The following is a 57,671-nucleotide window of genomic DNA, read 5'->3' as shown; positions in this document are numbered from 1 at the left end:
ATAAAACTTTCAGTGAAAATTGAATTTCTTTTCTCGAATTGGGGACATGTAGTGGTAGTTTTTTAATTCATATTATGCAAAAAAGAAGCCGTCTTAATGGACGGCTTCTTTAATTTGTTAAAGGGTTGTAAAAGTGTCTTGAGGTACCAGATCACGCCCGATACTATTGTAGTAAAAGCCGAGGTCTATCATTTTATCCAGATCGAAAAGATTTCGTCCATCGAAAATGACCTTTTCTTTAAGGGTTGAGGCTATTCGGTTAAAATCAGGATTTCGGAAAACGCTCCACTCTGTTAATATCAGCAATGCATCAGCTTCTTCCAACGCTTCGTACTGATCATCTGCGTAAGCAATTTTATCTTCCAGTAAATATTTAACATTATTTATCGCTTCAGGGTCGAACACGGTAACTTTTGCACCGGCCTGTAGTAACTCATCAATGATATATAGTGCCGGCGCTTCTCTTATGTCGTCAGTTTCGGGCTTAAACGCAAGCCCCCACAAAGCGAAAGTCTTATCTTTCAAGTCACCTCCGTAATATTTTTTTAATTTTTCAACAAGAATTTTTTTCTGAATCGTGTTAACTTCCATTACAGAATTCAAGATTTTGAAATCATATTTGTTGTCTTCAGCTGATTTCGCCAATGCCTGAACATCCTTAGGAAAGCAGCTGCCTCCGTAGCCTATTCCAGGGAACAAAAAGCGTTTACCAATACGGTCATCGGAACCAACGCCAAGTCTTACCATGTCTACGTTCGCGCCAACCAGTTCGCATAAATTCGCAATTTCATTCATGAATGAAATTTTTGTAGCGAGAAACGAGTTCGCGGCATACTTTGTCAGCTCTGAGGAACGCTCATCCATGAAAATAATTGGATTACCCTGACGTACGTATGGCGAATATAGATCATGCATCAATTTACGAGCTCTTTCATCGGTAGTGCCAACCACTACACGATCCGGCTTCATAAAATCTTCGACAGCAACACCTTCCCTCAAAAATTCCGGATTGGAGACGACAGCTACCTCAACGTCTGTGTGTTCATTAAACACTGCTTTCACTTTATCTGCAGTGCCAACCGGAACGGTTGATTTTGTTACCACAACTTTGTAAGAAGTAACCAGTTTTGCAATGTCTTTGGCTGCTCCCAATACGTAGCTTAAGTCTGCCGAACCGTCTTCACCTGGGGGAGTAGGCAAAGCCAGGAATATTATTTCGGCGTCTTTAATAGCGTCAGCCAAATCTGTAGTAAAACGAAGCCTGTCCTGGATGATATTCCGTAGGAAAAGTAACTCAAGGCCTGGCTCATAAATAGGTAGCTGTCCTTGTTGCATCATTTGTACTTTCTGTTTGTTAATGTCCACGCAGGTTACATCATTGCCCGTTTCTGATAAACAGGTTCCCGTCACAAGGCCTACATAGCCCGTTCCAATTACAGCGATTTTCATAAGTTAAATTTTAGTGATTAATTAATAAATGGTATTACGATGATTTTAATAAGCTTATACCCGTTGGGCGGTCTTTCCGAGGCTTACTTTTAGTTTTTCGCGGGCTGTTGTAATTGATAAATAATATCTTATATAAAAGATCAGACACTTTTGGGCAAAATGAAGATCTTTTCCCTTCGCAACAATAAGCGGAATGCTTTTTACGGGAGGTCTCAGGTCATAGACAAATTTTATTATAGACTCTCCTATGGATGCTTTAGCAGGCTCAAATCCGGCCTGACCACCGCCGACCCGCTTAGCTTTTTTTATTAACTCTGTTAACTGATATCGTGCCGGATGATTAACTATCGTTTGTTCTGAGTATTTAATTTTAAAACCAGCATCTCTGGCTCTTATAGACCACTCGTAGTCTCCTCCCGATAGCAAGTCATCCTTAAAGTACCCGATGGTGTCGAATGCATCCCTGTAAGCAAACATATTGGCAGTTACTCCGGTTCCGTCCTGCTCAACATATACATCCTGATTAAATGCATAAATCTTTTCGTAGAGTTCTGCTTTAGTTAATTTTTCTGATTTATAGAATAAGCGGATTTTGCCTGCAATTCTCGAGCAGTCTGGGTTATTATGAAAAAAAGCGACTGCATTTTTTATCCAATCTTTGTCAGCAATGCAGTCCGAATCGGTGAAGCCAATGATAGAACCAGTAGATAAATTTACACCGGTATTTCTTGCAGCATACGACCCCGGCTTTTCCTCTATAACAATTCTGCAATTGTTCGGTATGAAGTAGTTTTCCGGTATTTTATCTGAAGCGTGATTGTTGACAACAATAATCTCGAATAAATTGACATCATAACTTTGAACTGCTAATGAGCGCAAACACAAAGCCAACCTTCGCCAATCTTTAAAAGTCGGTATGATAATGGATACAAATGTTTTATTCATGGTAAAGGGATTAGTTTTTTCCGTTGGTAGAAGAATTCAATAAATAATTGAGGCTATATATTATTTCTTTGACAGCAGGCTCTTTAAGAAATTTTTCGTTTTAAGTTTTAGTGCCTTACTTAATTTTATCTTGGGATTATGCTCTTTTAAAAGTTCTCTGGCATATTGAGGGAAATGCCTGTAAAAGCTCATAATTTCAGTATATATATAGTCGTCGATTAAGAGCGATAAGTTTTTAGTCAGGGAGTTTGTCCGTTCCAGCTCCTCCTTAATTTTCAACCTTAGCGTTACACGGTTATTTAGGATTTTTTTAAGCTTGTTTACGTCAGTGCTTTTTGAAACTGAGTTTTCCGAAAAGTGTACTATTGTATCTACTGATTTGTCGGTGACAATACGTGCTTCTTTTTTCAACAAGCGAAAAAGGAGATCATATTCCTGGGAGGATGTCACATTTTCATCCCAGCCATTAACATCCAAAAGGAGATCTTTTTGCCATAAATTAGAACTTGTAATTCCAAGATTGGACGTAATTAGACCTTTCCAAATGTTTCTATTAGTACGCCTGACAACTTTCTTGATTTTTCCTTTAATTGTATATTCCAGAAGGGAGTTGCCTGCAACCACACTTGCACCGGTACAATTTGCCAGATGAATTTGCTGCAAAAGCTTATTTGGGAGTATTTCGTCATCGGCGTCCAGGAACTGTATCCATTTGCCTTTCGCGTTTTTCAGTCCGCAGTTCCGGGCAGCCGGGGCACCAGGTTTAAATTCTTCATAGATGGAAATTTTATCAGGATATTTTGCTTTTAGATCAGCCAATACCTGCATAGTATTATCTGACGAATTGTTATTGACTAATATAATTTCAAAGTTTTTATAAGTTTGATTCAGCACACTGTTAATAGCTCTGCTAATAAAACCTTCACAATTGTAACAAGGGATAATTACAGATACCATCGGATAATATTTTACGTAATTGAGGAAGATGTCTTATTTTTTTTCAGTCCATTTATAATTGTTTTTAATTCGTTACCCATTAAAAGCCAGATTACACCGAAATAAACGGCAACTAATATTACTCCGGCGAGGAGGTAGTTAGCATTTAAACGGTTTAAAAAATAAGTTGCTGAAAAAGCTACAAGCGAGGCCGTAACCGGGGCCTTTACACTCATGAAAATATCCTTCAAAGATATTTTTACAGGTATAATAGAGAATGTATATTGGGCTACGGCAACAAGAATTATTTTGTTTAAAAGTATAGCGTAAGCTGCTCCGATAATACCATAAAAATATATACCTACGGCAAGCGTCGGTAGAAAAATCGCCGCTTTTAAAATTTGTTGTTTCATTTCTAAACCTGGTCTGCCTAATCCTCTAAGTAAAGCTGTGTTACCGCTTACCAGGATATGAAACATTACAGACAGGGAAAGAATTTGTAATGGCGCGACGGTTTGATGCCACTTAGTGCCAAAAATATTTATGATAAAATTGTTTGCTTCTGCAATGAAATATGTCATCACAGGAAATATGAAAATGCAGTTAAACTGGACCACCTTGAGATAATATTTTTTTAAGGAATCGTAGTCACGCTGGTTTTTTCCATAAATAGGATACATTACATTATTAATCACAGCCATTAACCTGCTTCTGAAAGTGTCAGTTAAAACAAAAGCTAAGGTGTAGATACCCAACGAAGAAGCGCCTAATAGCTTGCCGATTAATAAATAATCCAGGTTGTTGTAAAGATAATTCAGGATGTTAGAGCCAGTAGTATAAATCCCAAATCCAAAGATCTCTCTGAACGCTTTTTTATCTGCTATAAATGCGGGTTTCCATCCTGTCGCCCTGAAATATAGGGGCATAGCAAAAAAAATCGTGGCGACGGTGTTAAATACCAAAGCCCAAACTCCGGCTCCCCAAAAAGCAAGTATCAGCGCAATCGAACCCGCCATTATGTTTGACGTATTATCAATGAACGCAAGTTTCTTAAAGTTCATTTGCTTCGTCAACTGAGCTTTATGAACAAGATTTACCGGGCTGATCAGGATTCCAACGCTTAGAACCGGAATGATATTTCTTAATAAAGGTTCCTTATAAAATGAGGCAGCCAGTGGCGCGATCGCCAAACTCATTATAATAAATAAAAAAACCGACCATACAATTCCTGTCCAGAAAGCTGTATGAAAATGCTCTTTCCTGAGTGTTTCTTCTTTTTTCTGCACCAAAGCCGCTCCAACGCCAAGGTCATTTAATATTTGAACAAACCCGGTAAATATTGCCGCCATACCAACTAATCCGAATTGATTTGGAAAAAGAAGTTTGGCGAGTATTAGTTTTAAAATAAAGGCGAACGATTGGTTGACAATCAGCTGAATGAAGTTCCAGAAGATGCCGGACGCCACCATCTTTTTGTCCTCGCGCCTCGCTGAGTGATTTATAGTAGTATCCATCTTACTCTCATTATTATCAAAAGGATCTGAGTTTATTATCATTTTTTGAAAGCATTTGCAAGCTATTGCATTATTTCCAACTGTTATCGTTTTGTAATCTTTGTTTTAAAAAGTTTTCTTTTTTTAGAATTTGCAATTTTTTTTAGTTTCTATGCAACATTTGTATTACAATCATCGTTCTAGTGCAAAAAAAACAAACAAAATTTAGCTATGTTAAAACACACCTACCTCCGAAAAACATTTCTATCCATCTTAGCCATTGGCTTATTTACGGTATCCTGTAAAAAAGATGCGGATTTAGAATCTCAAAATGGATTGGTCTCTGCTAACGGCGTGGCCTTAAACAAATCGGACGCTTTAATGGCAACCAGCGTACCGTTATCACCACTTTTATCTGGGTCGTCCTTAGAACTGGGAATAAACGGCCATCCATTAGATGGAACAGGTCCGTACAGTCACGTGTCGGCCTCAAAGCAAATCGAAATGCTGCAAAAAATGGGAATGAATTGGTACAGGGCAGATGTCACAACTATGAGCGATGGCCGTATCACTGTTCCTTATCTTTTCGATCCCTTAATGGCAGCTGCGACATCGGGAGGCGTTAAAATTCTTCCGGCACTTAAAACACGGACTCTTGACTTAAATGCGACACAATCGGCTTCCTATTCTGCGGGCAAAAAATTAGGTGCTGATTTTGCAGCGAAGTATGGTAAATATTTCACCTACTATAACCTTGGTAATGAATTAGAACTTAAGCTTCTGTTACCAGGGAGAAGTGGCCAAAGTCAGCTGCATTATGATCGTACAAAATTTAATGTAACAGCTGCCTATCTAAAAGGCATGGATGAAGGTATAAAATCCCAAGATCCGGATGCTAAGACTATGATTGATGCCAGTTGGCTGCATTATGGATATCTCAGAATGCTTGAATGGTATGGTGTTAAGTTTGACATCATTGCCTATCACTGGTATTCAGAGATGGAATCATTGGGCGGTAATAAAACGTATAACATACCGGATATCACCTTAAAACTTTCAAGTCTTTTTACTAAGCCCATCTGGTTTACTGAAGTAAACAGCCGCTACAAAGCTGACGATGCAGACTTCGAAGTAAAACAAGATGCATTCATTAAAAAGTTTATTCAAAAATGTAAAAATAATCCTCAGGTTAAGGTTCTTATATTCTATGAGCTTTTTGATGAACCTCAGAAGAACAGCACTTTAGAGAAAAATTACGGTTTGAACAAGTGGACGACAAAGTATACAAGTTGGACAAAGAAAATGATTGCTCAATCCCTTACGGTTAAATAACATAAAGACAGTCCAGGCGATATCGATATCATTCCGTCAATATTGCCTGGCTTGTTATTTCTTCACCACCGATCGCTCTTTTATATACAGACAGATAATTGTTAATATAGTTAGTCGTTGAAAAGCGATTTTGTAGTTTATTCATCAATAGTGCTTTTTTTGAACTTAATTCTGCTTTATTTTCTACAATATCTGAAATGATTTTTGAAAGATTTCCTTTTTCTGGCGTAAACATCCAGGCACACTCGGGGTCATAAAGCTCTTTTAAGCCACCCCGATCTGTATGGCAAACCGGGATTGAAAAAGATAAAGCTTCTATGACTGTTCTTCCGAAGGGCTCATTCCAAAGTGCTGGAACTAGTAAGACATCAATCTTTGAAAAAAAATCAGCGGGCTGAACGACACCCAGAAACTCAAAATGAGTACCCGCCAGTTTTTCCTTTAATTGGGTTATAAATATATCCTCTCCCTTACCCGCAAAAAGAATTTTAAAAGACAGTTTGTTATCGGCATTTAAGTTTGCAAGTTCGTTTGCCAGGTACTCAACTCCTTTATCTTTTTCTATACGACCAATGTAGCCAAAAACAACTATTTCGCTTTCAGAATGTGTTACCGGGAACTTGTTTGCTGCCGCTGCGTTGTACACAACACTGAAATTCCGTTTACGAGTGGGAAAGAAGTCAGCATGAACGGTCGTTATGTATTTACTTATCCCAATAAAGTGGTTTGGATAATTGATAAACCGGGACTTTATTGAATTAGTTATTTTGCATTCTGTACATAGCCTTGTGCAATTTTTGTTATTGTTAAACATATTGCTCTTGTGGCATAGAAGATAATAGTCTCGTATCGTGTGCACCAGTGGTGTTTTTGTGCTTTTTACGGTTAACCAAACAAAGGGTGAAAATCCCTGGATATTGTTAGTATGTACGACCTGAGGCTTTTTCTTCTTTAAAATGCTTAAAAGTTTAAAGTGATAAAAGGGATTGCATGAATCAATTAAATGCCAAAGTATTTTTGATAATTTAGTCGCACCGGCCCCGCCATAGTTAGTAAACAAATTTCGCTGCTTACAACTAATTACAATTACATTATTAACGCGATAGACACGGTTTTGAGGACCGTTGCAAAATATAAAAACCCGATTACCTTCTTTTACTAAGTTCTCTGCTAAAAGTTGGACTGAGATTTCAGCTCCACCTATAAACGTTGGATAATAAAAGGTGTTGATAATCAAAATTTTCATACAACCGCTGGGAGTGATTTGTGGCTGTTAAAAGTATCCGACCGAAGTTCAACGCGCGAATGATATTTAGCAGAAACAAATGACTTGATTTTTTCAATAAAGTGGCTTTCGTCGAATGACTCAGCGTGCTTACGAATGAATGTCGGGTCAAATTGTAGTGTCTCAAATAAATCGATCGCCTCTTTAAGCGAGTCTTTGGTTTGCTCCTGAAAAAATACGGAAGTGGCTTTTGAAGAATCATTTTCATAAGGTATCATGGTGTCAAGAACGCCACCTTTTCCATAGGCTACCACTGGTCTGCCGGAGGCATTAGCTTCTAATGGGGTTATTCCATAATCTTCCAGTTGTGGAAAAATGAAGGCCAAACAATTGGCATAGACGCTGGCTAAATTTTTGGCGTCAAGGCCTTTTAGAAACGTAATGTTCCCGGCCGCTTTCTCCTTTAATTCTTTTTCCCTCGAACCTTTTCCAACGATTATCAATTTCTTATCGGGCATTTCGTTAAAAGCTTCTATTACAAGATCGACCTTTTTGTATGATTCTAATCTGGAAACCACCAAGAAATAGTCACTTACAGAATCTGCAACATAAAAATTGTCACATTTAACAGGTGGATTAATAATAGTAATCGCCCTGGTTGGTTTGTATGCTTTTTCAATTCTTGAAACAACTTCTCGCGCATTTGTTAAAAACCAGTCGGTTCTTTTGGCGTATTTTAAATCAACATCCTTTAGAAAGGAGATGACATTGTCATAAAGTTTTCTTTTTACCAGACCTGCGCCTGTTACTACCTTATACGACTCAGTGCTCCACACCAGCCGGAAAGGATTGTGGCAATATGTAATAACTAAGGCGCTTGGACTTGTTTTAACATACTTTGCGCAGTGTGTTGTAGACTGAAGTATTACATCGAATTCTGACAAATCTAATTGTTGCATAGCCATTATTCCGAAAGGGAAGTAATAACGTTTCATTGCGGTCTCGCTTTTAATAACGTTGCCGAGCCAGCTGGTTCTGATATCACAATTTTTAAACTCCGGATATGTGTTTTTCGGATCATAAGTAAGCGTATAGATCGGCGCTTCCGGAAATGTTCTGTGAAAGCTCAATGCTACTTGTTCTCCGCCACCCCGGCGTACGAGGTCGTCATGTACTATTGCAAGTTTCATAAGAATTTGGTTTAAAATGTAACTGAAGTTTTTAGAACAAAAGTTATATAGGATGATTAAGGTGTCGATCAGCCTGGGGCAGTAACTTATAAGTTAGGCTGAAAAGTTCGGTAGAAGAATCAGCCCATGAAAATCTTGAACTCAACGTGTGATTATGTTGAATATCAGAATTAAGATCTTCAGGTTTTTTATCCGCTAAGCTTTTTATAGCGTGTACAATAGAATCAGAGGAGATAGGATCAAAATACGAGGCGCGGTCTCCGGCAATTTCTCTAAACACCGGAATGTCTGACAAAACTAATGGGCAGCCGCTCGACATCGCTTCAACTAAGGGAAGACCAAATCCTTCATATATTGAACAATTGATTAAGCCTGAAGCATGCTTATATAACACACTCAGATCCTCATCATTACAATTGTCAAGTATTGTTACATTGTCAGGGATAATAAGTTTCTGATCCCGAAAGGAAGCGCTTCTTTTACCCACCACTATTAACTTAAATTTTTTAAGTTTATCGGATTCAAACGCTTTCAACAGCGTTATTAAGTTTTTTCTCGGATCAAAAGAGCCTACAAAAAGGAAAAAGTCGTCTTTTTTTAATATTAATTTATCGGCAGGTATAGTGAAAATTTTAGCAGGAGCATTGTAAATAACAGATATTTTATTTGCTGCAAATCTAAATCTGCCTGTTATTTCGTCTTTTGAGAATTCACTTACCGTGACAATATGTTTTGAATTGCGAACTATAAGCGGAATTAGAAATTTATAATACAAATAAAAAGCTCTCGAATACCATTGTGGATTTTTGAAAAACGCGATGTCATGGAGACAGACAATCTGATTTTTAATTAATACAGGTCCGGTATTGCATAAATTTATTAGCAGGCTGCTTTTTCGTTTACGGAAAAATAATGGAAGATGAACTTGTTCCCACAGATTCGTGTTTTTAAAATCCCCCGTAGAAACAAAAAAGCGATCGTTAATTTCCGTAGATTTTATATCAAAAAAATTGGGTACAAGAATTTTGACGTTGCTGCCTTTCGCAATCAAACCTTTTGTAAGTTCAAATGCGTAGCGCTGGACACCTGAAACCGGTTGTGTTAAATACTTGCCATTTATGAATATTTCCATGATAATGAGAATCAGTGACCGGCAACAATTTGCTTATAAGTCATGTAAGCATCTTTTTTGACGAGGTTTCCCTGGCTATCTTGCGAGATTAAACCGTATTTGCTTTCACCCGGACTTCTTTGATTTATTGCCGGCTGGTCATACAGCTCGTAAATAAAAAAACCTGTAACTATATTTTGAGCTAATATTGGATGAATACTGGTACTTAAAAACTCATTTTGCTTTGCTAAACTGGCTGTCGTAGTACCTTTAAAATAGTTGAATTCAGTAATCCAAATTGGCTTTTTATATCGCTGACGAAGTAATTCCAGTACGTTACCGATTGATTTTACGTTGGTAATGTCGCCCATATTCGAATACCAATGGCAGCCAATAATGTCGTAGTTAACGTTGTTTTCCTCTAATGCAGTTAGGTAATAGAAGTGCAGCCAACTGAACGATAAAGTCACTTTAACTGATGGTTTTACTTGCTTTAATCCATCAATAAAGCCCTTGATAGCGGTAATGTATCGGATAAGCTTGGGGTTGTCATAACCGTTTTGTTTTCTGCCATCAAAATTTTTAGACAACATTGATTTAACGTCAACTTCGTTGTTTACTTCAATTACCGATAAGTATTCTCCGTATCTTAATGCAAAGTTTTGTCCTTGTTTATAACTTAATCGATATCTATCATTTAAATCTAAATCGTTGAATCCTTTTTGCATTATAGCGGGAAGGGGAGCGATATTATTGCTTTTTAAGACTTTAAACAGTTTTAGACAGGACTCTTCATCTCTCGCATAGCCGTTAGTGTCAATTAAGAGATCAAATCTGTAACTGCTTAGTTTAAGATCCTTAATTGCTTGGATTTGAGCCGGCCAATTTTTTTTATAGTCTTGTTTTGTCAACGGATGACCGTTTATTCCCCAAATGATACTTTTTCCGGCATCTTGTGACGTCAGTGTTAGGCAGAGGATAAGTGCTAGAAATGTATAACAGGTTCTGAGCATTTGGTAGCTGATAATATTCGCTTAGCGTGCTAAAGATGGGCCAGAGACTTCTGCCCAATTTGTCAACAGGTTTCTTTTCTGATTGTCGCTTAAGATAAAGCCCAGTGCTATGTAAATCCACAACGACGGATATGAGAACTCGGGTACGGTCAACATCATGATCAGGTAGACCATTATTATTCCCAATTTATAGTAAATTGATAAGAGCTTAGCTGAAATTCTTAATGCCAGATTCTTCAATACAAACCAGCTAAAAGTCAAAAATCCCAACAGTCCGCCGTTAAGTAAAATCGTAGAAAAAAAGTCAGTCGACCTGATATACCCAAATCCAATTCCAAAAAGTTGATTGAATATATTCTGGTTAGACCAGAAGAGAAGATGATTTATGAAATAACTTGACCGCGATCGGGTCGAATTATTGTTTCCATAAATTTTTCCAATGGTAACATCGTAAACACTATCCAGGACATTTTTAAATGCATCGAGCTGTAAGAAAAAGCAGGCAACGACGACAAGAATGATCAAGTAATAAAATATTTTGAACTGCCTGTTGTAGATCATCCGGTAAACGGCTACGCCTAAAATGCCCAGATAAGCGGTGGTCGAGAATGAAAGTATCATGCATCCCAACAGTAAGTAGCTATCAAACCTCCGATTTAATACTAATGTTAAAAGCCAAAATGGAAATACAGTGAATACAAACATTGATGGTTCACCTGTAAATCCCTTTAAACGCATCAAACTCATCCCTGCAATATCCATAGTTTGAAACAATGAGCCGGGTTTTTCATTATAACCAAAAGTCCGATTTGATAAAAAATCTCCGTTTTGTCCGGTTAATAAAAAGAAAAGAAATTCGTAGATGCCATAAAAGCAAAGCAGGCGCAGGCCCCAATAGATATATTTTATTACTGACTCGTTCGAATAATATTTAACATATAAATAGATTATAAATCCGACAATTAAAGGCAGCGACTGCGTGATGTGAGACAGCCTGTAAAACGTCATAGTGTAATCTAATCTGTTTATCAGATTTAATCCTGAAGGTAGTTTTAGATTTGTGACAAGATTTATTAACTGTGAGGATACGCTGAAAAAAATAATTACACAGAAAAAATAAGTCAGCTCTTTGAAAAAGGCGATCTTGCTATTGTTTAATGGAGATACCGTTATCATGATAAATATCGGCACTACTAAAACCGTAATAACTGTCGTTCCAGGAATAGCTGGAATCAACAAGAAACTGGTTAGCGGAAAAAATAAGATCGAGAAATTAATTAATCTGGACAGGTAGGTGCTCGTAGTCTGGTTTGATTGAGCGTATACCAACGATTGCTGCAACATAATATTGATGTAACGTGCTGGTTATATTAAACTACGTGTAAATCGTGGAGGGTTAATTATAATTTCCGTAACCCATTCCGTATCCGTAGCCGGTATATCCAGCTTTTGCAAAATTGACATCGTTTACAACAAGATAAATGTTGTCGACATTGTCTTTTGTTTTTAGGTCGTTTATGATATCTATCTGTGCCTTATCAGTATAATTATGACGGCATACATAGATCGTCATATCGGCTTGTTTTTGTATAATCAGCGCGTCGGACACAAGGCCAATCGGTGAGCTGTCCAATATTATAAAATCGAACTTTTTCTTAAGCTCGTTAATCAGCTGTGGTAACTTGTAACTAAGCAGCAATTCACTGGCATTCACAACAACAGGTCCCGAAGATATTATTGACAAATTGCTGTTTAGGGCACTGGGTTTAATGATGCTGTCAACATCTAAATCATCGATGACATAGTTTGAAAAGCCAAAATCTTTGTTATCAATACCAATCATAGATGATAGTTTTGGCTTCCTTAAATCTAGCTCGATAAGTACGACCTTTTTTTCCGATAGTGCCAAAATGTTACCCAAATTCCACGTTAAAAAGGTTTTACCTTCGCCGTTTACACTTGAGGTAACCATTATTACGTTTGATTGGTCACTATTAAGGATATTTCTAAGTTTTGTGCGAAGCGTACGGAAGCTTTCTGCTACGATTGATTGATGGTGTGGCGCATCCAATAGTTTGTTGTTTTTCATAGAATGATGCCCGATTTTACCAATTATTTCCACATCGGTCTGTTTTTCAATGTCCGCGTCGGAATTGATTTTTGATGCAAATATATTTTTAGCATTCACGTAGCCAAAAGGTACAATCAATCCAAGGAAAAATGTCATCACATAGATGATTGGCTTGATTGGCTTTGCTGGTGCTTTAGTACTTTTTGCATTATCAATTATTCGTGAATAGGGCATATCTGCGGCCTGTGCCATTGATGCTTCTTCTCTTTTTTGTAGCAGGTAAATGTAGAGCTGGTGTTTAAGATCCTGTTGTCTATTAAAGTCCATTACAGTTCTTTGTTTTTCCGGGGCCTGTCTGATACTGCTGTTGATAATACTGTTTTGGTTACTTAGTCCGGCAGTATTTAATTGCATTTCCTTTTCATAGCTTGAAATGCTTTCCAAAAGATTATGTCGAACAAGTTCTATCTGCTGATCAAGATTTACTATCACCGGATTAGTATCGGTATATGATAATCGTTCTTTAGCTCTTTGAGTTAACAACGAATTATATTGATCGAGGCTGGCGGCGAACGATGCGTTTTGAATGCTCAGAGAGCTGGGAATAACTTGCCTGTTCCCTGATTCACTCAGTCTGTTTCTCAGATCATTAACTATTGAAAGTTGGATTTTTTGTTGCTGATACTTGTTGGCATACTCATTGGCGTTTCCTTCAAGTACTCTGGATTGCTCGGCAATATCAGCGATGCTGTTATTCGCACGATACTCCTGGTAATTCTTTTCAACGTTGTTTAATTCTCCTTCAACAGACGCAATGCGGCTGTTGATAAAATTTATTGTACTGTCAATTATTCTTCTCTTGTTATCAATGTTGTCTACAAGATATTGACTCATTATATTTTGCAGAATAGCTTCGCCTTTTTTTGAATTGGGGTAATATAGCGTCAAACCAATTGTGGTGGTAGATTTATCTACAAATTCTGCATCGTAGTTGTTTTGGATGTCGATTATAGCATCATCTTCTGACACGATTTGAAAAGAATAGCTTGATTCGGGAGCTGTTATTCCAGGAGCTCGGAATATTACGATATCGTATTGCGGAAGATGAATCGGCTTTCCAAAAAAGACAGTTTTGCTTACACTTTCATCCTCATTGCTTATAGTCAATTTCTTGTTGTCTATGATGGAGATATCATAGTTCATTTTTTTTAACGTATCAACTTTTGCTCGTAGTATTTGAACGCTGAAAGGTGATTCCTGGTAAATCTCAGAAGCCAGTATACCTGTGCCGGAAAATGTTTTAATATTCAGTCGCATATCCTGAACAACCTCTTTTATCAGATTTCTTGATCGAAGTACGTCGCCCTCATTTTTAACATTGTCAGGTAAATTTAGAGCTGATGAAACACCTCCGTTAGCATATTGTGAAGATGGATCCGGGGTAATCGGCTGGGCTTGCAAAAGCATTGTGCTGCTTGTTAGGTAATACTTTGTGGCAAGCCAGTTATAGGTATATCCTAAGCCTAGAAAGATAATTAGACTTATAGCATATAAATACCAATTTTGCTTTAGTTGTGAAAAAAAGTAGCTGAAACTTATGTTCTTTTCTTTTTCTGAATATGTTTTCATTTCAATGATGGTTGAAAAGTAGATGCATGCAATTCGTTACTTATTAGCGTAATTCAACGTCACTACTGTTGCTGTAACTAAGGTGGCCAAAAGGGTTAAATATTTTACAACGTTATTGTCGTTATTTAACACTTTGGTTTTGGTGGGTTCCACATATATCACGTCATTCTGCCTAAGGTAAAAGTAGGGTGAAGCCAGAGATTCCTTCTTGGTCATGTCGAATTTTACGGTTAAATTGTTGCCGTCAAGACCCTTACGGATCAATAGCACATTATGTCTGTCGCCATAAAAAGTCATATCCCCGGCATAGCTTATAGCGTCCAAAACAGTATTTTGCTCATTAGGCATTACATACATAGCCGGCCTGTTTACTTCACCGAGAACACTTATTTTGAAATTTGAAAATCTAACATCGATGACAGGATCATTAAATGATTTTACCGCCTTTTCGCGGATAGTGGTTTTGGCTTGAGCGGTAGTGAGACCAGACATTTTTAGTTTTCCGATTATCGGAATTTCAACAAATCCTTCCTTATCGACCAGGTAACCTAACAGAGGATTTGCCGAGCCAGATCCAAGGTTACTGCTATTGTTAATATATGTTCCATTTCTGCTGTTTATACTTACGGTAGCTGCAGGATCAGTTGTGTTAATGTTAATGATCAGAATATCATCAGGCTTAATAACCGGATCAGTAAAATTTGAAAGCTCAATTTTGTTGGCACTATAAGTATTTGGAATGTCCTGAAAGTATTTTAATCGTTTAGTGCTGCATGAGCTTAATAAAATCGAAATAATGTTTAATAATACAATTGCGGTTAACAGGCGGGTTGTTGTTTTCATTCAATTAGTATTTGATGTTCAGATAGCGACGGCATCCATAACAGATGCGTTTTAATTGATTAGTTAATTGGTCACTTTGACCAGACAAGCTGATAAAGCTTCGCCATATCGCTTACATAGGCGATTTTTTTTCTCAATTTGTAATTGTTAATTTTGTCGATAATTGTTAAGATCATCGCAAGATTTTCAATTAACCTTTACAAATATTACTAAATTTTCAAGGAAATGCTTGAGCTTAAGTGTGTTGGTATCTTTATGTATAATACTGAGAAGATGCTGTGAAATTTGGTGAAAACAAGTTTACTGAACTAACAAACGAGAATTTACATTGCTAGTTTGCGACCTAGCCTGAACAATATATACGCCCTTCTCAGGTGTTGTTTTCATTGTCAAATACACGTTTGCAGATCCAGATTCGTCAGTAATAAACGTCTGCGTTTGCAATACTCTACCTGATATATCTGATATAACTAACTGAACTTTATCACGACTTGCAAAATTGCTTGCGTTTACGTAAAAACTATTCCCCGATATTGGATTTGGGTAAAGGGTTATTTTTCTTAAAGACGGTGTCGGGGCCTTAACTTCTGTGACTTTAGTAAGTGCTGTTTCACCTTTAAGTGATGCAAGCATAACAGGCTGAGTTACATCGGTAATCTGGAATATTTCTATGCCGGAAATTGCTACTCTGTTGGCTGTCGGATTGAATTTAATGTTTAGCGTGCCATCTGAGATAGTTACATTAAAATCCTTGACTAATGCGACTCTATAGCCAATTTCGTTAAAAATGTCAAAATTAGGCAGCACAAGCTTGTCTTCGATGGTTGTATTAAAAACGCGGGAGCCAACAGTTGTCCAATAGTTCTCGACAAAGTGTAGACGAACAGCATAATTTCCATTGGCTAAAGGGATCGCATATCTCGTTTCTGCTAAATCCGCATTTGCAGAGAGATAAGTTTGGTATAAAATGTCATCGTCAGTTCCAGCAACGTCACTTGGTGTTACCTGGTTATCAAGTTTGATTGAACCTTGCCTGTAGCTGTTGTCTGCCTCATAAGTATTTCCTCCAATGGTTACAGCGGCGTTAGAACCGCTCTTGATACGCTTTAAAATGCTGACAGTTTTCGTGCTGCTGTTACTAATGCCGTATAACGGAATTCGTAAAGGTAACGCCGAACTATTATAGCTTACCAGTAAAGCTGCGTTTTTAATGCCAGCGGTGTTTGGTACAAATCTGACGGCGAGGGAAGTAGTTGCCTGTATAGCGAGGTTAGTAGTGCTGAGTGTTCCCACGGAGAACTCACCGGCATTAGGACCTACAATTTTTACTCCGGTTAGTTTAATAGACGGATCGCTACTGCCGTCCGGATAGCTGATGCCCATATTTTTTAATGTAACCGAAACCGTTGTTGTACTTCCTGTCGTCGCTGTATCAAAATTTACTGATGATCCTGTCGTACTAGCCAACGGTGAATAATTCACACTACCCGAATCAGGACGAATATTGTCAACATAATATACATTGTCCTGGTAATCGTAATTGGTAAAAGTTGTGCCCAAATAATCGCCACCAATAATATAGGCGTTGGGTACAATGTTACCATTGGCGTCAAGCACTTTCCAAAAACGTATACCGATCAGTCCATTGTAGTTTTTGGTCCTGTCAGACCATGCTGACCCTACTTTTAAGCCGAAAGTTCCGGTCGGAACAAATGAACCCTGCGCGGGGCTCGTACTTGAGCTCTGCAATCGGGGAATGACAGACTGTCCATCTAAAGGGTTATGAGTAAATACAGACTTTGTGGTAGTCGTTCCTTTCGAATAATAACTTATTGTTTCAATAGATGCACAGCATCCATGATAAGCAGCCATCTGGTATATAGTAACCGGTTTGGAGGCGTCTGCCCTGACAAAAAATGAGGCTGTAATTTCGTTGGAGTTCGGCACTATTGTACTTCCATCAATATTACCATCATCGTGTCCGTAGCCAGTATTGGTTTTAAATCCAAAGGCAGTTATAATTTGCTGAGCATACGGTTCGGCAACGCCTTCTCCTGCGGCCTGCCAGATTCCACGAAGTCCTATTTTTTTAAATGGAACCAAATCATCATTACTTGAAATGTAAAGGGTGTCAGTTAATATCCGAAGGCGAGTTGCAGCATTTTGTGCGATAAATTGTATGGTAACGTCTTTATAGGTGTTTGTGCTGATTGAGATTGGCAATGTTGCTAGCGTGTCAGTACCTATTGAAACGATTTTCCATGCGGTGGGATTTGACAGCGCAAGACTTGTTATCGTCAATTTTCCCGTTCCTTTATTGTTTATCCTTAACCTCACTTTGTCATGATTGGAATTGAAAGCTGTTGTATCGGGACTCGTCCGACGCCATGGAACTTGTATCCTGGAAAAAACAAGTTGGTCGTCTGCCGGAAAATTGTCCATGTTTTTTAACACCATATACGCCCCCGATGCGGCTTGAACGATACTAAAATTGTAAGCAGACGTGATAGTTTGGTTGCCGTTACCATCCACCGCTTTAATTGACATCGTATAATTGCCGGCTGTCGCCAAAGTGAATGGAACCGTATAATTTACGTACGTACCATTATTTATAGAATATTGCAGGGATGCAATGCCAGATCCTCCGGCATCACGGGATGTAACAATAATTTGTACTTCGTTGCTGTAAACGTTAGGAGAACTAGCAGTTCCTACAAATCTTGCACTTGCAGTCGGAGGAGTATTATCTGCAATTGTCGTTGCCTCTCCGATAGAAACATAATTCATCTTGGTGTTAACACCGCCTTTTGAATCAACTGTTAACTTGCCGTCATTAACCTGAACAGTTGCGGTCGCTTCGAGGAATTTATTTGAAGATGTTGGGATAAAATCTGTAATTACCGGCAGCCCTTCAATATTAATTTGATGGTCGCTGTCATAATAGCCGTTATCACCAGCGCTAACCTTTACCCGATAAGTTCCGTTTGGGACACTATATTCCCATGTGCCAGGTACTTGTCCGCTAGTATTGGCCTGCATTTGCACGACGGTCAATTGCTTAATGTCTCCGGTTCCGCTGCGTAGTCGCATGTTTGCTTCCAGGCTCACAGGCTGGCCTGTTGTCGGGCTTATCCAGCCATATTTGCGGGTCGCGTCAAAAGGTAGCCCAGTGTCTGCTTTATATCCTGCCGGAGGAGTGACACTAGCTGGTTGAAAATTAATGTTTACTGTTTGAAACGAAGATGGAATACTTTCTGACGTAACGCTGAAATTATCGAAAGTATAAGTTACAGCAGATGTTGCATTACGGTATGTTGCGAAAATCGCCGCATATACATTGCCGGATGTAACATTCATTGCCGAGATATTTACACTTGAAGTAGAATAACCGCTGGCACCTGTACTTATATATGTTGATCCCCCATTGGTAGAATAGAAGCCTTCGGCTGTTTGAGCTACCGAATCAATAACAAGACGAAGTCTAACAGTTTGCGTATTAAGACCGCTTATTGCTGCGGTAACCCGCTGATCGGGGTTTGCATTGGCAACCGTACTTGACGCGTCATTTAATTCTTTTCGTAATTCAACTTTATTCCCGGTAACGCCAAGTTTAATGTATGTTTTATCGCTTAATCCATACCATATTCCTGCCTGCTGAGATTGTGTTCCATTGTATGGATTTATGATATCGACCTCTATTTGCACTTTTCCTGCTGCGGAAATCTGAACCCCAAGTGAATTTAACTGATTGTTATTGGCTTGATAGTCGATTCCTTTTGCAGCCAGTAACTGTAGCCTGCCGCCTGTAAGTGTGATGCGGGATGGCTCATATCCGGGAACTGCAGGATTTGATGACGATCCATCGACGGCTAGCCGGGTACCTGAATAGGTATTCACAGTCGTAAAGCCGGTGCCAAGTCCGTTTTTGTCAAGTATCGTTCCCGTCGTCGCCGAATCAAAAGTCAGGACGTATGGCGAATTTACTTTTATCACGCTACAGGAAAGTGTGCTTACCGGCGCGCAGGTGTCTGGTGGCGCGACACGTCCAGTATTGGTGAAATACAGATTCTTATCGGTGCGAAGCCGAGCTGCACTGTATAAATTCCCGTGAAGAAGAGCCACAACAATTAAAGCCGTGGTGGATTTATAGACTGCAGTCAAAGAAAATACTTTCAGGTAATTTAATTTTATCATAGCGTGAAAATTAAAATGCGTTAACGATGTATAATTGGTATACAAAAACAGATGGCGTGTTCGGAAAGAATGCAACGACAAAAACATGCAAATAAATTGCATGCAATTGTTTTAGCTCTTGAAGTTATTACTTAAAACTGGTTTCCTTAGTGATTTGTTTTAGCAATTGCCTTGTTTACAGGGTTTTGCTTAGCTTTTAATAATGTTATTTGGGAGATAAGATTAGCGTTGTCATTCCAATTGAACTCACTTACATACAGGTTTCCGTTGGTGACATCTTCGGTAATATCCAATGGATTAGCAAAACCCGCCATTCCAATTAATCCATAATTACTTGCACCAGATGTTGCACTGACAATATCATAAATATGGTCATTGTTGTTATTTGCTAATTTTAGCTTTTTCATTGAACCAGGCTCCATTACCATAATATCACCTCCGCCGCTGAACCTGCACACCAGCAACTTACCTTTTAGATCGCCATCAAATGTATTGCTCTTGTATTCGATTACGCCATTAGGCGACTTGTTGAAGCCAAAATCAAAGGCGGCTCCTCGATAGTTAACATCTGGTTTTACCCGAGGGTCATAAACCGGGTTGTCAGCATAACCTCTGTTTATTACATATTCTCCGCGAAGTGGATTAGGGTGGCCAAAATAACCGACCGGGCGATTAGGATTTACACGAAATAGCCAGTCATGCTGCACCGGAACATCGCTCGTTGCTTCGATATCTGGTCCATCATAGAACTTGCCATTAGGTCGTCGGGTTCCTTTAACCGATTCGGGTGAATTACCGCCGCCGCCAGAACCGTTTGCCGGAATATATAATTGCCCGTTACTATGCCATATAAGGTCGTAGCCATTTCTTATTCCTGACGCATATATTGTTAGCGGCGAATTAACGCTATAGGGATTATAAGTGCCGTCTTTAAGTGTTATTGATTCCTTTGGAGCTTTGTTGATTAAATTCTGATTAGCAGTAGTTCTCACGTCTAGTGGCAGTTTTACCTGAGCAAGCTTTTTTAGGTCAAGCCTTAAGATTGATCCCGCCAAAAGTGTTTCATCCCGCTGCCAGCCCTTGTCATATCTGCCCGCTGAGCTATTACTTCCAACAGAAACATACAAAGCACTGTCTGGTCCGAATGCCATACTATTTACCATGTGATCACGTGTTGATCTTGGTAAATTCATAATGAGTTTTTGTTCGTTTTGGAGATTGGTTCCGCTAAGCCTGGAAATACGGCCATCAAAAGCGGGCGCTTCGTTCAATCCCGAAGAAGAGTAAGACACATAAGCAATTAGATTTTTGGCTGTCGAACGGACATCAAAAGTTAATCCTATTGCGGTTAGCTCGCCATATTTTTTTACCAGCGTATTAATTGAAGCCATATTGTTTAACATACCATCGGTATGATCTACGTCGAAACGTTCAATTGTTCCATCAATCTTTAATGCGTAGAATTTACCATCCGGGCCAAATGTGAGCGACGTGTATTTTTTATTTTGCGTTCCTGGAATGGATATTTTGGTAAACTCGGCAGTTAAAAGATTAGTGGAATCAACTGGGGTAGCCTCAGTAGAAAACGAAGTTTCAAATGGCACGAATGAAGCGCCGCTATATGATTTGACTCCATCGGTAATCACAAATTTATAACTGCTGTTGGGGTCCAGGGGACGGGAAGGAGAAAAACTGATGGCATCTCCACCACCAGTTCCTTGTACAACCCCCTGAACGTTGATTAATCCGTTGTGATGTATCTTATATAATTTGACTGTATTGTTATTAATCGTTGAGTTATCCGTTCCTCCCTTGTATCCTTTTACTTCAGGTACAGATAAATCATTAGCCGCAATCGTAACTGATTTTAACATACGGGCACCATTTACTGGTACAGAGGCAATCACGTAAGGCCGGTTGTGATCAACAACCCTTAGCTGAATATCCATAGATGTACTTGAATAACCATCTGCGGAAACTTTGATTTTTGCATAATAGATTCCAGGCGAAAGCACGCTTGCTTTTGAATAATCAAAGATTATGATCGAATCATTAGCGGTATTTTCAGCAGAAAAATTTAACCAGTTAGTAGTTTGTCCACTATAGGTTGCCGACAGGTGGTACTGCAAATCGGAGTTCAGATTGTTATGCAATCCAACAACAAATTTCTTTTGCTCTTTCGTGCCATTTTCGATTAACAGGTTTTGCGTACCTGGTTTAAGATAAACAAACGGAGCGACGGAAATTGGAGTAATATCGGCATAACAAAGTTTAGTGTTTGTTCCCCCATCGGCGTCTATTGTTAGATATCCGTCACTTACAGAAACCGTTACAGTTGTTTCTTTAAATCTGCCGGGACTCCTTAATTTTCCGATCGGAACAAAGTTTGAAATCGCTTTTACACCTTCAATGTTGATACAGTCGTTTTCCGCCGCTTTTCCTACCATCCCGTCACCTACAGCCACCGAAACTTTATAAACGCCATTAAGCACTTTCAATTCCCAATAACCTTCCGTTTTTTTGCCGTCAAAAGCGCCATATCTTAAAGTATTGATGTTATCGGCCTGCATATGAATAAAAGTTGACAGCAAAACATCTTCAGGCTCAATTCGAGCTCTTCCATTGCCACTTAAATCGAGAGGTGCGTTATTGCTTCTTTTTCGCCAGCCATATTCTAATTGAGAACCTTCATAAATTCCTGCGCGTTTTCCAAAAGGTTCACCGGAATCCTTTAGCCAGCCAGGAGGAGGAACCGTGTTCTCATCCTGAAAGTTTATTTTTATTGGTTCAATTACAGGAACTTCAACTAGATTAAAAATGTCCGGATTATCCAGCTCTTTTTTACTGGCGGATGCGTTAATAAAGGAACTATACGTCTTAAGAAATAATAAAACAAATACAGCCAATAAAAAAGCTAAAAAAACAAAGCGCTTGTGTATGAATATTGGGGCACTCATTATTCAAGGTAATTTAAATAAGATCTGTACTAGTTACAGATATAGATTATTTGGTCATGATAAGCTTAGCAAATCTTGAACCTGTTGAAAATAATGCTCTTACAATGTAAAAATTGCTTTTATGCATATTCTCGACTGAAATTTGTGTATGAAATTCCCCATTGAGGTCAGTAACAGCCTTGATCGATTTCAATACGTAGCCCATCATATCATACAGATAGATTGTTACAGGTTCCTGCTTGTTAAAGTTCCTTAATCTCACGTTAACAGGGCTCCCGTAATTGGGATTTGGGTAAATTGTTAAACTGCGCTCCTCCATCTTGAAATTATTGGCATTAGTAATCGCTTTATTAATAGTTTGAATTGAATCTAAGTCTGGTATCTTATCTATCTGGACCTCTTTAACAGTATCGTCAACGCTGGTAACTTTTAGTTTAGCCGACAAAGCTTTTAGAGCAGACGGCGGTAACGATACTTTAAATGTAAGAGAGCTGTTTTTTGAAAGTAAAAGTGGTTCTGAATTCGACGGTAGTGGAATGTTCAGAATTTTAAATTGAGAGGCATCATCACCGGATAATTTGATATCCTTTACTCTAAGCGCTTTGTCACCTTTATTACTTAGTGTGACGATATATTTTTGATTTGTGTACGTATTTTCCGAAAGCTCCGGAGCAGCACTTAAGGCGAATAAAGTTGGAGGAGGAGTTGGCTGTGACTGGACCTTTAATAAAGTGATTTGGGCGGTTAGATTGGAGTTGTCATTCCAGTTAAATTCACTTACATAGAGATTTCCGGTTACAACGTCTTCGACGAGATCAAGCGGATTTGCAAAGCTGGACATGCCAACCAAGCCACTGTTCGAAGATCCTGTTGTAACTTTTACAATGTCATAAATATGGTCGTCATTGCCGGAATAAGTTGTTTTTACCAATGAACCTGGCTCCATTACGACGATATCGCTTCCGCCGCTGAAACGGCAAACTAACAGCTTGTTTTTCAAGGCATTGTTAAACGCTCCGCTTTTATATTCTATAGCTCCGTCCGGAGAATGGTTCAAACCAAAATCATATGACGGTCGGTAATTTACATCAGCTGAAATTGCCGGAGAGTAAAGCGGATTATCGATGTAACCACGATTTATCACATATTCACCCCTTAGCGGATTCGGATGGCCAAAATAACCGATCGGCATAGCTGGATTCACCCTGAAAAGCCAGTCGTCCTGAACTTTTACTCCCGTTGTTGCAGGAATAGCTGGCCCATTATAAAAAGAACCATCTGGTCTTCTTGTGCCAGTTATGGAACCTGGTGAATTACCACCTCCTCCGGATCCGTTGGTAGGTAAATACAACTGACCATTGGAATGCCAAACAAGGTCGAAAGCATTACGTACACCCGAAGCGAAAATGGTCAACGGCGAGCCGTTTGCGTATGGATTATAGGTTCCATCGCTCATTACCGTTGTTGAATCAGGAGCTGCGTTTATTAGATTTTGATTTGAGGTTGTTTGAACATTTAACGGTAAAGTAAATGTGCTTAGTTTTTGAATATTTAAACGCAGTACACAGCCCGACAGGAGAGATTCATTACGTTGCCAGTCGTTGTCGAATGATCCGGCCGAGCTATTACTACCCTGGCAGATGTACAAAGCGCTGTCTGGTCCGAATGCTAAGCCGTTTACCATGTGATCTCTGGTAGATCTGGGCAGTTTTGTTATCATCAATTGCTCATTTGATAAATCAGGCCCATCTAACTTCGAAATATTTCCATCAAAAGCGGGTGCGGTTGTTAACCCGGCCGAACAATGTGAAACCCAGGCGATTGGAGCTAAGGCTGTTGATGCCGGGTCGAAAGTTAAGCCGATCGCAGATCGCTCGCCATATTTGTCGATTAAAGTATTTATGGTTGTTTTATTTGATAATGATCCATCGCTATGATTGATTGTGTATCTTTCAATAGCTCCGTCCAGGCGCAAAGCATAGAACATGCTGTCCGGCCCGATAGCTAATGAAGTATATTTGATATTTTGTGTGCCAGGAATGGGTATTTTGGTGAACTGCGCATATAAAAAGGCACTTGAGTCAATTTTCGCTACATCTGTTATAAAAGTTGCCTCGTAGGGCGAAAATTCTAGACCTGAATAGGATTTCACACCCGATGTTACCACAAATTTGTATTTTGTACTTGGCAGCAAGCTTGTTGAGGGAGAAAAGCTAACAGCGTCGCCACCTCCGGTACCCTGCACTGTTCCTGTCACTGGTGTAGCCGTTGTATCAACTAATTTGAAAAGTTTTACTGTTGTATTGGTAATCGTACTGTTATCCACCCCGCCTTGAAAACCAGCTACCACAGGCACGTGAAGATTATTTGCTGCAATGCTAACAGTGTTTACATCCACTTTCATTGCGCCATTTGGGGGAGAAGAAGAAATTACATAGGGTTTTAAGCTATCGATAACACTCAACTGAATTGTTGCCTCTGCACTTGTATATTGACTGGATGTCGCTTTTAACGTTGCGTAGTATGTTCCGACGGCTAAGTTTTTTGCTGTTGAATAATTGAAAGTGATCGTTGGCTGAACACCGGTTTGTGAAGCACTAAAGCTTAGCCAACCGGTAGCGCCAGCACCATATGTAGCGGCTATAGAATATGTTTTTGTAGCATTGGTAGAGTTGCCCAAAGTCAGTGTAAAAGATTTGCTTTCGGTAGTACCCTTTTTTATTAAAATATTTTGATTGGCAGATGACCAATAAAGATATGGAGCTAGTGATACAGGCTGGATTTCTGCGTAGTTAATTTTTGTGTTTTTCCCACCGTCAGCGTTGATTGTCAACAATTCATCTGTGACGTTTATTCGTATCGTTGCAGACTTAAAGCGACTTATTGTGCCTTGTTTTCCGCTTGGAACAAAGGCCGAAATAACGTTTTGTCCTTCCACATTAATGGTATGACTTTCTGGTGCCGTATTAACTGTGCCGTCGCCGACCGAAACGCTTACATCATACGTACCGTTCATTACTTTGGCTTCCCAATAACTTTCTATTTTGCTGCCGGTGAAAGATCCTGCAATATTATTGGCCTGCATATGTATAAGAGTGGCTAATAGAAGATCTTCTGGTGTGTTACGATTTCTGCCATTTCCGGTAATATTTATCAAGCTTCCATCTGATCTTTTTTTCCAACCATATTGCTGATTCGAACCCTGATATAGTCCATTTCTAGAGCCAAACGATTGTCCATAATCTCTATAGTAGCCAAACGGCGGAACGGTTTGAGCATCCTGAAAATTTACTTTAAAATTCGTACCCTCTTTTTTTTCTATAACATTTAAGTTAATTAGTAACGTTGCCGGTGGATAGCCATTCGCGGTGCATGTTATCAAAGCCTGATAGGTGCCGACGGCTATGTCTGAATTAACATTAAGAGAATTAAATCTAAGGCTGTCAGCGGCGATTTGTGGTAACTCAAGCCAGCTGGCTTCCGATTTAGTAAGTACATACGTTGATGTTGAGGGACTGCTTGTTAGCTTGACTGCCTGCGGTATAACGGTAGTTCCTTTTAATACTGTAAAATTTAAAACATTACGTGAAAAAGATAACGACTTTTGAAGTGTATTGACAATACTGAAGTTGTCGAAAGTGTAACTGACAGCAGACGTTCCACTACGATAAGAAGAATAAATTCCGGCATAAACTAAACCTGAAGTTAGTCCCATGGATGCTATGTTTATTTTGGAAGAGCTATAACCGCTGGCGCCACTACTTTTATAAGATACTCCACCATCTGTAGAGTAAAAACCCTCCGCGGTTTGAGCTACAGAATCTATAACCATTCGCAGCCTGACAGTCTTGGTATTTAAGCCGGTGATGGCTTGTGTCACCCGTTGATCAGGGTTGTTTGTAGCGACAACGCTCGAAACGTCATTGAACTCTTTACGTAATTCTACTTTATTGCCGTATATATCAAGTTTTATAAATGTCTTATCGCTTAATCCGTACCACAATCCAGCTTGCTGAGATTGAGTACCATTGTAAGGATTAATTATATCTACTTCCAGCTGTAATTTGCCTGCGGCGTTTATTTGAACGCCAAGTGTATTGATTTGATTATTGTTTTGCAGATAGTCAATGCCTTTCGCTGCCAAAATTTGCAGACGTCCTCCCGCTATTGTTATTCTTGATGGTTCATAGCCGGGTAATGAAGGAATCGAAGGTGATCCGTCGACAGGCATACGGCTCGCGGACGAACTATTTATAGTTGTAAACCCGGTTCCGACTCCGTTCTTGTCATTTACTGAGTTTGTTACAGATGTATTATAACTCAAACTAAACGGAATGCTTTTTTTAATTAAGGCACAAGGTAGTGGGCTTATTGGAATACATGAGTCACTCCTGGTATAATTACTACAGCTGCTTTCTGTATAAGCGTTGGCATTGCAACAAAAACAACAGATAAAAAATAGTTGAAATAAGAAGCACTTAATCATCATCACAAGTACTAAAAAAGTGGATAACCGAGCTTGAAGTGTAAAACTAGCGCTATCTCACTTACATAGTGAGAGACTCGACGGAAAGGACAGAGAGCTAATCGTTATTAACACAATATTACTATTTATCAATCAAATAAGCAGTTAATTAAAAAACTTGTGAAGTTAAATGTGTAAACCTGAGAATTTAGTAAAAAAACCACTTATTTGTTGTCTTTTATTAAATATAATCAGGATCACGATGCGATTGTAATAAGCGTTCTCGATATAAAAATAAAAGCTGTAATTTCTTTTTCGCGGTTTTTCACATATTACTATACAACCCTTCTCAGGTAGCAAATTCATTTACGCTTTTGATTTATTTTTAGAATGACGAATTAAATTTTGATATAACATCGCTTTGCTATCAGATTAATTAAATTCTACATAAACATTTATCATGAAAGAAACTTTGAATAAAAATTGGATGGTCCTTTATACACGAGCGCGGTGGGAAAAAAAGGTTGACAAGCTTCTTAAGGATCAGAATATAAATTCTTTTTGCCCATTGGTTAAATCAAACAGGCAATGGGTAGATAGGAATAAGGTGGTAGAGATACCTTTATTTAACTCATATCTTTTTGTAAAGCTAAATCCTTTCGAACACTCGAAAGTAATGCAGACCTCTGGTGTGGTTAACTTTATATCTCATTGCGGCAAACCCGCTACAATTAATGATACAGAAATAGAACGTATACGAAGCATTGTTAAAGAATACTCCGACGTTGAAACTGTATCGTTAAGCAGTATTAATGTCGGAGACAGTGTCAAGGTTGCCAACGGACCTTTTTTAGATTATAAGGGTGAGGTTTACCAGGTCCAGGGCAAGTCTGTTGTTATGGTAATAGAAAATATCAATTGCGCTTTAACGGTAAAAATTAACCCTCGTAAACTTTATCCAGCCGAACAACAACGCGTTTTTTAACAGCTATATTCAATTAGCCTTTATTACGAAGGTTAATCAGAGAATGGCAACCGTAAATCATAGCTAATTAGTGTCAATACTAATTGCTGTTAACTTAAATTTCAATGTTATGGACAAACACTATGGCCAAATAGTTGAGTTAGTTATACGGAAAAAAGGTTATTGTATTAGTGAACTTGCTCGTTTAACATACATAAACCGGAGGTCTGTATATAATTGGTTTAATCAAAAATATCTTAAGCCGGAAATTATTTACCGCATTGGCTGCATAATCCATCATGATTTTTCCGCGGAATTTCCTGAGCTTTTTACAAAAGAAGACTTTACTGTTACTCCTAAGCCGAATGCGCCGAGTAATAATAATGATCAATCTGTCTATGAATCTTCAAATCAAATTACATGGAAAGACAAATACATAGCACTTTTAGAGAAATATAACTCTTTGCTTTCTGCCAGAATTGGTCAAGACTTGTAAATCAAACATCAAAAAAGAATGCCGATTAATAATTTAATCGGCATTCTTTTTATCTTCCAATAATATGTAAAAGCAGTTTCTCAGTACACTGATAAATTTTAGTTAACTCCCCCGTTGCTTATTAGGGTACAAGGATAGTTGAATTCCAGGTCTCGTCTTTCTTTTTCCTTGTAGTATTGTTAAAAATTTGTTTCGTTTCCCTATTGAAAACGTTCAGCGTCATTGTTTGAGTTGTATCTGAAGGTGTTATACTAATGTTCAGATTGTAATTTAAATGGTATCTAAAATAGTAGGTAGCCTTAGTCGCTTCAACATCATAATTATTTGTTTTGTCGCCTTCTCCATATTCTACATGACATTTTTTCTCACATTCCACCGTTAATTTTCCGTAGCCGTAATAGATGTCTTCATCCTCCTTTTTTCCTTTTTTACATCCAAGTGTTGCAATCATCGAAATCAATAAAATGACTGATGAAACCTTTATAAAGGCTTTTTTTGACGTTGATTTTCTTTTTAATCTTAGTTCTTCCATAATCTGATTGGCTTTGTGTGTTTTCATTAATAGATAACTTAAAAATACCAATCATCAGGTTTCTCAAAGCATTTTTCCTGAGCTTGTATATCAGTTTGGGAAAAAACGTAAAAACTTTTTCACGCAATTTTCCCATGAAGCATTGCTTAAAACCGCTTTGAAAATGTTAGGCCGTAAGTTTTAGGATTGCCGAGGTGCACAGCGCCAAAATCATAAGCGTAGTCGATGTAAGTTTTATCAAAAAGATTGGAACCCCAGAAGAAAATGCCATAGTCGTTGTAAGACATACCTATACGTGCATTAAAAATATCGTAAGGATTCTGTTCGATGGTATTCGCCAAATTAAAATATTGTTTGCCCAGGTATTTCCATTCGCCACGAATAACTGCCTGAATATTGTTTTTGAACTTATAACCGTACTGAACAGCTAATAGTGAGGTAATATCCGGTGTAAATATTTGCTTGTTTCCGCTTAAATCAATCGCGGATCCATCCGAGGGAACATCCAGTTTAGTATATTCAGCATCAGTGTAGCCAAAGCTATAATCTATTTCTAGACCGTTGACGGGCTTGAGTAGTGCCTCAAATTCCAGCCCTTTGCTTTCAAGTTTACCGGCGTTGCGGGTAATCGTAATTGCATCTGGCAGCACCAGTGTTGGAACTTGCGCATTATTGACCGCTGTATAAAATAGACTGATATTAAAGTCAGCACGTTTATTGAACAATGTGCTTTTAAAACCAAGTTCGTAGTTGTTGCTTGACTCCGGATTATAAGAAAATAGAGGCGGCTGTGACGGATCTGATGAAAGCTGACTTATGCCGCCAGCACGAAAACCTTTGCTATAGACAGCATAAATGTTATTCGAGGGATCCAGCTTATACAACAAACTAAGCTTCGGAGAAAACGCGTCGAAATGGGCTTTTGAAGAAGTATCAGGCTGAGTAATTATTACGTCTTCGCCGTCTGGCTGGAACTGTCCTTCAACTGCTTGTTTATCGTGCTCGTAATCATATCTTAAGCCAAGAGTAAAGTCAAGCTTAGTTGAAATAGAATAGGTTCCCTGCCCGAAAAGCGCAAATCCATATTTTTTTTGCTGATTAATGTTAATGGAGGTAAAGTTCGGGAACGGAGCACCAACTAATTCTGCGTCTTCGCCAAAATGTGTACCCTGTTTAACCGGATTGTCCTGGTAAAATCCATAAACTCCTGCAATCCATTTAAACGGGGACGAAATTGCTGCCGGAGAGGAGAATCTAAATTCTTGCGTGCCTACCTTTACTTTATTCCAGTCTTTGCCATAATTGTTAACGATTGAAACGCCATCTATTGGCGAAAAGTCACCATCTATTGGTTGTTTATAATAACGGTAGTCTGTTTGATAAGTGCTCTGAGATGTAAAATTGAAATTAGATCCGTTGTAGTTAACTGATAAAGAGGAATTTAACTGATTGTCAACCATGTCGGTGGTCGCATTTTGATTAACTGTAAAAGGGTTTTCAAAAGCAGATTCCTTGTCGGCAGCTAACGGAAACGCTCCGCCATTTTTATTTGTAGCATTTTTTAGATTAAGAATAACAGCCCATTTATTATCAACCTGGTATTTCAAAAAATAATTACCTAAAAAAGTGTGCTGGTCGTCAAAATTGGTATTATTAAATTCGTTTGTGTAAAAACCATTAGATGAGGAATACATCCCCGATACTCCGAAGAATAACTTGTTCTGTATAAGCGGGGTGCGAAAGCCAATATTATAACGCTGCAGGCCAAAGTTGCCAAAATTAATCTCGGCAAATCCTTGTGTATGATTAGTCGGTTGTTTCGTGGTGATATTAATTACGCCACCCATGGCATTTCTGCCATATAACGTTCCTTGCGGGCCGCGCAGGACTTCGATTTGTTCTATATCCTGCAATTGTGCGATATATGTGTCAAGACTAAATTGATTTACCCCATCAATGTAAGTCGCAACGGAAGGGTCGTAGGATGTTGTTGCAATACCTCTTAATGAAGTAACATTCCTGTTGTCACCAGGATTAGAAGAGTATAAGTTAGGAACGATTGCAGTTAAATCCCTGGCGTTCCACAATTTGTATTCTTCAATCTGCTTGCTCGTTAGTGTAGACAAACTCAAGGGTAATTTCTTTGCAGTCTCGTCATGTTTTTGAGCGGTTACTACAACTTCATCCAATTGCTTAGCGCTGCTTGTTAATGTAATTTGAATGGTCTCGGACGGTTTGCTTAATAAAATTTCTTGCTGCGCAACAGCATAGCCGGATGAATTAAAGCTAATAATATATCGTCCGTAAGGAACATCGTGTATTGTGAAAATACCGTTTTGATCAGTAGTTGTAAGGATTGACGTGTTCAATAAATGTATGCTTACTCCTGAAACTGGAGTTACGCCGTTAGTAATACTTCCACTAATACTGGATAGTGTTTGCGTGGATGCGGGAAGAAAATAGAAAAGTAAAAATGCGTTAAAAATAAATTTTTTAAAAGTCATGTTAAATGGCTGGTAACTGCAAAAAGTATAAGGGCTAACAGAGCAATAGCAATTTTGAAGCGCTAACAATATGTTAATCTTTGATTGTACTATTCAACAGACGGTATTATGTTAATTGAGCCCCGTTAATTCGAAGTTGCGTGATCTGGCCGCAAGGAATCTGATTTTTGAGAACTGTTAATTGTAAAAATGTTACACAGCCTGGTATGTAGACTCTCTTGATAGCATTTCGTTATACTTCTCCAGCAAAGAAATGTATTTAGCTTTCCAATTCTCGTTCTCATTGTATGAGTAATACCTGGCGCGGAACGATTGCGATTCCGGATTGCTTATCATGTTGAAATCCTCATCTATAAACAATTCTGGAAATTCCTGGGAGAAATTATGCCGGATGACACACCCGATACGAAAAATTATATCTGATTTCAAATACTTTTGATTAAACCAGTTGTAAATAGATCTTCTATTTACATTCATGCATCTGGCAAGATCGGTAATGCTGTAGCCGTTTTTTCTTACACGATACTCTACAATTTGTCCGTAATGTTTGTCCATAGTTTTAAAATTTATGTTAAAGTAGATGGTAGCCAAGTTCAAATAAACTCTAAAAAGAGTTCATGAGAATAATTACAATATAATTAGCAAGGCAGTTGGTTGATTCAATTCGATACAGTTATAAACTGTAGTGTTGATATAAAGAACAATTACAGGGTTCTTGTCTGTAATACCAGTATACGATCTTGTCGTCATAGATAGTCTCTTCAACGGGCATTAAAGAGAATGGCTTTCGCCAAATGATGCAATGTATAACTAACGTTGCAAGGATTTCTTTTCATAAACTGTGCCTCAATAATAAAGGGACAATTTAGCTGGCTAATATTAGGAAAAAAGCATTTCTAATTATTAAAATATTTATAATTCTATTTAATTCGAAAATGTGAAATTTTAAAAAGCGCTTTTCCCATTTAAAAAGGACGTTTCTCAGGTTTGAAAAATTAATTATTAAAATCCCATTTTCTTGAAAAAAGTGACATAAAAAGTTGTTAACCCTTCAAATTTAATAATTATCATCAAAAATGCAATGAATAAATCGTGTATTTTTTTCTACAAAATGTGCAATACAGAGAAATATAGTCTACATTTATTGTTTAGTTTTTGAGAAATGTTGTAAAGTGTTTCTGGCGCCGTTTATACAACATTGGGGTTTTTGAGGATACAACGCATTTTTTCTTGATCAGCCGATAAACTTTTGAATTGGAAATGCCGGTTATGCAAAATGAATACCGGTTTTGGTCATGAATTGTAACAAAACGAGTGTATTTTAGAAACCATTTAGTTTGAACAGCTGCGCGATATTTATTTATATCGATATCAATTAACATTATCGATAATCGAACATACCATTCCATTAGTCGAATAAACGGTAACTTATATTATCCCCCGGTTAGGGTGATTTGAAATCAACCTGTAAAAATATTAATTTGTCATTTCTCCTGGATTTTGGGAACAAGATTGTTTAAATCTAGATTAATGGGCGTCTTTAATCCATTTTGCAGATATCGTAAACTCGCTGTTACAGCTCTTTTCTTCGCCTTTTGTCATAGTGTCTCAATAGCTCAGCGTTTTAATTTCTCCCATTATGATATCGAAGACGGCTTAATCCAGTCGCAAGTCAAAGCTTTTGCACAAAGCCCTAGTCATCATTTATGGATGGCTACCCAGGGCGGTGTGTCCCGCTTTGACGGAAGCCAGTTTTTTTCTTTAACGCGAACAGAAAACAATCTTGCGGGGTCCGGGGCTACTGCTATTGCGACTGGCGATAATGGCAAAATTTATATTGGCACTTTAAACGGCCTTTCAGTGTACGATGGTTTAAAAATTCAAAATTATCGTGTTTCCAATCAATCCCAGGCTTCGTGGGTAACAAAATTAATTAACGGAAATAATGGGAATATTTATGGTTTAATCAATAATCAGATATTTACCTTTTCAGGAAGCGAACTTAGCTTTGTTAAACAACGAGGCATTCCTAATGGCTTAGTTACCGCTTTAACAATCAGTGGCGAGGGAAAGCTGGTTGCCGCAGTTTATGATAAGGGAATTTTTGAACTGAATCGCAATCAATGGATTAAGATACTTGATCTGCCGGCTGCCGAAAAAAAGATAATGATTACGTCTTTGCTTTTTGATCGTGCTGCTAAAGATAAGTTGTGGGTAATGACGCCACGAAGACTATATATTTCAGAAAATAACCTACTTAGGCCGTATCAGACTAATGTTATCGGAACTGGAAATAATTTCATGGTTTCAATTATGCAGGACGAAAAGTCAAATCTATGGATAGGTGCAAATTCCGGAGCTTATTACATTGAACCGCAAAAAATAACATTCTTTAATTCCGGAAACGGCTTTACCGATAATATGGTCAACCAAATTTTCAAAGACACCGAAAATAATGTTTGGTTTGGAACCGAAGGAGCGGGCATTTATAAATACGATGGCGATAGAACCATGATTTTAGACAAAGGGCAGGGCTTGTCTAACGAAGTTGTGATGGGGTTCGCGAAAGATAAAAGTGGTAATTTTTGGATACACTCTTATGGAAAGGACTTGTTAAAGATAAAAAACGGCGAAAAAAGCCTGATAAAGATTCCGGTTCCCGACTCAGTTTCATACGGAATTCTGCATTTGTTCAATGATCGGGCAGGTAATATCTGGATCGGAACATTAGGCGCCGGTTTATGGAAATATGATGGCGGCGCTTTTAAAAGCATTCCTTTTTTGGCAGGAACAAAAGTTAACGTAATTCGTCAGATCATTGAAGATAAACAGGGAACGATCTGGTTTGCTACTCCAAAAGGATGTTACATAATGGCAAAAGGAAAATTTTCTCATATCAAGAACTTTAATTTTCCCGCAACCAGCCTGGCCGAAATCGGAATCGATTCTGTTTTGGCAATCTCGCCGGCAGGCAAGTATTTAATCATTGGTAAAAATCATGAGGTTAAAGAATTAAAATGGCGTCACGCAGAGAAAGCGGAGATATATTCGATGTTGAAATTGAACGACCAGGTTTTTTTAGGCACCGGAGATGAAGGTATCTGGATCTGGAATTTAAAAGATCATTCTTTCAAAAACCTGACAGCAAAACAAGGATTGTACTCGAATACCATTTATAGTTTAACCAACGATGAGAACGGAACTATTTGGGCTGGCACGGGGCGCGGCATTAATAAGATAAAGATCAATCCATCATCCCGGAAATTCACAATTTCGGGCGCCGAAAAATCGAAAAGACTTGTGGTGGAGTGTAATCAAAATGCAGTTTATCAAGATGGAGACAAGCTGTGGTTCGGAACCACTAAAGGCGCCGTAACTTTTGAGCTAAACCCAGACAACCAAAAAAAAGAACGACCCCATATTGTTCTTCAGTCAGTCAAACTATTTTCTTCCTCAATTGCAAAGCAGCAACCATACCTGAGCCGCACAGATGGGTATATATTGCCGAAAAACCTGGAACTTGAATACCGCAAAAATCAGCTCAGCCTGAATTTTAAAGGAATTTATTTTACCAACCCATCGGAAGTTTTATATCAATACAGGTTATCAGGTATTGACGATGCCTTTTCCAGGCCTACACCGAATTCCAGTGTAAATTACCAGGCATTGCCGCCCGGCGACTATGTTTTTGAAGCCAGAGCCTTCAATAAATCGGGAAGTTATTCAGACAATATTCTAAAATTTCCATTCAGTATCCGGCAGGCTTTTTATCAGACTATTATATTCCGGCTTCTAGCTGTTTTAAGCTTGGTTCTGATTGGAATTGGTTTTCAAACTTATTTACACAAACGCAAAAACCAACGGCTGCGGGTTATCGAAGAGATGAAACAGCAGGAGCGTTTGAAAACACGAAGGCAAACCGCGGAAGACTTTCATGACGACTTCGGAAATAAGTTAACACGTATTTCTATCCTCACAGATATTCTAAATACTAAACTCAACGGTGAGCATGCCGAAGAGCGCCATCTGATAAGCCAGATAAAAGAAAACGCGTCGTCCCTGTATCGCGGCACAAAAGATATTTTATGGGCATTGGATCCCAAGAGCGATAATTTATTTGAGATACTAAGCCATATCAGCGAATTTGGTTTGGAGCTTTTTCAGGATACTGCGATAGAATTCAACTTTTATGGGATTCAAGAAAATCTTTCGGACATTAAGCTTGGCATGGAATTCAGTCGCAATATCAGCATGATATTTAAAGAATCGTTAAATAATTCATTGCGGCACTCCGGCGCAAATCATGTGTCGTTAAAGGTTAATCAATTTGAAAGATTCGTAGAAATTGAGTTGTCAGATGATGGTAAAGGATTTAGCCAGACAAGCGCCGGCAAAGGAACTGGTTTAAATAATATTGCCGTCCGGGCAAAGCGAATTGGGGCAGAATTAGATATAAATTCAACACAGGATAGAGGAACGGCGATCAGATTATCGATTTCAAAAGAATTAAACCTGGGATATGAGCAGTGAGGATGTGATCAGAGTTGTAATTATTGAAGACGACGAAATCATCCGTAATGGTTACGCTTTTCTGATCGGAAAAGAACCCGGTTTTCATGTCGTTAACAAATATGCGTCGTTTGATGAAGCCGCAAAAAAAATATCGGCAGACGAGCCTGAAGTTATCCTGCTGGATATTGAACTTCCGGGCACTAACGGCATTGAGGCGCTGCCAAAACTAAAAAAAATCGTACCGGATGCATTTGTCCTTATTCTCACCGTGTATGACTCGGAAAAATTAATTTTTGATGCCCTTGCCAGCGGTGCCTCCGGTTACCTGACAAAAAATTCGAGCTCTTTTAAAATTGTCGAATCAATCCGCGAAGTGAAAGAAGGCGGTGGGCCGATGAGTATCAATATCGCCAGGATGGTAATCAAATCGTTTCAGCGGAACCCGGACTCGCCTTTGTCAAAGCGGGAAACACAAGTCCTCGAGCTGGTAGGAAATGGTAAAAATCGAAGCCAGATCGCCCGGGAACTTTTTATCGACCTGGAAACCGTCAGAAGCCACATCAAAAACATCTACATGAAACTAGACGTAAATTCCCGTGCTGATGCTCTAAAGACAGCACGAAAAAACAAGCTCATTTAATCATCGGCTTAATTTATTTGAAAGCAAGGTTTTTCGGCAAATCCGCTAGCCGACGAAATCAAACCTTTCAGCATTAAACCCGACAGTAGGGAAAAGCCCGGAACGAAGCGAAGGCCAGGCGCTGGAGTGAGGACTTGTACCGAATGGCGGGGCTGCAAATGCAAAAAGTGACGAGCGTTCGTTTACAATGTCTCGCACTGAAATCTTCTCATATGGAAGTTTATGAGAGCAAACGAAAGTCATTTCCATTCAATCACCTAATAAATCTTTCAAAATCAATGTGATATTTTCTGAATGATAATAGGATTGAAATACAATTCTATCTTTTTAGCTATCTTCTTAAAAATCACCCTTTTAGGGTGATGTTATCCGTTTTTTATGGTCGTAGATTTAAGAAAGGTATTTCTTTCTGAGCATGTTGAGCTGCGTTAGGAATATCCTCATGCTGACTATTGACTTTAATAATAAAGGATATGAAAAAAAGATTTACGTGCTTTATTCCTTTACTTTTTCTTCTAAATGTAATCGCATTTGCCCAGACCAGGGCCATCACCGGAAAGGTGACAGACGCTAAAGATGGGAGCGAGTTACCCGGTGTAAGTATAGTGGTACAGGAAATCCCTGGTCTCGGTACTCAAACCAATGCATCAGGAAGTTACAGTTTAAGTGTACCCGCGAATGCCAAAAACCTGGTGTTTAGATATATTTCGTATCAGCAGAAAACAGTATCAATAACTTCAACAGTAATCAATGTTAAGCTTGAAAGTGAACAAAAGCAGCTTTCTGAGGTGGTTGTTGTTGGCTACGGAACCCAAATACGGCAAAACCTTACGGGTTCGGTAGCAAAAGTAAATTCCAGGGAAATTGAAAACCAACCGGTACAATCATTTGAATCAGCTATACAGGGAAAAGCCGCGGGTGTCGTTGTTTCATCGGGTTCTGGCAAAGTAGGGCAGGGCATCGCTATCCGCGTGCGGGGATCTTCTTCGGTAACTGCCGGTAATCAGCCGCTATATGTTGTCGATGGCATTCCCATCACATCGGTAAGTGTAGGCGATGCGGTGAATTTTGATCCTAGTAATCCGCTGGCAGATATTAACCCTAATGATATTGAATCGATCGAAGTTTTAAAAGATGCTTCCGCATCCGCCATCTACGGGTCAAGAGCTTCAAATGGCGTTATATTGATAACAACAAAAAAAGGTAAAAGCGGTAAAACGGTTTTTACCCTTGACTATTTTACCGGCATCAGCAAACCGGCAGTAAAGCGGGACTTTTTAAACTCGCAGCAATACGTCGAGCTGTTTGAAGAAGCGGCTGTAAACGGAGGTAAGTATGATTTTGCTAACGATATAGAAAATTTTGGACCTGCCGCAAACGAGCAGGAAGCCATCGATGCCTATACACAATACCTGGAAGATAACTTTGATGCATTTTCTGCCGGAACCGATTGGCGGAATGCCGTTGTCAATACGAATTGGCAGGATGAGCAGTTCCGGTCCTCTGCCGGCAATAGCCAGTACGAGATCTCGGCCACGGGTGGAAACGAAAAAACGCGATTCTTTACATCGGGAGCCTACTCGAATCAAGAAGGTATTTTAATTCAGAACGCATTTAAGCGCATTAGCGGACGGTTAAATCTCGATCACTCGGCTACGGATAAACTTTCGCTGGGTGTAAACCTGAATCTTGCCAGGAGCAGAAATGATCGTGTGGCAAACGATAATTCATTCAGTACGCCGGGCCAGTTGGTGGCTTTGCCGCCTATTCAGCCCGTCATCGATCCATCAACTAACGAATTAAGCACAACAGGGCCATATTACAACGGATTGATTGAGGCACGTGATGCATATTTTAAAACGATCGTTTACCGGAATATATCAAATGCATACGCCTCCTATAAAATTTTGCCTGCACTGAATTTAAGAACGGAGTTTGGAGTTGACGTGCTGAACCAATCGGAAGATGGTTTCCAGGGACGGCAAACCCAGGGCAACCCAACAGGTAACGGAAATTACAGAACAGTTACGTCGTTGAATTATACTTCGAACACCTTTTTAAGCTATAACACAAAATTTGGCGAGAAGCACAACCTGGAAGCCGTTGGAGGATTCTCTTACCAGAAACAAGACGTAAAAACCTCACAAGTAGTTGGCGAAGGTTTCCCTTCTGATGATTTCAAAAACCTGGCTAGTGCTTCCGATATTACTTTCGGTTCTTCTTTCGGAACAGACGAAGCGCTTGTATCCTATTTTGCCCGGGCTAATTACCGTTTCACCGATAAATATTTGGTGGCTCTAAGTGCCCGTTATGACGGTTCAAGTAAGTTTGGCGCCAATAACCGTTATGGATTTTTTCCCGCAATTTCTGCCGGATGGATCATCAGCAAGGAAAAGTTTTTGAGCGGCGCGGAATGGCTTAGTTTTTTAAAGTTGAGAGCCGGCTATGGTTATACGGGAAATTCCAGCATTCTTGATTTCCAGTCGCTGGCATTATTCGGTTCTTCCGTTTATCCGAACATGCCTGGTTATACACCGACACAAGTTGAAAATCCAGACTTGAAATGGGAGAAGACTGGATCTTTTGACGCCGGACTTGAATTTGGATTTTTCAATAACCGTTTGAGTGGTGATTTTTCTTACTATAATAAACAGACAAAAGATCTGCTTTTAAATGTGAACGTACCCGCTACCTCTGGTTTTGCAACGGTTTTAAAGAATGTAGGTTCGCTGGAAAACAAGGGCTTAGAGCTTACATTAAACTCGCAGAATTTTGTTGGGGCATTTAAATGGAGTACCAATTTCAATATTTCGTTTAACAGGAACAAGGTTAAAGACCTTGACGGCCAGGTAATCCTTGGAACCGGAAGGGCGCCTCAGCGGGCAATTGAAGGTCAGCCAATTGGTGTCTTTTTTACAGCGAAGTACGCGGGGGTTGATCCGCAAAATGGCGATGCACTTTATTATTTGCAGGACGGGACAACAACAAATGACTATAATTCCGCTTTCAGGCAGGTTGTGGGCGATTCAAACCCAGATTTTACAGGCGGCTTTACAAATAACTTTTCTTATAAAAACTTTGATTTCAATATTTTCTTCCAGTTTGTATCCGGCAATGATATTTATAATGGTGCTGGTATCTACCAATCGGTTAATGCTGATTTCTTCGACAACCAAACTTCCGATCAATTAAACCGATGGCAAAAACCGGGTGATATAACCAATGTGCCGCAGGCGCGTTTTTTACAATCGAACGGCACCAGGACTTCATCTCGGTGGCTTTCGGATGGCTCGTATTTGCGCCTGAAGTCCGCTTCGCTGGGATATACGATTCCTGGCCGAATGGTTAAAAACTTTTTTAGCAGCGCAAGAGTGTATGTGTCGGGCTTTAACCTTTTAACTTTTACCAATTACAATAACGGCGATCCGGAAGTGAATACAACCACTATTTCCAATATCGATAATGGCGTGGATTTTTATACCGCTCCGCAGGCGCGTACCATCACTTTTGGCGTTAATCTCAAGTTTTAAGAAAGAGCATCATGAAGTCAATTATAAAAACAGGATTTATTTTTATCGCGGTTGTTATCAGCAATCTGTCGTGTAAGAAGCAGCTGGATGATATTAAACCGCAACAATCTATAGATTCGGATGTCGCTTTGACAACTTCTACCGGAGTTGTGAACACATTGTTCGGCGCTTATAGCACCATAGCATATGGCATTCCGGCGACAGCGGGCACTCTTGGAACTCTTTACGGTACCAATTACAACCTGATCGGTGAATTATTTGTGAATACAACCGACATCACCTGGAGCGGCTCATTTACCAGCTACCGGGATATAAACAATAAAAATGCGACTGCCACCAACGTGAATGCAGCTAACGACTGGACCGCTGCTTACAGCGCCATTAACATTTGTAACAATGTAGAAGCAAGCATTGGAGTGGTTGATCCGTCCATTAAAGATCAGATACTTGGCGAAGCCAGGTTTATCAGGGGTATTGTCTATTTTGAACTAATCAGGTTTTACGCTCAGCCCTGGACCGGCGGCCCATCTGGTACTAACTCGCAAGCCGGTGTTCCGCTTGTTTTAAGCCCAACAACAACGATCGGAAACGAATTAAATGTAAGCCGGAATTCAGTCGGGGAGGTATATGCGCAGATCATCGCAGATCTAACTTCCGCAGAAAGCCTTTTAAACGAAACGATGGATGATGGACGGGCAACAAAATATGCCGCTGCGGCCTTTCTATCCCGGATTTATCTGGCCCAGGAAGACTGGCAAAAAGCAGCGACTGCCGCTAACACGGTTATTACTTCCGGACATTACAGATTAGTTCCTGCAATCTCACAGGCGTTTAATAATTCAAGTAACTCATCGGAAGATATTTTCGCGATACAACAAAACGCGCAGGCGAATGCAGGCACCGCCAATTCTGGTCTTTCTACGTTTTATGCAAGTATGCCTGGAATTGGCCGGGGCGATGTCGATATCAACGACAGTCATTTGCAGATTTACGAAACGGGAGATGCACGGGGCGATTTATTTTACGAAGGGACGGGAGACAAACCTGGAATATTGAGGACGTCTAAATGGACCGACAGGTTTGCTGTTATTCCTATTGTTCGCCTGGCAGAAATGCATCTTACCCGGGCCGAAGCTAATTTCAGGAGCGGGCAGCAAGTCGGTGATTTAACACCCTCTCAGGATATTAACCTGATCAGGGGAAGATCCGGCCTTGGCGGAATAACGATAACCAGCGTAGATCAGATCCTGCTTGAAAGAAGAAAAGAGCTGGCATTTGAAGGTGATCTTTATAACGTTATTAAACGTACCCGGCAGGATGTCGGCGGTAAAAAATATAACGATCCTAAATTGATATATCCTATCCCGCAATTTGAGCTGGACGCGAATCCGAATTTGATTCAGAACCCGGGATATTAACCGATATAACGGAGCGCCTCCTATTTTCAGATTCCAAAAAAGAACAAAGTAAATTCTATGGATGCGCTTGATTCTAAATGTGTCGACGCCTAAACACCTGTTATCCTAATTGTTTTCGGTGATAATTGTCGAACTGTGGCAGCTGAATTTACCATAGTAATTTTTAGGTTTCTGAAAGTATCAGCGTTTTCCTGGAATAACAGACACCCTTATATTAAACTCGTAAGAAATCATACCGGTATAATCGGCTCTGAGTATATTTCAAGTCTAAAAAAAGTGAAAGTTTTCTCGTGAAAGCTTTTCCGCTCGATCATATTTACGGGTTTTGTTTATATTAACTTCCTGAAAATAATAAGCAGAACATAGCAGCTTCGTTAGACTGGATGAAAAGAGCCATACAACCTATACGGCAAAAATATCCGGATGTGCCCTATACTTTTTCGATGGATCATTACAAAGAAAAGTTACTTGCCGATACTTCGATACCTTTTCTTGACTTTATAGAACAGCATATCTGGATGTCCAGTATGAATGACGGTGAATTCAATAATAAACTTGGCCTGGATTGGAATGGCTTTTCAGCCGACGATTATCACAGGCTCGTTCAAAAAGCTGAACCATTGTATAAGGAGAATAAAACACATTGGGACGCTGTGCTGACTAACAGCATCAAGCAATTAGCTGCCGACGCGAAAGCTGCGAGTAAGCCGCTGATTTCGACAGAATGCTGGTCGCTGGTTAATTACAAGGATTACCCCATGCTGGAATGGAACTGGATCAAAGATCTGTGTGAATTGGGTGTAACCACTGCGGCCGCGACCGGGCAGTGGGTTGCCATGGCTACCAGCAATTTTTGCGGCCCTCAGTTTGAAGGTATGTGGCAGGATGTTGAATGGCACCAGAAAATGACAGCGATTATAAAAAATGCGCCAATCATGCCATCTGTCGAAAATACGAAGATTGTAAAAAGATTCACCTTATGATCCTGTCCAATCTGAATAAACCGATAAGTAATGTTCGACCTAATATATTATCATTCAAAAATCTCGGCGACGCAGAATACGTACAGGTGCGCTGAAATATTACCATTTTAACAACATGATCAATCTAAACCGAAAGCTGTGCATACTATTTTGTTTTGCAGCATTAAGTATTCTAATAACCGATAAGGCATTCTCTGCGGCAGTTGAGGATGTAAAAACTTGTTACGCCACGCTGAATAACGACGAATTAACACTTGGTAATTCGGTAATCAGCAGAACTTATAAATGGAACAATGGCGACCTGATCAGCGCATCGATTACAGACAAAAAAGATAAGTTCACCTGGCAATTAAGCGGAAGTACACCCGATTGTCTTTTCCCGGGAACCGGTAAGGCAATAGATGGCAATCTGCAAACCAGATTTGTACCGTCTAATGCTTCCACGCCGTCTTATTTGGCTGTCAGCGTTACTGTTAGATTCAATCAACTGGAAGTTAGGCGGGTATTCAGAATTTACCCCGATTGCCCGGCCATAGCATGTGATTTCTACCTTCGTGGAAATATTAAAGCACAATGGCTTACTTCCATAAAACAAGCCGGCGAACTGCGAAATATAGAAAACAATGCTGCCGCTAAGGAAGGTACCGCACAAGCGACTGTAATGGAGACTCTAGCCTTGCCCGGAAAACACTGGCGGCTTAAAGCTGTAGAATTTTTTGATATAACCGACAGGAACAATAACCTGGTTCAGGATTATGATCAAATACTATACAGGGGAGAAAGCAAGGTTAGGGGCAACCTGTTGTACGCCAGTGAAATATTGAGTGACAGAAGCATCTTCATTTTAAAAGAAGCACCGACATCAGACGTTCAATTGGCTTATCCGGGGTTTGATTATATTGCTAAATTCGGCAGTTTACAATGCGTCGGTATAGGTCTTACCCCCGCTGATCTTGATTCAGTCAAATGGACAAAATGTTATGGAGTTGTTACTGGTTTATCCGCTGGCGGCGAAGCGGGCAGACTCAGGGCCTTGCGTAACTATCAGCAGCGCATAAGGATACACAAACCGCTTCGCGACGATATGGTTATGATGAACACCTGGGGGGATCGTGCACAGGATAGTCATATAAGCGAAAAATTCATTCTTAAGGACTTGGTCGCTGCCCACCGTTTGGGTATCAGCCATTTTCAGATCGACGATGGCTGGCAAAGCGGTCGTTCTTCCAACTCGGCCCTGCCGGGAGGAAGCCTTAACAGTATCTGGAGTAACCCAAACTATTGGAAGCCCGACCCTCAAAAGTTTCCAAACGGCCTTGATCCTATAGTACAGTTGGGTAAAAAGCTTGGTATCGAAATTTGTTTATGGTTTAATCCCAGTCAGGATAGCAGCTATACCCATTGGAAAGATGATGCAGCCGCTCTGATCAATCTGTATAAACATTACGGTATCTGTACATTCAAAATTGATGGCGTTCAGATAGTTGACAAAAAAGGCGAGGTGAATTTTCGCAGAACACTTGATTCAGTCATGACGGTGACTAACAACGAAGTAGTATTTAACCTGGACGTTACCGCAGGACGGAGGAACGGTTATCATTATTTCAATGAGTACGGCAACATTTTCCTGGAAAACAGGTATACGGACTGGGGTAATTATTATCCGCACTTTACGTTACGCAACCTCTGGCAGTTATCGCGATATGTACCGCCTCAAAACCTGCAAATCGAATTTTTGAATAACAGCCGGAATACCGATAAATACGCCCCTAACGATCTGCTTGCACCTGCAAAGCTGTCGTTTGACTACGGGTTTGCTTTAACCATGATGGCGCAGCCCCTGGCCTGGATGGAAGCAACAGGGCTTCCTGAAACTGCATTCACCAGCGCCAATAACATCAAAAAATACCGCGGCATTCAAACAGCCATACACTCGGGAATGATCTTTCCGATAGGTAACGAGCCAAGCGGAACATCATGGACGGGTTTTCAATCGAGCATTGGAAATAAAGGTTATTTATTGATCATCAGGGAAAATAATAACGAAAAAACGTCCTGGCTTTCTACCTGGTTGCCCGGCGGTAGAATAGTAACGTTAACTTCTGTACTCGGAGATGGCAAAAGTTACGTGACCACGACAGAACCAAGCGGACGTTTAAAATGTCAGTTAGCAGTGCCGAACAGTTATGCGCTTTATCAATATGAAATTAATTAAACAATGATTAAGCACCTTTAGAAAACAATGTTTTCATAATCAGTCGTATTCGGTTTGTAAATCAGCGAGATATTCCTTCTATGATTTCGCTAAAAAGCTTACTTCATACAGCTCTTTAAAAAGCACCGACATTCTGCCCAACCTTCTTATTGTTTCGATAACTTGCATTATCTCTCTGGCGTCTTCCTTCGTTCCGATCATCCGGCTGGCCCTAGTGTTCCAGCGTTCCGGAAGACAATTACGCTGAATGGAGACTTCGGAGCGTTTGCTACCGGCAGTAATTCGTAGATAGATTGGAAGTGGGCCGAGGTTGTGGTAACTGGCCTTTCTTAAAAAAAAGTGAAGACTGAATCGAGTGTTCATATAACAGATTTATTAGTTTAAAATTAAACCTGTCGTCCTTCGGAATCAAGATGTTTTATTTTCGAATATCTTGATTTTCAAATATTTATGCCACTTTTGGTGAGCGTTTTGGAACCTTTAATTACCGCTCACCGAAACGCTCACCTTTTAATGGGCAAAACTTGCATTTTTCGATGATTTTAGCCAAATAAAAAACCCTCTAATCATTTGATTTAGAGGGTTTTAGTTGTTTTTGGAGTTTTACTCTGTGATCCCGCTGGGACTCGAACCCAGGACCCCAACATTAAAAGTGTTATGCTCTACCGGCTGAGCTACGGAATCTCACTTTTTCAGAACGTTTAACCGTTTCCTTTAAAGTGGTGCAAATATAGGGCTATAAACAATATCCCGCAACTATTATTTTCTAATTTTTTATAAATCGATTTAACTTGTTAAAAGTCAGCATAAAAAATTTAAATGGCATAATTTCGTTGCCGGTTTTTCCTCAATTACTTCCATCCTCCGCCAAGGGAGCGGTATAATTCAATTTTCGCATCAAGCTGATCCCGTTGAATTGATGCAAGATCAAGTTCTGAAAGTAAAGCATTTCTTTGCGCTGTTATCACCTCCAGGTAATTTGCCATATCGCTTTTGAAGAGAAGTTGAGCGTTTTTTACAGCTTTCCGCAAAGTTTCTACCTGTGAATTAGCCAGTTCCCTTTGTTGTTCCAGCTTATCCGTTTGTACCAGCGCATTGTCTACTTCCATGACTGCATTTAATACAGACTGTCGGAATTGTGCAACCGCCTGGTCGCGTTGTACTTTTTCAACCTCGAATTGGGTCTTTAACGCTCTGTGATTGAACAGCGGCTGGAATACCGAACCGTTGGCAATGCCGAACAATGAAGCAGGAACACTGAACCAGTTGCTGGCCTTTAAACTTTCCACACCTCCGGAGGCACTCAGCACCAACGAAGGGTACATATATGCCTGAGCTATACCAACCTGGGCATTTGCCGACATTAAAGCCATTTCGTTTGCACGAACGTCTGGTCTGCGGCTTATCAGTGCAGCTGGTAAACCTGTTGTACTTGTTTCTTCAACGGTAGTATTGTCCAAAGTAGAAGAACGTGTTAAATTACCAGGGAGCTGTCCGGTTAATACCTGTAAAACATTCTCCTGTATTGCGATTTGTTGTTCAAGACGCGGGATAAGTAAGGTTGTCGTCTGGCGTTGGGCATCGGCCTGCTGTACTGCCAGCAACGTGACTTCCCCTGCATCTTTTAGCAGTTGCGTAAGCCGCAAGGTGGTATCATTTAAGCGCAGGTTTTGCCGGGTGATCCTCAATTGCTTGTCAAGCATCAGTAAATTAAAATAACCCTGTGCAATGTCCGCGACCAGCGAGGTTTGTACAGCTTTCGTTGCTTCATAAGTTTGGAGATAGGCGGCAACAGATGCTTCCTTCTGTCTTCGTATTTTCCCCCAGATATCAGCTTCCCAGGATAGTCCGAGATTGGCGTTATATGTTTCGATATGGTTGCTTCCGAGAAAACCGGAGGAGCTTAGTCCGCTTAGACTGTTTTTAGACGGCCGGTTGTATTGCGCACTTACCTGCAGGTTCACCTCCGGCAGCTGCAAAAGCTTGGCTTCTTTTAATCGCTGTTGTGCGACGTCGATGTTTTTCATTGCAATCTGCAGATCGTAATTATACTTGATTCCGCGTTCAATCAGATTGCGAAGCGTGGTGTCCGTAAAAAACTTATTCCACTCGAGATCTGCGATACTGCTTGTATCAGCAAATGCGGTAGTTTCAAACTTCTCCGGTAATTGAACGGACGGCCTTTGATAGTTCTGCCCGACTTTACAGGAACTTATAATTGATGAGGCGATAAAGCCTGTAAGTATAACGAGATGAATTCTTTTCATGATATTAATTTGTTCAAACTGTTTCCAGTTCTATTTCCTCCTCTTTTTCTGCGGATGATCTGGATGTTCTACTAACTTTTTCCTGCAATGCCTGGAATATTACAAACAATACAGGGATGACAAACACGCCCAGAATTACACCGGTAAGCATTCCGCCGACAGCTCCCGCGCCAATAGAATGATTGCCCAATGCCGAAGCGCCTTTCGCTTGCATAAGCGGAATAAGTCCGACGATAAAAGCGAACGAGGTCATTAATATTGGGCGTAGTCTTAGTTTTGAAGCTTCCAGAGCGGCCGCTACCAGGGGCATGCCCGCCTTGCGGCGCTGAACGGCATATTCCACGATCAGAATTGCGTTTTTCGCTAACAAGCCAATGAGCATGATCAGGCAAACCTGCACATAGATATTATTATCGATGCCAAGCATATTTATAAAGAGCATTACACCGAAAACTCCTAACGGAATGGTTAGTATCACAGCGAAAGGCAGAATATAACTTTCGTACTGGGCTGCGAGCAGGAAGTAAACGAAGATCATACTCATCAAAAATATCAACAGGATCTGTGAGCCGGAGTTAATTTCTTCCCTGGTCATGCCGGTCCACTCATACCCGTATCCCCTTGGCAGCGATTCTTTGGCGGTTTCCTGTATGGCTTTGATCGCATCGCCAGTGCTGTAGCCTGGTTTTGGCACTCCGTTGATAGTAACGGCGTTAAACAGGTTATTACGTGTTACAGTTTCTGGTCCGTAAACGCGTTTCAGCGTTACCAGAGAGTTGGCTGAAACCATTTCTCCGGACGAGTTTTTTACGAAAATATCATCAAGCGATGTCGTATTGGTACGGTAATTGGCATCTGCCTGAACCATTACCCGGTAATATTTCCCGAACCGGTTGAAATCGCTTACAAAGCTGCTACCATAATAGATTTGGAGCGTTTGCAAAAGGCTTGCTACCGGTACACCGAGTTGCCTTGCTTTTGCATTATCTACTTCCATTTCGTACTGCGGATTGCCTGCCGCAAAGGTTGTGAATGCATACGCGATCTCTTTTCGTTGCATAAGTGCACGTAAGAATGCGTGCGTAGTCGAATCCAGTTTGCCCATCGTACCATTGGTTTTATCCTGCAGCATGAATTCAAATCCGCTAACATTTCCGAAACCCTGAACAGTGGGGAAGGTGAAGAAGAACGCGCTTGCCCCTTTAACTTTCGAGGCAACTTTTTGTGTCATCATCGCGGAGATCTGGTTGAAATCCTTCACGTCGCCCCGTTCGTCCTGTGGCTTCATCCTGATAAATCCGGCGCCGTATGAGGAAGCGTTAGCATTTGATATGAAGTTCAGACCCTCAACCTTGTAATGATTTTTTGTGATTGGGTCGTTCTTTACGATATCATCGATCTCTTTCATAGCCTCGTGCGTACGCTCTAGAGAACTTCCTGGAGGCGTGTTGACTGCATAGAGCAAAAATCCCTGGTCTTCAGTAGGGATGAAGCCGGTAGGAGTGCGCTTAATCATTACGAAAGTGACTGCTGCCACCAACGCCAAGCCTGAAATGGCAACCCATTTACGTTTTATTAAGAATTGTAGAGACCTCACATATTTGTCCGTCATCGCGTTAAACGCAATGTTAAACGCTGCGAAAAAACGTGCGACAAATCCTTTACGTGAAGAATGACTACCATGCTCGTCGGCGTGTGGGTTTTTAAGAAACAAAGCACTCAGCGCAGGACTCAACGTTAATGCATTCAGGGCGGAAATCAGGATCGCGATGGCAAGCGTAAAGGCAAACTGCCTGTAGAAAACACCAGCGGGCCCTTGCATAAATCCTACCGGGACAAATACCGCGGCCATTACCAGCGTGATTGATATGATCGCTCCCGATATTTCGCTCATCGACTCGATAGTTGCCTTTCTTGCCGACAGACGCGTGCGCTCCATTTTTGAGTGCACCGCTTCCACAACCACTATGGCATCATCTACTACGATACCGATCGCCAGTACGAGGGCAAACAGCGTCAACAGGTTAATGCTGAATCCGAATAATCGCATAAAGAAGAAGGTACCGATGATGGCCACCGGGACAGCTATTGCCGGTATCAGTGTTGAACGAAAATCCTGTAGGAAAATAAAAACAACAATGAAGACCAGGATAAATGCCTCAATCAGTGTATGCTTTACCTGGTCGATGGATGCGTCAAGAAACTCCTTTGAATTATACATAACCACCGGTTCAATACCTTTGGGTAACGTTGTTGCAAATTCTTTCAGTTGCCGTTCGGCTTCAGTAAGAATATCATTGGCGTTTGAGCCGGCAGTTTGAAAGATTGCGACACCTGACGTCGGCACGCCGTTTAAGAAACTGTTCGAGGAGTAGGTATACGAGCCGAATTCAACCCTGGCAACGTCCTTCAAACGGATCACCGATCCATCGCTGTTAGCTTTTATAATGACGTTTTCGTAATCGTTGACCTTACTCAGTTTTCCTTTATATTTCAGCACATATTCAAAAACCTCTTTGCTGTTTTCGCCGAGCCTTCCAGGCGCAGCTTCCAGGCTTTGGTCTTTGATAGCACCGGTAACATCGGCAGGAGTGAGGTTATAAGAGGTAAGCCTGTCTGGTTTGAGCCATATCCGCATTGAATAATCATGCGTTCCGAACGGCTGCGCCTGGCCTACTCCCGGAATACGCTGTAGCTGCGGAATCAGGTTTATTTTAATATAGTTCTGCAGGAAAGTCTCATTGTAAGCGGTATCCTTACTCGCCAGTGCCACGAACATGATAATACTGTTCTGGACCTTTTGAGTCGAAACACCTGTTTGTACTGCTTCCTGCGGAATCTGGCTTAGCGCTTTTGATACCCGGTTCTGTACGTTTACAGCGGCAATATCCGGATCGGTACCCTGTTTAAAATAAACGTTCAGCGACATAGTGCCGTCATTGCTTGAATTGGAAGTCATGTACGTCATATTTTCCACCCCGTTAACGGCTTCTTCGATAGGCGTGGCTACAGAACGCGCAACGACTTCGGCGTTAGCGCCCGGATAAGATGCAGTTACCTGCACCGTTGGAGGCGCAATGTCGGGGAACTGCGTAATAGGCAAACCTATCAGTGATATGATCCCCAGCAGTAATAAGAGGATCGAAACAACTGTTGAAAGGACCGGCCTTTCTATGAATTTTTTAAGCATAATTGTGGCATTAAGTATCTCTAAACCGCTTAGAGATACAGTTAATAAGGTATTTGATGTTAAGTTTTCTTACAAAGAGGCAGTTCTCAACAAACTGTCGGCAGACATTGCCAGAGGTTTGATAATCATCCCGTCGCGCAGCCTGTCTATGCCTTTGTAGACAATCTTATCACCCTGTTTGAGGCCTTTTGAAACCAGGTAAAAGTGGCTGCTTGTTCCGGTAACGGTAAGCGGAGTTCCGACCACCTTGTTACTGTCTGCCAGTACATAGGCGAATACTTTGTCCTGTAATTCATAGGTAGCTTCCTGCGGTACAAGCAGTGATTCAGTATTTAAACTTGGAATCCTGATCTTACCTGTATTACCCGACCGCAATAAGCCATTCGCGTTCGGAAATACTGCGCGGAAGCTGATCGTACCGCTGGCTTTATCAAATTGACCACCTGCCAATTCCACTCTTCCTTTTGCCGGATAAGTAGTATTGTCTGCGAGTAAAAGTTCCACTTGCGGCAGTTTTTTTATTTTTTCCTGGATAGTATTACCCGCAAACTGTTCTTTGAAGGCAATGAAATCCACTTCGCTCATTGTGAAATATGCATGCATATCTCGGGTTTCAGAAAGTACAGTTAAGGCCTGCGGCATAGTTTGACCAACCAGGCTTCCGGTTTTAAACGGGATAATTCCGACATAACCTTCTGCAGGCGCGGTAATAGTAGTGTAGCCAACGTTTATTTTAGCAGATTGCAATTGTGCCTGCGCTTGCGCCACATTTGCCTTTGCTGCATCATAAGCAGCCTTCGCCGAGCGCAACTGAACATCCGATACCACGTTATTCTGAACGAGCGGAGTTAATTTGGTCACATTAATTGAAGCATTTTCTAACGCAGCTTTCGCGGATAAAAGAGCGGCATTCGCATTATTGACCTGTTCACGATAAGTGCGGCCATCTATTCTGAAAAGTGGCTGCCCCTTTTTTACATAGGAGCCCTCATCTATATAAATTGCTTCAAGGTAACCATCAACTTTCGGGCGTATTTCGATGTCACGGCTTCCTTGCAGGGAAGCTGTATAATCGGTAAAAGTTGTAACAGGTTTAGATACCACGCTGTAAACCGGTAACTCCTGTGGCGGAGGCGGTGTGTTATTTGCCACAGATGATCCGCAGCTGCTATATATCACCATGGCGGCTATCATAAGGAAGGGAGTAAATCTCAAGATTAACGGTACTGTTTTCTTTGTTGTTTTCATGTTTTGTGCTTTAAAGGTTTGTTTTTAAATAGATGTTTGAACATTGTTATTTTTCCTAACGCTGTTAGATTATCAGCCAAAAAAAATCTACGTGAGATTTTTTATAAAACCCGAAATAGCATCATCGAGTACTATTTTATTAAGTTCTGAATCAATCGCTGAATTGCCGACAATCTTTATTGAAATTAATCCATGCATGATCGACCAAAAAGTATGATATTTTAAACATGCATTGGTATTGTTACGGCCCTCCGTTCCCAACATTTCGTTTATTGGTTCCATTACGATTTCCCGAAATTTCTCCTGTTCCGGCATTGCTTTGCTTATTTCACAGCAGGCCATGTTAATTCCAAACATCAGCTGATATAGCTCGATATTGTTTAACGCAAAATCCCAGTAAGCGTCAGCCATAGCCCTTATCTGCTCGGCAGGAGCTTCATGTTGTTGCTTTGCTTTTATGATCATGGTAGACAATTGCCGGAATCCTTTTTTTGCAAATTCTAATAGGATCGCCTCCTTGTTTTCAAAATGATCGTAAATAACGGGCACGCTGTATTCAATGGCATCAGCTATCTTTCTAATCGATAGGGAATTCCAGCCTTCCTTCTTCACCATTTCCCAGGCCGTACTGATGATGTCGCTTTTAACTTCATCACGTTGCCTTTTTCTTCGTTCTACGATTCCCATTTGTTATTTCCTAACGGTGTTAGCAAAGTTAACAGTAATAAAAGTTAATTTCCAAATAATATGCTTCTCAATTATCAGTTTCTTGTCGGATTTTATTTTGGTATGACAAAGCACTTTGGGATTACTACAGACTGCTGTGTTTACACTATTAAGGGTCTTGGGTTGTCAACAATCGGCAAACCGTATTTTCGAAGCGAATTGGCGCCAATTGCTTTAGCGGAATGATCGCCCATGATCTAAATTTTATCATTTTTTGGTTAGCTATGATATCATTTTGAAAATGAGCGTTTCTGCTGCTATCGGCCGATAGCCCTGCCGTCCACTGTAGCCCTCGTACCTCGGGGCTGCCGTTCCCGTCAGGTTTGAAATGAAAGGATGTTGCCTGAAAACGTAAGATTCTTGCTGGTATGGACTGACCGTTAAGATGAGTCCGATAGCCTTCTATACGATAATGCTATTTATCAAATATCAGTTGATTAGCAAGATTGATTTCATCCTGATTAATCGTATGTCCCATATTGTCGTAGACTTTTTCCGTAACATGAGCACCCATATTTTTTAAGATATTAGCGGAGGCATAAACCCGTTCTACAGGTACGTGAAAATCGGGGTTGCTTGTAGCGATCAGGACGGGAGTACCTTCAAAGTCGCCTTTGTATTTGTCAGGCTCTATTTTTTCGCCGATCAGGCTGCCTGTAAATGCTACAATACCGCCATATTTTGCGGCATTCCGGCTTGCAAACTCGAGCGTCAGGCAAGCGCCTTGTGAAAACCCAAGAAAATAAAGATTCTCCTTTGTGATGCCCAGTTGTTCAATTTCAGAAACGAGGTCGCTAAGTAAGTCCATAGCCGACGAAAGCCATGGTTCGTTTTGCTTCGCAGGTGCGAGAAACGAATAAGGATACCAGGTTTGATTGGTCGCCTGTGGCGCTATTAAGGCAAAATCTTTTACATTAAGATAGTTGGAAAGGGATAAAATGTCGTCCGCCGAAGCCCCGCGGCCATGCAGCATGATCAGAACTTTCCCGGCACCATCCAAGGGGAGGCCGGCATATTTTATTTTTTTTTTGTGCATGTCAGTAATAATTTTGCAGGTTAATAGCAAGCGGAGGTAGTTTAGCCGAGATCTTTTCACGGTCTTTCTCAAGCCAGTCAGGCAGTTTCAGCTCCTTGCCCAAACTGCTTATATCTTCATCAACGGAAAAGCCAGGCGCGGCTGTAGCCACTTCAAAAAGCACACCTCCGGGCTCCCTGAAATAAATTGACGTGAAATATTTTCTGTCCAGAATGGGTGTTGGATTAAGCATTCGCAGCAAAATCTTCTTTCTGACCTCTTCCTGCGACTCCTTATCAGGCGTACTGAAAGCAACGTGATGAACAGTTCCACTGCCGGCGAGGCCTTTCAGAACATCCGGTGTACAGAGAACATCCACATAATTGCCCGGCGCGTCTTTCGCTGCAAAACGAAAACGGTTTCCTTTTTCGGCCACCAACTTATGATTAAGCTGCTCAGTAAGTAAACCTGCAGTTCGTTCATAGCCTTCTTCCCATATTTCCACGCTGTAGAAGCCTTTGATTGCATGTTCTTCTGCGACCGGCCCGCCGCTATATCCTTTGCGTTGGTCCCTGTCGTTAAATATAAGTTCCAGCCCGAGGCCATCTTCATCTTCGAAATAAATAACTGCTTCGTTGTCAAAGCGTTCTTCCGGTTCCTTATACAAGATGTCGAAACTTTTTAACCTGTTAATCCAGTAATCGAGAGAGGAAAGCGGGACTGAAAAAGTGGTTGTATTAAGCATCCCTTTTCCATGCCGGCCCTTGACAAGCCCTTCGTAAGGAAAGAACGTCATTACGCTGCCCGGCTGACCTGTTTCATTGCCGTAGTAGAGGTGATAAACTTCAGGAGCGTCAAAATTTACTGTCTGTTTAATCAGTTTCAAACCCAAGACTCCGGCGTAAAAATGAAGGTTCTTACTAGTGCTCGACGCGATGGCAGTAACGTGATGAATTCCGGTAATCGGTTCTTGTGGCATGTTATTTCAAAACTGGTAATACCTTTTCAATTTCTTCCCTGGCCGGCTCATATTGTTTAGGAAGCTTAAGATTTGAGCCAAGTTCGGCAAGGGGTTCATCGACAGTAAAGCCGGGATTATCGGTTGCAATTTCAAATAACACGCCTCCAGGTTCACGAAAATAAAGTGAATAGAAATAGTCACGGTTAATTTTAGGTGTGATCTGCAGGCCCTTGCTCATGATTTTTTCGTGAAATGCCATCTGTACATCTTCGTTTGCAACCCTGAAAGCTACATGGTGATTTGTACCGGCAGTATTAAGTCCTGTTTTACCATCGGGTTCTTCAAGAAGGTCAACAATGGAAGCGCTTGAAACAGCATCGCAAATGAACCGGTACCGATTGTTTTGTTGGCTTAGTAAACGATATCCGAAAATATCTGTGAGCACTTTAGCCGTCTCGTCAATTTTTTTCAGTGTCAGTGTAACACTATGAAAGCCCTTTGTAGCAGCAGACTCGTTAATTTCATTTGTTGTCCATGCTTTTCTGTCATCAGCGTTTTGTGGAGCAATAAGGCTAAAGTTCAATCCGTCGGGATCGGAGAATGTAATGAAGTTTTCGCCGAATCGTTCAGCTTGTTGAGTTACAACCACATTATACCGTTTGAATCGGTCCAGCCAGAAATCGAAACTGTTTTTAGGAACAGAGTAGCCGATTTCGGTAGCCATGCCAACTCCTGTACGGCCTTTGCCAATACCTTCCCAGGGAAAGAAAGTCAGGATTGTTCCCGGCGTACCCTCCTCGTTGCCGTAATAAAAGTGGTAAGTCCCGGGATCATCAAAGTTGACTGTTTTCTTAACCATTCTCAATCCGAGAATATTAGTATAGAAGTCGTGATTGCGTTGGGCGTTATCCGCGATTGCGGTGATATGATGAAGGCCTAAAATTTTGTCTGACATGGCGGTTATTTTGTTGTTCTATTGATTCAATAAGAATGCCATTGATTAGAGCGCTAACAATCAAGTTTTTGTGGGGATTTGGCCGCAATTCTTTTTGATATATCGCTAATTGTTACTTCGTTCAACGAAATCTGGTTGCCCATTCTGTTAAGCCAGGCTGTCGTCAAACGGTTTTATCCGGCTGTACCAGCTGTTTTTGAAAATCACCTGTGACGGGTTGCTGGCAATGATATTGTCGTAGCGTTCCTTTCTTAAAACATTGATAGCATCGTAGATCGGACAAGGTTCTGACGAGTTGACCGCTTCTACAGTTATTGGTCCAATACCTCCGTCAATAAGTAGCGGTGTTTCGGAATGAACAGCGTTGTAGCCTTTCTGCAGGAATTTTGCGGCAATGCTTGTACCCATATTAACGGCGATGTCAAAAGCCTGGTTCGCAAGTTCCTGTGACCGGATATTGTCTAAGTTTTCGGTATCCCAGAAATTGCGTTTATAAAATGAATGAACCAGCTGCTCCAACGTATCATTGCTGTCGAGGTCTGCGTTTAAATTCGACGAGGTAGCTTTAACCCGGTCTATTGTTGGCCATCCTGCCCAGTTCGGCCAGAAGTTGCGGGCTATTCCTTTATATGTTTCTCCGCCTTTGTCCAGTTTATTGTTAGCGTAACCGCCTTCATTTGTCATGGTGATTTTATAGGCGTTCTCAAATTCAGCCATATTTTGAGGTTTGAAAAGTACTTACTAATATACAAATTGAGAGGATGATATTAGCGTACAATTGCTTCGAGTAGCGATAATTGGACAAGTATGCTGCATTGAATAACCCATGTTACGAGAAATCTGCCTATATAAATTGCGGCTATTAATTACTGGTATTTAAACTCATACAAAAATGCTGACCCATTTCCTTTGCCTTCGGTGCTGATAAACAAGGTTCCATCTGGTGCGAAGCAAATCCCTTCCGGCTGCGGAAATTCATCGGCATTTAAATACTGGATGGATTTAAACTTTCCCTGGTAGGTATAAACCATCAGGCATTTATTTTCCCTGGTCGACAGTAAATAAATATCATGAGTTGTCGGGTGAATGGAAATGGCGGACGGAAAAACATCGGGGCGCTCTTCCTTGATCCCAAGGTCCTTTTTCTCGATGAGAAGGAACGGTTTTTTGTTTAATTGACGAGTTGACGGACTGAAGCGGTAAACAGCCCGGGTTGATTTTTTGGCGTCTTTCAGACCGTTATCTTCTTTACAGGCAATTAATAAATCTTTGCTAGGCGGATCGACGCAAATCCCTTCGGTGTTGTTGTCGCGGCTAAGGCCAGTTTCGTATTTTATAGAAGAAGCTTTGGTATTCCAGTTAGCTACCTGATATAGTTTGCCATCACTGCGTAAACAATAGGCAGTTGTGCCATTTACTGATACATCTTCCAGGTCGAACTTTTTCGTTTCCTGCTTGATCAACACTTTTCTTTCGATGATATTCTTCCCGTTCATATTGAGAAGATACAGGTTTGGCGTCAGGTCTTCAATAGCCAGCAAATGATTCGCATCGACCCATGCTATTCCTGAAATCTCCTTAAGTGATGCCGGCAGCTTCCATGTTTTTAATGGCTTGCTGAGGTCATAACTTTTCGCAGGAGCTGACTTGTTACGGGAATAGGAAAAAACACCAGCCGACAAAATTATTGTCATCGGTATCGCTGTCAGAAAAATATTGCGCATGGATAAATACATTGCTTACAAGATTATTATCTCGTCAACATTGTTTTTAGAATTTAGGTTTTGTGGAAATCACCTTATTAATCGCTCCGTAACCGCCATTAATTTCGCTAAAGTTGTGATAGCCTCGGGCATGCAGTACGCTGGCTGCGATCATGCTGCGGTAGCCGCCGGCACAATGCACGTAAAAATGTTCGGACGGGTTAATGGATTCAATCCAGTCGTTTATGTCAGCCAGCGGATGATTATGTGCCTGTTCAACATGCCCGGCTTCGAATTCCGTTTCTTTGCGAACGTCGATGATATTACTTTTATCCGTCAGTTCATCAATAAATTGGTCGGCAGAAATACGGTTAATACAATCAATCTCTTTACCCGCGTTTGACCAGCTTTCGAAGCTGCCGTCCAAATATCCTAGTATCCTGTCAAACCCAACCCTGCTGAGTCGGGTGACGGTTTCTTCCTCCCGGCCCTTATCGGTAATCAATAGCAGGGGTTGCTTTACATCTGCGACCAGTGAGCCAACCCAGGGTGCAAAATCGCCATTCAGGCCAATATTAACTGATTGCGGAATAAAGCCTTGGGCAAACTCATCTGCACTTCTGGTATCTAAAATCAATGCACCGCTGCTTTCAGCAAGGGTTTCAAATTGTTGCGGATCGAGTGGTGTCAGTGCCTGGTCCATTACATCGTCAAAACTTTCATAACCCTTTTTATTCATCGACACATTCATTGGGAAATAGGGTGGTGGTGGCAGCAGTCCCTCTGTAACGGCTTTGATGAAGGATTGCTTATCGGCTTGATTGAGCGCATAATTCATCTCTTTCTGATTACCGAGGGTATCAACAGTTTGCTTCATCATATTCTTTCCGCAGGCAGAACCAGCTCCATGCGCCGGGTATACTATGACATCATCAGCCAAAGGCATTATTTTCGTTTGC

The 57,671-nt window shown here is 40.5% G+C and carries 38 protein-coding genes and 1 tRNA gene (1 of these 39 cut by a window edge); 10 read left to right on the top strand and 29 right to left on the bottom strand.

The window, feature by feature from the left end; translation table 11 throughout:
- Positions 1–117 precede the first annotated feature (117 nt).
- The 4 genes from GS399_RS10070 to GS399_RS10055 are packed head-to-tail and all read right to left on the bottom strand — an operon-like array spanning position 118 to position 4,886.
- On the bottom strand, positions 118–1,449 hold the full coding sequence (locus tag GS399_RS10070) for a UDP-glucose dehydrogenase family protein (protein ID WP_160844495.1): 1,332 nt from the start codon (positions 1,447–1,449) through the stop codon (positions 118–120).
- 54 nt (positions 1,450–1,503) lie between these two features.
- On the bottom strand, positions 1,504–2,394 hold the full coding sequence (locus GS399_RS10065) for a glycosyltransferase family 2 protein (RefSeq protein ID WP_160844494.1): 891 nt from the start codon (positions 2,392–2,394) through the stop codon (positions 1,504–1,506).
- Between the two features lie 60 nt (positions 2,395–2,454).
- Complete coding sequence (locus GS399_RS10060; protein WP_160844493.1) at positions 2,455–3,351, bottom strand: glycosyltransferase family 2 protein; 897 nt, start codon at positions 3,349–3,351, stop codon at positions 2,455–2,457.
- 11 nt (positions 3,352–3,362) lie between these two features.
- Positions 3,363–4,886 carry a lipopolysaccharide biosynthesis protein gene (locus GS399_RS10055; protein ID WP_237487923.1) on the bottom strand — a complete coding sequence of 508 codons (1,524 nt, stop codon included), beginning with the start codon at positions 4,884–4,886 and terminating at the stop codon, positions 3,363–3,365.
- Positions 4,887–5,054: 168 nt separating this feature from the next.
- Between GS399_RS10055 and GS399_RS10050 the strand changes: the two genes are divergently transcribed.
- Positions 5,055–6,155 carry a glycosyl hydrolase gene (locus tag GS399_RS10050; RefSeq protein ID WP_160844492.1) on the top strand — a complete coding sequence of 367 codons (1,101 nt, stop codon included), beginning with the start codon at positions 5,055–5,057 and terminating at the stop codon, positions 6,153–6,155.
- Between the two features lie 28 nt (positions 6,156–6,183).
- On the opposite strand, the gene GS399_RS10045 is transcribed toward GS399_RS10050, so the two are convergent.
- The 5 genes from GS399_RS10045 to GS399_RS10025 are packed head-to-tail and all read right to left on the bottom strand — an operon-like array spanning position 6,184 to position 11,702.
- The gene (locus tag GS399_RS10045; RefSeq protein ID WP_160844491.1) at positions 6,184–7,401 is read right to left on the bottom strand and encodes a glycosyltransferase; all 1,218 of its coding nucleotides are present in this window, start codon (positions 7,399–7,401) and stop codon (positions 6,184–6,186) included.
- Positions 7,398–8,570 (bottom strand): glycosyltransferase, encoded by a 1,173-nt coding sequence (locus GS399_RS10040; RefSeq protein WP_160844490.1) that lies wholly within the window; start codon positions 8,568–8,570, stop codon positions 7,398–7,400. The genes GS399_RS10045 and GS399_RS10040 overlap by 4 nt, the downstream gene beginning before the upstream one ends.
- A 43-nt stretch (positions 8,571–8,613) precedes the next feature.
- The gene (locus GS399_RS10035; RefSeq protein WP_160844489.1) at positions 8,614–9,702 is read right to left on the bottom strand and encodes a glycosyltransferase family 4 protein; all 1,089 of its coding nucleotides are present in this window, start codon (positions 9,700–9,702) and stop codon (positions 8,614–8,616) included.
- 11 nt (positions 9,703–9,713) lie between these two features.
- The gene (locus GS399_RS10030; protein ID WP_160844488.1) at positions 9,714–10,694 is read right to left on the bottom strand and encodes a glycosyl hydrolase; all 981 of its coding nucleotides are present in this window, start codon (positions 10,692–10,694) and stop codon (positions 9,714–9,716) included.
- 21 nt (positions 10,695–10,715) lie between these two features.
- A complete protein-coding gene (locus GS399_RS10025) occupies positions 10,716–11,702 on the bottom strand; it encodes a hypothetical protein (protein ID WP_160844487.1) in 987 nt (328 codons plus the stop codon).
- A 121-nt stretch (positions 11,703–11,823) separates the two neighbouring features.
- Here GS399_RS10025 and GS399_RS10020 point away from each other — a divergent pair, with 121 nt between their 5' ends.
- Positions 11,824–11,988, top strand: a complete 165-nt coding sequence (locus GS399_RS10020; RefSeq protein WP_160844486.1) for a hypothetical protein — start codon at positions 11,824–11,826, stop codon at positions 11,986–11,988.
- A 102-nt stretch (positions 11,989–12,090) separates the two neighbouring features.
- Here GS399_RS10020 and GS399_RS10015 read toward each other — a convergent pair whose 3' ends face one another.
- The 5 genes from GS399_RS10015 to GS399_RS09995 all read right to left on the bottom strand — a co-directional run bounded on the left by GS399_RS10015 (position 12,091) and on the right by GS399_RS09995 (position 26,712).
- The gene (locus GS399_RS10015; RefSeq protein ID WP_160844485.1) at positions 12,091–14,394 is read right to left on the bottom strand and encodes a GumC family protein; all 2,304 of its coding nucleotides are present in this window, start codon (positions 14,392–14,394) and stop codon (positions 12,091–12,093) included.
- A 36-nt stretch (positions 14,395–14,430) separates the two neighbouring features.
- The gene (locus GS399_RS10010) at positions 14,431–15,237 is read right to left on the bottom strand and encodes a polysaccharide biosynthesis/export family protein (RefSeq protein WP_160844484.1); all 807 of its coding nucleotides are present in this window, start codon (positions 15,235–15,237) and stop codon (positions 14,431–14,433) included.
- Between the two features lie 300 nt (positions 15,238–15,537).
- The gene (locus GS399_RS10005; protein ID WP_160844483.1) at positions 15,538–19,431 is read right to left on the bottom strand and encodes a malectin domain-containing carbohydrate-binding protein; all 3,894 of its coding nucleotides are present in this window, start codon (positions 19,429–19,431) and stop codon (positions 15,538–15,540) included.
- A gap of 146 nt (positions 19,432–19,577) precedes the next feature.
- Positions 19,578–22,388 carry a PQQ-dependent sugar dehydrogenase gene (locus tag GS399_RS10000; protein ID WP_160844482.1) on the bottom strand — a complete coding sequence of 937 codons (2,811 nt, stop codon included), beginning with the start codon at positions 22,386–22,388 and terminating at the stop codon, positions 19,578–19,580.
- Between the two features lie 46 nt (positions 22,389–22,434).
- Entirely contained in the window at positions 22,435–26,712 is a 4,278-nt protein-coding gene (locus GS399_RS09995) for an Ig-like domain-containing protein (RefSeq protein ID WP_160844481.1), read from the bottom strand.
- 601 nt (positions 26,713–27,313) lie between these two features.
- Here GS399_RS09995 and GS399_RS09990 point away from each other — a divergent pair.
- Together GS399_RS09990 and GS399_RS09985 are read left to right on the top strand one after the other, a co-directional pair.
- Positions 27,314–27,838: a UpxY family transcription antiterminator gene (locus tag GS399_RS09990; RefSeq protein WP_160844480.1), complete on the top strand. Its 525-nt coding sequence runs from the start codon at positions 27,314–27,316 to the stop codon at positions 27,836–27,838.
- A gap of 109 nt (positions 27,839–27,947) precedes the next feature.
- On the top strand, positions 27,948–28,313 hold the full coding sequence (locus GS399_RS09985; RefSeq protein WP_160844479.1) for a hypothetical protein: 366 nt from the start codon (positions 27,948–27,950) through the stop codon (positions 28,311–28,313).
- 121 nt (positions 28,314–28,434) lie between these two features.
- Here GS399_RS09985 and GS399_RS09980 read toward each other — a convergent pair whose 3' ends face one another.
- The 3 genes from GS399_RS09980 to GS399_RS09970 form a co-directional block, all read right to left on the bottom strand.
- Positions 28,435–28,872, bottom strand: a complete 438-nt coding sequence (locus tag GS399_RS09980; RefSeq protein ID WP_160844478.1) for a hypothetical protein — start codon at positions 28,870–28,872, stop codon at positions 28,435–28,437.
- 119 nt (positions 28,873–28,991) lie between these two features.
- Positions 28,992–31,349, bottom strand: a complete 2,358-nt coding sequence (locus GS399_RS09975) for a TonB-dependent receptor (protein ID WP_160844477.1) — start codon at positions 31,347–31,349, stop codon at positions 28,992–28,994.
- Between the two features lie 192 nt (positions 31,350–31,541).
- Entirely contained in the window at positions 31,542–31,904 is a 363-nt protein-coding gene (locus GS399_RS09970; protein WP_160844476.1) for a helix-turn-helix domain-containing protein, read from the bottom strand.
- Positions 31,905–32,879: 975 nt separating this feature from the next.
- Here GS399_RS09970 and GS399_RS09965 point away from each other — a divergent pair.
- From GS399_RS09965 to GS399_RS09940, 6 genes are all read left to right on the top strand, one after another.
- Positions 32,880–35,879, top strand: a complete 3,000-nt coding sequence (locus GS399_RS09965; RefSeq protein WP_160844475.1) for a ligand-binding sensor domain-containing protein — start codon at positions 32,880–32,882, stop codon at positions 35,877–35,879.
- On the top strand, positions 35,869–36,501 hold the full coding sequence (locus tag GS399_RS09960; protein ID WP_160844474.1) for a response regulator transcription factor: 633 nt from the start codon (positions 35,869–35,871) through the stop codon (positions 36,499–36,501). Before GS399_RS09965 ends, GS399_RS09960 begins: the two co-directional genes overlap by 11 nt.
- Positions 36,502–36,974: 473 nt before the next feature.
- Complete coding sequence (locus tag GS399_RS09955; RefSeq protein ID WP_160844473.1) at positions 36,975–40,031, top strand: SusC/RagA family TonB-linked outer membrane protein; 3,057 nt, start codon at positions 36,975–36,977, stop codon at positions 40,029–40,031.
- 11 nt (positions 40,032–40,042) lie between these two features.
- The gene (locus tag GS399_RS09950) at positions 40,043–41,449 is read left to right on the top strand and encodes a RagB/SusD family nutrient uptake outer membrane protein (protein WP_160844472.1); all 1,407 of its coding nucleotides are present in this window, start codon (positions 40,043–40,045) and stop codon (positions 41,447–41,449) included.
- A gap of 362 nt (positions 41,450–41,811) precedes the next feature.
- Complete coding sequence (locus GS399_RS09945) at positions 41,812–42,432, top strand: cellulase-like family protein (RefSeq protein ID WP_369410120.1); 621 nt, start codon at positions 41,812–41,814, stop codon at positions 42,430–42,432.
- 115 nt (positions 42,433–42,547) lie between these two features.
- Positions 42,548–44,647: an alpha-galactosidase gene (locus GS399_RS09940; protein WP_160844470.1), complete on the top strand. Its 2,100-nt coding sequence runs from the start codon at positions 42,548–42,550 to the stop codon at positions 44,645–44,647.
- A 78-nt stretch (positions 44,648–44,725) separates the two neighbouring features.
- Here GS399_RS09940 and GS399_RS09935 read toward each other — a convergent pair whose 3' ends face one another.
- The 12 genes from GS399_RS09935 to GS399_RS09880 all read right to left on the bottom strand — a co-directional run.
- On the bottom strand, positions 44,726–45,010 hold the full coding sequence (locus tag GS399_RS09935) for an Arm DNA-binding domain-containing protein (RefSeq protein WP_160844469.1): 285 nt from the start codon (positions 45,008–45,010) through the stop codon (positions 44,726–44,728).
- 248 nt (positions 45,011–45,258) lie between these two features.
- A tRNA-Lys gene (locus tag GS399_RS09930) sits at positions 45,259–45,331 on the bottom strand.
- Between the two features lie 167 nt (positions 45,332–45,498).
- Positions 45,499–46,914, bottom strand: a complete 1,416-nt coding sequence (locus GS399_RS09925) for an efflux transporter outer membrane subunit (protein ID WP_160844468.1) — start codon at positions 46,912–46,914, stop codon at positions 45,499–45,501.
- Positions 46,915–46,927: 13 nt separating this feature from the next.
- Positions 46,928–50,104: an efflux RND transporter permease subunit gene (locus tag GS399_RS09920; RefSeq protein WP_160844467.1), complete on the bottom strand. Its 3,177-nt coding sequence runs from the start codon at positions 50,102–50,104 to the stop codon at positions 46,928–46,930.
- Positions 50,105–50,173: 69 nt separating this feature from the next.
- The gene (locus GS399_RS09915; protein WP_160844466.1) at positions 50,174–51,352 is read right to left on the bottom strand and encodes an efflux RND transporter periplasmic adaptor subunit; all 1,179 of its coding nucleotides are present in this window, start codon (positions 51,350–51,352) and stop codon (positions 50,174–50,176) included.
- Between the two features lie 87 nt (positions 51,353–51,439).
- Positions 51,440–52,039 carry a TetR/AcrR family transcriptional regulator gene (locus GS399_RS09910; protein WP_160844465.1) on the bottom strand — a complete coding sequence of 200 codons (600 nt, stop codon included), beginning with the start codon at positions 52,037–52,039 and terminating at the stop codon, positions 51,440–51,442.
- Between the two features lie 454 nt (positions 52,040–52,493).
- A complete protein-coding gene (locus GS399_RS09905; protein ID WP_160844464.1) occupies positions 52,494–53,114 on the bottom strand; it encodes an alpha/beta hydrolase in 621 nt (206 codons plus the stop codon).
- A 1-nt stretch (position 53,115) separates the two neighbouring features.
- Positions 53,116–54,072 (bottom strand): VOC family protein, encoded by a 957-nt coding sequence (locus GS399_RS09900; protein ID WP_160844463.1) that lies wholly within the window; start codon positions 54,070–54,072, stop codon positions 53,116–53,118.
- A gap of 1 nt (position 54,073) precedes the next feature.
- Positions 54,074–55,009 carry a ring-cleaving dioxygenase gene (locus tag GS399_RS09895; RefSeq protein WP_160844462.1) on the bottom strand — a complete coding sequence of 312 codons (936 nt, stop codon included), beginning with the start codon at positions 55,007–55,009 and terminating at the stop codon, positions 54,074–54,076.
- Between the two features lie 147 nt (positions 55,010–55,156).
- Positions 55,157–55,726, bottom strand: a complete 570-nt coding sequence (locus GS399_RS09890) for a glycoside hydrolase family 108 protein (RefSeq protein ID WP_160844461.1) — start codon at positions 55,724–55,726, stop codon at positions 55,157–55,159.
- Between the two features lie 149 nt (positions 55,727–55,875).
- A complete protein-coding gene (locus GS399_RS09885) occupies positions 55,876–56,733 on the bottom strand; it encodes an SdiA-regulated domain-containing protein (protein ID WP_160844460.1) in 858 nt (285 codons plus the stop codon).
- A gap of 46 nt (positions 56,734–56,779) precedes the next feature.
- A protein-coding gene (locus tag GS399_RS09880) for an MBL fold metallo-hydrolase (RefSeq protein WP_160844459.1) crosses the window boundary here: on the bottom strand, positions 56,780–57,671 show its 3' portion. It continues 494 nt past the right edge of the window; the window shows 892 of its 1,386 coding nt (coding positions 495–1,386); the start codon falls outside the window, past its right edge — the gene reads right to left on this strand; its stop codon occupies positions 56,780–56,782.

Origin of the sequence: Hufsiella arboris, from assembly GCF_009834875.1 — a bacterium.
GTDB lineage: Bacteria > Bacteroidota > Bacteroidia > Sphingobacteriales > Sphingobacteriaceae > Hufsiella_A > Hufsiella_A arboris.
Note: the sequence above shows the minus strand (reverse complement) of the source record. Positions and strands in the feature narration are given on the sequence as shown.

What these genes read in the sequence shown, in the direction of transcription:
- GS399_RS09985 (WP_160844479.1), top strand. Translation starts at nt 27,948, where the DNA reads ATGGACAAACACTATGGCCAAATAGTTGAGTTAGTTATACGGAAAAAA.
- GS399_RS10010 (WP_160844484.1), bottom strand. Translation starts at nt 15,237, where the DNA reads ATGAAAACAACAACCCGCCTGTTAACCGCAATTGTATTATTAAACATT.
- GS399_RS10000 (WP_160844482.1), bottom strand. Translation starts at nt 22,388, where the DNA reads ATGAGTGCCCCAATATTCATACACAAGCGCTTTGTTTTTTTAGCTTTT.
- GS399_RS09910 (WP_160844465.1), bottom strand. Translation starts at nt 52,039, where the DNA reads ATGGGAATCGTAGAACGAAGAAAAAGGCAACGTGATGAAGTTAAAAGC.
- GS399_RS09965 (WP_160844475.1), top strand. Translation starts at nt 32,880, where the DNA reads ATGGGCGTCTTTAATCCATTTTGCAGATATCGTAAACTCGCTGTTACA.
- GS399_RS09905 (WP_160844464.1), bottom strand. Translation starts at nt 53,114, where the DNA reads ATGCACAAAAAAAAAATAAAATATGCCGGCCTCCCCTTGGATGGTGCC.
- GS399_RS09915 (WP_160844466.1), bottom strand. Translation starts at nt 51,352, where the DNA reads ATGAAAACAACAAAGAAAACAGTACCGTTAATCTTGAGATTTACTCCC.
- GS399_RS10060 (WP_160844493.1), bottom strand. Translation starts at nt 3,351, where the DNA reads ATGGTATCTGTAATTATCCCTTGTTACAATTGTGAAGGTTTTATTAGC.
- GS399_RS10035 (WP_160844489.1), bottom strand. Translation starts at nt 9,702, where the DNA reads ATGGAAATATTCATAAATGGCAAGTATTTAACACAACCGGTTTCAGGT.
- GS399_RS09935 (WP_160844469.1), bottom strand. Translation starts at nt 45,010, where the DNA reads ATGAACACTCGATTCAGTCTTCACTTTTTTTTAAGAAAGGCCAGTTAC.
- GS399_RS09960 (WP_160844474.1), top strand. Translation starts at nt 35,869, where the DNA reads ATGAGCAGTGAGGATGTGATCAGAGTTGTAATTATTGAAGACGACGAA.
- GS399_RS09900 (WP_160844463.1), bottom strand. Translation starts at nt 54,072, where the DNA reads ATGCCACAAGAACCGATTACCGGAATTCATCACGTTACTGCCATCGCG.
- GS399_RS09955 (WP_160844473.1), top strand. Translation starts at nt 36,975, where the DNA reads ATGAAAAAAAGATTTACGTGCTTTATTCCTTTACTTTTTCTTCTAAAT.
- GS399_RS09895 (WP_160844462.1), bottom strand. Translation starts at nt 55,009, where the DNA reads ATGTCAGACAAAATTTTAGGCCTTCATCATATCACCGCAATCGCGGAT.
- GS399_RS09990 (WP_160844480.1), top strand. Translation starts at nt 27,314, where the DNA reads ATGAAAGAAACTTTGAATAAAAATTGGATGGTCCTTTATACACGAGCG.
- GS399_RS09975 (WP_160844477.1), bottom strand. Translation starts at nt 31,349, where the DNA reads ATGACTTTTAAAAAATTTATTTTTAACGCATTTTTACTTTTCTATTTT.
- GS399_RS09920 (WP_160844467.1), bottom strand. Translation starts at nt 50,104, where the DNA reads ATGCTTAAAAAATTCATAGAAAGGCCGGTCCTTTCAACAGTTGTTTCG.
- GS399_RS09925 (WP_160844468.1), bottom strand. Translation starts at nt 46,914, where the DNA reads ATGAAAAGAATTCATCTCGTTATACTTACAGGCTTTATCGCCTCATCA.
- GS399_RS10045 (WP_160844491.1), bottom strand. Translation starts at nt 7,401, where the DNA reads ATGAAAATTTTGATTATCAACACCTTTTATTATCCAACGTTTATAGGT.
- GS399_RS10025 (WP_160844487.1), bottom strand. Translation starts at nt 11,702, where the DNA reads ATGACGTTTTACAGGCTGTCTCACATCACGCAGTCGCTGCCTTTAATT.
- GS399_RS09980 (WP_160844478.1), bottom strand. Translation starts at nt 28,872, where the DNA reads ATGAAAACACACAAAGCCAATCAGATTATGGAAGAACTAAGATTAAAA.
- GS399_RS09950 (WP_160844472.1), top strand. Translation starts at nt 40,043, where the DNA reads ATGAAGTCAATTATAAAAACAGGATTTATTTTTATCGCGGTTGTTATC.
- GS399_RS10070 (WP_160844495.1), bottom strand. Translation starts at nt 1,449, where the DNA reads ATGAAAATCGCTGTAATTGGAACGGGCTATGTAGGCCTTGTGACGGGA.
- GS399_RS10030 (WP_160844488.1), bottom strand. Translation starts at nt 10,694, where the DNA reads ATGCTCAGAACCTGTTATACATTTCTAGCACTTATCCTCTGCCTAACA.
- GS399_RS09890 (WP_160844461.1), bottom strand. Translation starts at nt 55,726, where the DNA reads ATGGCTGAATTTGAGAACGCCTATAAAATCACCATGACAAATGAAGGC.
- GS399_RS10050 (WP_160844492.1), top strand. Translation starts at nt 5,055, where the DNA reads ATGTTAAAACACACCTACCTCCGAAAAACATTTCTATCCATCTTAGCC.
- GS399_RS09970 (WP_160844476.1), bottom strand. Translation starts at nt 31,904, where the DNA reads ATGGACAAACATTACGGACAAATTGTAGAGTATCGTGTAAGAAAAAAC.
- GS399_RS10040 (WP_160844490.1), bottom strand. Translation starts at nt 8,570, where the DNA reads ATGAAACTTGCAATAGTACATGACGACCTCGTACGCCGGGGTGGCGGA.
- GS399_RS10055 (WP_237487923.1), bottom strand. Translation starts at nt 4,886, where the DNA reads ATGATAATAAACTCAGATCCTTTTGATAATAATGAGAGTAAGATGGAT.
- GS399_RS09940 (WP_160844470.1), top strand. Translation starts at nt 42,548, where the DNA reads ATGATCAATCTAAACCGAAAGCTGTGCATACTATTTTGTTTTGCAGCA.
- GS399_RS10015 (WP_160844485.1), bottom strand. Translation starts at nt 14,394, where the DNA reads ATGAAAACATATTCAGAAAAAGAAAAGAACATAAGTTTCAGCTACTTT.
- GS399_RS10065 (WP_160844494.1), bottom strand. Translation starts at nt 2,394, where the DNA reads ATGAATAAAACATTTGTATCCATTATCATACCGACTTTTAAAGATTGG.
- GS399_RS10005 (WP_160844483.1), bottom strand. Translation starts at nt 19,431, where the DNA reads ATGATAAAATTAAATTACCTGAAAGTATTTTCTTTGACTGCAGTCTAT.
- GS399_RS09885 (WP_160844460.1), bottom strand. Translation starts at nt 56,733, where the DNA reads ATGCGCAATATTTTTCTGACAGCGATACCGATGACAATAATTTTGTCG.